54 protein-coding genes and 2 pseudogenes (1 of these 56 cut by a window edge) are annotated in these 55315 nt (G+C 68.9%); 30 read left to right on the top strand and 26 right to left on the bottom strand.

What is annotated here, in order from left to right:
* Positions 1–508 (bottom strand): annotated as a pseudogene (locus tag Q9G87_RS56020) (D-alanine--D-alanine ligase family protein); the annotation flags it as partial.
* A gap of 551 nt (positions 509–1059) precedes the next feature.
* On the opposite strand from Q9G87_RS56020, the gene vanY-N reads away from it, so the two are divergent.
* The gene (vanY-N, locus tag Q9G87_RS56025; protein ID WP_305924878.1) at positions 1060–1698 is read left to right on the top strand and encodes a D,D-peptidase/D,D-carboxypeptidase VanY-N; all 639 of its coding nucleotides are present in this window, start codon (positions 1060–1062) and stop codon (positions 1696–1698) included.
* A gap of 224 nt (positions 1699–1922) precedes the next feature.
* Here the strand turns inward: vanY-N and Q9G87_RS56030 are convergent, their stop codons facing one another.
* The 4 genes from Q9G87_RS56030 to Q9G87_RS56045 form a co-directional block, all read right to left on the bottom strand.
* Positions 1923–4697: an FAD-binding and (Fe-S)-binding domain-containing protein gene (locus Q9G87_RS56030; RefSeq protein WP_305924879.1), complete on the bottom strand. Its 2775-nt coding sequence runs from the start codon at positions 4695–4697 to the stop codon at positions 1923–1925.
* A gap of 12 nt (positions 4698–4709) precedes the next feature.
* Positions 4710–5723 carry a zinc-dependent alcohol dehydrogenase gene (locus Q9G87_RS56035; RefSeq protein WP_305924880.1) on the bottom strand — a complete coding sequence of 338 codons (1014 nt, stop codon included), beginning with the start codon at positions 5721–5723 and terminating at the stop codon, positions 4710–4712.
* Entirely contained in the window at positions 5724–6572 is an 849-nt protein-coding gene (locus Q9G87_RS56040; protein ID WP_305924881.1) for a fumarylacetoacetate hydrolase family protein, read from the bottom strand.
* 91 nt (positions 6573–6663) lie between these two features.
* A complete protein-coding gene (locus Q9G87_RS56045; RefSeq protein WP_305924882.1) occupies positions 6664–7434 on the bottom strand; it encodes an IclR family transcriptional regulator in 771 nt (256 codons plus the stop codon).
* Positions 7435–7573: 139 nt separating this feature from the next.
* On the opposite strand from Q9G87_RS56045, the gene Q9G87_RS56050 reads away from it, so the two are divergent.
* Both Q9G87_RS56050 and Q9G87_RS56055 read left to right on the top strand, forming a co-directional pair.
* Positions 7574–9283, top strand: a complete 1710-nt coding sequence (locus Q9G87_RS56050; RefSeq protein ID WP_305924883.1) for an IlvD/Edd family dehydratase — start codon at positions 7574–7576, stop codon at positions 9281–9283.
* An 11-nt stretch (positions 9284–9294) separates the two neighbouring features.
* Positions 9295–9972, top strand: coding sequence for an SDR family oxidoreductase (locus tag Q9G87_RS56055; RefSeq protein WP_305924884.1), 678 nt, complete (start codon positions 9295–9297; stop codon positions 9970–9972).
* A gap of 252 nt (positions 9973–10224) precedes the next feature.
* Here the strand turns inward: Q9G87_RS56055 and Q9G87_RS56060 are convergent, their stop codons facing one another.
* On the bottom strand, positions 10225–10365 hold the full coding sequence (locus tag Q9G87_RS56060; protein WP_305924885.1) for a hypothetical protein: 141 nt from the start codon (positions 10363–10365) through the stop codon (positions 10225–10227).
* A gap of 38 nt (positions 10366–10403) precedes the next feature.
* On the bottom strand, positions 10404–11534 hold the full coding sequence (locus Q9G87_RS56065) for a diaminopropionate ammonia-lyase (protein WP_305924886.1): 1131 nt from the start codon (positions 11532–11534) through the stop codon (positions 10404–10406).
* A 40-nt stretch (positions 11535–11574) separates the two neighbouring features.
* Between Q9G87_RS56065 and Q9G87_RS56070 the strand changes: the two genes are divergently transcribed.
* Positions 11575–11964 carry a LysR family transcriptional regulator gene (locus Q9G87_RS56070; protein ID WP_305924887.1) on the top strand — a complete coding sequence of 130 codons (390 nt, stop codon included), beginning with the start codon at positions 11575–11577 and terminating at the stop codon, positions 11962–11964.
* Here Q9G87_RS56070 and Q9G87_RS56075 read toward each other — a convergent pair.
* Together Q9G87_RS56075 and Q9G87_RS56080 are read right to left on the bottom strand one after the other, a co-directional pair.
* Positions 11961–13577 (bottom strand): transposase, encoded by a 1617-nt coding sequence (locus tag Q9G87_RS56075; RefSeq protein ID WP_305924888.1) that lies wholly within the window; start codon positions 13575–13577, stop codon positions 11961–11963. The genes Q9G87_RS56070 and Q9G87_RS56075 overlap by 4 nt on opposite strands.
* Entirely contained in the window at positions 13570–14145 is a 576-nt protein-coding gene (locus Q9G87_RS56080) for an IS607 family transposase (RefSeq protein WP_305924889.1), read from the bottom strand. Before Q9G87_RS56080 ends, Q9G87_RS56075 begins: the two co-directional genes overlap by 8 nt.
* Before the next feature lie 30 nt (positions 14146–14175).
* On the opposite strand from Q9G87_RS56080, the gene Q9G87_RS56085 reads away from it, so the two are divergent.
* Positions 14176–14676 carry a LysR substrate-binding domain-containing protein gene (locus tag Q9G87_RS56085; RefSeq protein WP_305924890.1) on the top strand — a complete coding sequence of 167 codons (501 nt, stop codon included), beginning with the start codon at positions 14176–14178 and terminating at the stop codon, positions 14674–14676.
* Between the two features lie 180 nt (positions 14677–14856).
* A complete protein-coding gene (locus Q9G87_RS56090; protein ID WP_305924891.1) occupies positions 14857–16041 on the top strand; it encodes an ArgE/DapE family deacylase in 1185 nt (394 codons plus the stop codon).
* A gap of 258 nt (positions 16042–16299) precedes the next feature.
* Here the strand turns inward: Q9G87_RS56090 and Q9G87_RS56095 are convergent, their stop codons facing one another.
* From Q9G87_RS56095 to Q9G87_RS56105, 3 genes are all read right to left on the bottom strand, one after another.
* Positions 16300–16728 carry a hypothetical protein gene (locus tag Q9G87_RS56095; protein WP_305924892.1) on the bottom strand — a complete coding sequence of 143 codons (429 nt, stop codon included), beginning with the start codon at positions 16726–16728 and terminating at the stop codon, positions 16300–16302.
* A gap of 172 nt (positions 16729–16900) precedes the next feature.
* Complete coding sequence (locus Q9G87_RS56100) at positions 16901–17350, bottom strand: hypothetical protein (RefSeq protein ID WP_305924893.1); 450 nt, start codon at positions 17348–17350, stop codon at positions 16901–16903.
* On the bottom strand, positions 17347–17724 hold the full coding sequence (locus Q9G87_RS56105; protein WP_305924894.1) for a hypothetical protein: 378 nt from the start codon (positions 17722–17724) through the stop codon (positions 17347–17349). The genes Q9G87_RS56100 and Q9G87_RS56105 overlap by 4 nt, the downstream gene beginning before the upstream one ends.
* A 197-nt stretch (positions 17725–17921) precedes the next feature.
* Here Q9G87_RS56105 and Q9G87_RS56110 point away from each other — a divergent pair, with 197 nt between their 5' ends.
* From Q9G87_RS56110 to Q9G87_RS56125, 4 genes are all read left to right on the top strand, one after another.
* Positions 17922–18728, top strand: coding sequence for a UTRA domain-containing protein (locus Q9G87_RS56110; protein WP_305924895.1), 807 nt, complete (start codon positions 17922–17924; stop codon positions 18726–18728).
* An 860-nt stretch (positions 18729–19588) separates the two neighbouring features.
* On the top strand, positions 19589–20821 hold the full coding sequence (locus Q9G87_RS56115; protein ID WP_305924896.1) for a hypothetical protein: 1233 nt from the start codon (positions 19589–19591) through the stop codon (positions 20819–20821).
* On the top strand, positions 20811–21482 hold the full coding sequence (locus tag Q9G87_RS56120; RefSeq protein WP_305924897.1) for a nucleotide-binding protein: 672 nt from the start codon (positions 20811–20813) through the stop codon (positions 21480–21482). The genes Q9G87_RS56115 and Q9G87_RS56120 overlap by 11 nt, the downstream gene beginning before the upstream one ends.
* 56 nt (positions 21483–21538) lie before the next feature.
* Complete coding sequence (locus tag Q9G87_RS56125) at positions 21539–22339, top strand: macro domain-containing protein (protein ID WP_305924898.1); 801 nt, start codon at positions 21539–21541, stop codon at positions 22337–22339.
* Positions 22340–23544: 1205 nt separating this feature from the next.
* Here the strand turns inward: Q9G87_RS56125 and Q9G87_RS56130 are convergent.
* Both Q9G87_RS56130 and Q9G87_RS56135 read right to left on the bottom strand, forming a co-directional pair.
* Entirely contained in the window at positions 23545–24315 is a 771-nt protein-coding gene (locus Q9G87_RS56130) for a transposase family protein (protein WP_305924899.1), read from the bottom strand.
* 1636 nt (positions 24316–25951) lie between these two features.
* Positions 25952–26968, bottom strand: a complete 1017-nt coding sequence (locus Q9G87_RS56135) for a LacI family DNA-binding transcriptional regulator (RefSeq protein ID WP_305924900.1) — start codon at positions 26966–26968, stop codon at positions 25952–25954.
* A gap of 230 nt (positions 26969–27198) precedes the next feature.
* Here Q9G87_RS56135 and Q9G87_RS56140 point away from each other — a divergent pair, with 230 nt between their 5' ends.
* From Q9G87_RS56140 to Q9G87_RS56155, 4 genes are read left to right on the top strand one after another with little or no spacing between them, the layout of a single operon-like run.
* A complete protein-coding gene (locus Q9G87_RS56140; protein ID WP_305924901.1) occupies positions 27199–28476 on the top strand; it encodes a sugar ABC transporter substrate-binding protein in 1278 nt (425 codons plus the stop codon).
* Positions 28477–28480: 4 nt separating this feature from the next.
* Positions 28481–29443, top strand: a complete 963-nt coding sequence (locus tag Q9G87_RS56145) for a carbohydrate ABC transporter permease (RefSeq protein WP_305924902.1) — start codon at positions 28481–28483, stop codon at positions 29441–29443.
* A complete protein-coding gene (locus Q9G87_RS56150; protein WP_305924903.1) occupies positions 29440–30246 on the top strand; it encodes a carbohydrate ABC transporter permease in 807 nt (268 codons plus the stop codon). Before Q9G87_RS56145 ends, Q9G87_RS56150 begins: the two co-directional genes overlap by 4 nt.
* 17 nt (positions 30247–30263) lie before the next feature.
* Entirely contained in the window at positions 30264–31934 is a 1671-nt protein-coding gene (locus tag Q9G87_RS56155) for an MGH1-like glycoside hydrolase domain-containing protein (RefSeq protein WP_305924904.1), read from the top strand.
* A 52-nt stretch (positions 31935–31986) separates the two neighbouring features.
* Here Q9G87_RS56155 and Q9G87_RS56160 read toward each other — a convergent pair whose 3' ends face one another.
* Positions 31987–33822 (bottom strand): RICIN domain-containing protein, encoded by a 1836-nt coding sequence (locus Q9G87_RS56160; protein WP_305924905.1) that lies wholly within the window; start codon positions 33820–33822, stop codon positions 31987–31989.
* A 321-nt stretch (positions 33823–34143) separates the two neighbouring features.
* Here Q9G87_RS56160 and Q9G87_RS56165 point away from each other — a divergent pair, with 321 nt between their 5' ends.
* Complete coding sequence (locus Q9G87_RS56165) at positions 34144–34887, top strand: endonuclease/exonuclease/phosphatase family protein (protein WP_305924906.1); 744 nt, start codon at positions 34144–34146, stop codon at positions 34885–34887.
* A gap of 5 nt (positions 34888–34892) precedes the next feature.
* On the opposite strand, the gene Q9G87_RS56170 is transcribed toward Q9G87_RS56165, so the two are convergent.
* Positions 34893–35921: a WXG100 family type VII secretion target gene (locus tag Q9G87_RS56170; RefSeq protein ID WP_305924907.1), complete on the bottom strand. Its 1029-nt coding sequence runs from the start codon at positions 35919–35921 to the stop codon at positions 34893–34895.
* 58 nt (positions 35922–35979) lie between these two features.
* The gene (locus tag Q9G87_RS56175) at positions 35980–37311 is read right to left on the bottom strand and encodes a WXG100-like domain-containing protein (RefSeq protein WP_305924908.1); all 1332 of its coding nucleotides are present in this window, start codon (positions 37309–37311) and stop codon (positions 35980–35982) included.
* A gap of 137 nt (positions 37312–37448) precedes the next feature.
* On the opposite strand from Q9G87_RS56175, the gene Q9G87_RS56180 reads away from it, so the two are divergent.
* Both Q9G87_RS56180 and Q9G87_RS56185 read left to right on the top strand, forming a co-directional pair.
* On the top strand, positions 37449–37778 hold the full coding sequence (locus Q9G87_RS56180) for a hypothetical protein (protein ID WP_305924909.1): 330 nt from the start codon (positions 37449–37451) through the stop codon (positions 37776–37778).
* 253 nt (positions 37779–38031) lie between these two features.
* Positions 38032–38421 carry a DUF6223 family protein gene (locus Q9G87_RS56185; protein WP_305924910.1) on the top strand — a complete coding sequence of 130 codons (390 nt, stop codon included), beginning with the start codon at positions 38032–38034 and terminating at the stop codon, positions 38419–38421.
* Positions 38422–38613: 192 nt separating this feature from the next.
* Here the strand turns inward: Q9G87_RS56185 and Q9G87_RS56190 are convergent, their stop codons facing one another.
* Positions 38614–38856: a pyridoxamine 5'-phosphate oxidase family protein gene (locus Q9G87_RS56190; RefSeq protein WP_305924911.1), complete on the bottom strand. Its 243-nt coding sequence runs from the start codon at positions 38854–38856 to the stop codon at positions 38614–38616.
* A gap of 141 nt (positions 38857–38997) precedes the next feature.
* Between Q9G87_RS56190 and Q9G87_RS56195 the strand changes: the two genes are divergently transcribed.
* Positions 38998–39840, top strand: a complete 843-nt coding sequence (locus Q9G87_RS56195; protein WP_305924912.1) for a universal stress protein — start codon at positions 38998–39000, stop codon at positions 39838–39840.
* Between the two features lie 73 nt (positions 39841–39913).
* On the opposite strand, the gene Q9G87_RS56200 is transcribed toward Q9G87_RS56195, so the two are convergent.
* The 4 genes and pseudogenes from Q9G87_RS56200 to Q9G87_RS56215 all read right to left on the bottom strand — a co-directional run bounded on the left by Q9G87_RS56200 (position 39914) and on the right by Q9G87_RS56215 (position 43901).
* Positions 39914–40081, bottom strand: coding sequence for an iron chelate uptake ABC transporter family permease subunit (locus Q9G87_RS56200; protein ID WP_305924942.1), 168 nt, complete (start codon positions 40079–40081; stop codon positions 39914–39916).
* Positions 40082–40175: 94 nt separating this feature from the next.
* Positions 40176–42071, bottom strand: a pseudogene (locus Q9G87_RS56205) (iron ABC transporter permease); the annotation flags it as partial.
* Positions 42026–43021 (bottom strand): ABC transporter substrate-binding protein, encoded by a 996-nt coding sequence (locus tag Q9G87_RS56210; protein WP_305924913.1) that lies wholly within the window; start codon positions 43019–43021, stop codon positions 42026–42028. The gene Q9G87_RS56210 and the pseudogene Q9G87_RS56205, both read right to left, overlap by 46 nt.
* A 49-nt stretch (positions 43022–43070) precedes the next feature.
* Positions 43071–43901, bottom strand: a complete 831-nt coding sequence (locus Q9G87_RS56215; RefSeq protein ID WP_305924914.1) for an ABC transporter ATP-binding protein — start codon at positions 43899–43901, stop codon at positions 43071–43073.
* 222 nt (positions 43902–44123) lie between these two features.
* Between Q9G87_RS56215 and Q9G87_RS56220 the strand changes: the two genes are divergently transcribed.
* Genes Q9G87_RS56220 through Q9G87_RS56230 form a run of 3 tightly spaced genes read left to right on the top strand, consistent with a single transcriptional unit; the run spans position 44124 to position 46347 of the window.
* Positions 44124–44324, top strand: a complete 201-nt coding sequence (locus Q9G87_RS56220) for a hypothetical protein (RefSeq protein ID WP_305924915.1) — start codon at positions 44124–44126, stop codon at positions 44322–44324.
* Positions 44324–44665, top strand: coding sequence for an ArsR/SmtB family transcription factor (locus Q9G87_RS56225; protein ID WP_305924916.1), 342 nt, complete (start codon positions 44324–44326; stop codon positions 44663–44665). The genes Q9G87_RS56220 and Q9G87_RS56225 overlap by 1 nt, the downstream gene beginning before the upstream one ends.
* Positions 44662–46347 (top strand): SulP family inorganic anion transporter, encoded by a 1686-nt coding sequence (locus tag Q9G87_RS56230; RefSeq protein ID WP_305924917.1) that lies wholly within the window; start codon positions 44662–44664, stop codon positions 46345–46347. The genes Q9G87_RS56225 and Q9G87_RS56230 overlap by 4 nt, the downstream gene beginning before the upstream one ends.
* Positions 46348–46697: 350 nt before the next feature.
* Here Q9G87_RS56230 and Q9G87_RS56235 read toward each other — a convergent pair whose 3' ends face one another.
* Positions 46698–47921, bottom strand: coding sequence for an FAD-dependent monooxygenase (locus tag Q9G87_RS56235; RefSeq protein ID WP_305924918.1), 1224 nt, complete (start codon positions 47919–47921; stop codon positions 46698–46700).
* A gap of 37 nt (positions 47922–47958) precedes the next feature.
* Entirely contained in the window at positions 47959–48288 is a 330-nt protein-coding gene (locus tag Q9G87_RS56240; RefSeq protein WP_305924919.1) for a hypothetical protein, read from the bottom strand.
* 34 nt (positions 48289–48322) lie between these two features.
* Here Q9G87_RS56240 and Q9G87_RS56245 point away from each other — a divergent pair, with 34 nt between their 5' ends.
* A complete protein-coding gene (locus Q9G87_RS56245; RefSeq protein ID WP_305924920.1) occupies positions 48323–48454 on the top strand; it encodes a hypothetical protein in 132 nt (43 codons plus the stop codon).
* Between the two features lie 68 nt (positions 48455–48522).
* Here Q9G87_RS56245 and Q9G87_RS56250 read toward each other — a convergent pair whose 3' ends face one another.
* Positions 48523–49083, bottom strand: coding sequence for a hypothetical protein (locus Q9G87_RS56250; RefSeq protein WP_305924921.1), 561 nt, complete (start codon positions 49081–49083; stop codon positions 48523–48525).
* A gap of 247 nt (positions 49084–49330) precedes the next feature.
* Between Q9G87_RS56250 and Q9G87_RS56255 the strand changes: the two genes are divergently transcribed.
* Both Q9G87_RS56255 and Q9G87_RS56260 read left to right on the top strand, forming a co-directional pair.
* Entirely contained in the window at positions 49331–49939 is a 609-nt protein-coding gene (locus Q9G87_RS56255; protein ID WP_305924922.1) for a TetR/AcrR family transcriptional regulator, read from the top strand.
* 112 nt (positions 49940–50051) lie between these two features.
* Positions 50052–50192, top strand: a complete 141-nt coding sequence (locus Q9G87_RS56260; protein ID WP_305924923.1) for a hypothetical protein — start codon at positions 50052–50054, stop codon at positions 50190–50192.
* A 63-nt stretch (positions 50193–50255) separates the two neighbouring features.
* Here the strand turns inward: Q9G87_RS56260 and lgt are convergent, their stop codons facing one another.
* Positions 50256–51050, bottom strand: coding sequence for a prolipoprotein diacylglyceryl transferase (gene lgt, locus Q9G87_RS56265; protein ID WP_305924924.1), 795 nt, complete (start codon positions 51048–51050; stop codon positions 50256–50258).
* 112 nt (positions 51051–51162) lie between these two features.
* Here lgt and Q9G87_RS56270 point away from each other — a divergent pair, with 112 nt between their 5' ends.
* The 6 genes from Q9G87_RS56270 to Q9G87_RS56295 form a co-directional block, all read left to right on the top strand.
* Positions 51163–52290, top strand: coding sequence for a sensor histidine kinase (locus tag Q9G87_RS56270; protein WP_305924925.1), 1128 nt, complete (start codon positions 51163–51165; stop codon positions 52288–52290).
* Positions 52287–52919 (top strand): response regulator, encoded by a 633-nt coding sequence (locus Q9G87_RS56275; RefSeq protein WP_305924926.1) that lies wholly within the window; start codon positions 52287–52289, stop codon positions 52917–52919. The genes Q9G87_RS56270 and Q9G87_RS56275 overlap by 4 nt, the downstream gene beginning before the upstream one ends.
* A gap of 46 nt (positions 52920–52965) precedes the next feature.
* Complete coding sequence (locus Q9G87_RS56280; RefSeq protein WP_305924927.1) at positions 52966–53304, top strand: ArsR/SmtB family transcription factor; 339 nt, start codon at positions 52966–52968, stop codon at positions 53302–53304.
* Positions 53301–53777, top strand: a complete 477-nt coding sequence (locus Q9G87_RS56285) for an SRPBCC domain-containing protein (RefSeq protein ID WP_305924928.1) — start codon at positions 53301–53303, stop codon at positions 53775–53777. The genes Q9G87_RS56280 and Q9G87_RS56285 overlap by 4 nt, the downstream gene beginning before the upstream one ends.
* Entirely contained in the window at positions 53774–54400 is a 627-nt protein-coding gene (locus tag Q9G87_RS56290; protein ID WP_305924929.1) for a dihydrofolate reductase family protein, read from the top strand. The genes Q9G87_RS56285 and Q9G87_RS56290 overlap by 4 nt, the downstream gene beginning before the upstream one ends.
* 245 nt (positions 54401–54645) lie before the next feature.
* On the top strand, positions 54646–55315 hold the 5' portion of the coding sequence (locus Q9G87_RS56295; protein ID WP_305924930.1) for an MFS transporter. It continues 17 nt past the right edge of the window; the window shows 670 of its 687 coding nt (coding positions 1–670); the start codon lies at positions 54646–54648; its stop codon lies beyond the right edge, outside the window.

The following is a 55315-nucleotide window of genomic DNA, read 5'->3' on the forward strand; positions in this document are numbered from 1 at the left end:
CCACGCCCGCGCGTAGTTCCTCCATGGAGGTGACCCGTGAGATGCCGATGGAGGAGCCCATGTTGGCCGGTTTGACGTACATCGGCCAGTCGAGCGACTTCACCAGAGCCCAGGGGTCGGTGGTGGTACGCCATTCGTGCTCGCTGAACCACACATGCGGGGTGACCGGGATGTCCTCCGCCAGGAACGCGCGCCGCATCGCGACCTTGTTCATGGCCACGGCCGAGGCCAGGACGCCGCAGCCCACGTACGGGATGCCCAGCGTCTCCAGGTGTCCCTGGACGACGCCGTCCTCGCCGAACGGCCCGTGCAGCACGGGGAAGACCACGTCGGCCAGATCGCGTCGCAGCTCCACCGGCCACCTGCCCTGCCGGTCGATGATGACGGCGACGGGCTCGTACAGATCCCTCGGCAGAGCATCGAGCACGGCCTGCGCCGACTGCAGCGACACCTCGTGCTCGGCGGACGGCCCACCCGCCAGCACAGCCACGCGCACCCGTTCAGTCACGAATCGATCAGCCTTTCCTCAGTGGCACGGAGCTAGCCGGACCTACCGTTAGGAACAGGCGCCGGTAACCCCATCCACTGTCGGTCGGCCGTATCGCCGCCTCGTCAGCGCCGTGTCATGGTTGTGTCACGGCCCCGGTGACCTTGAGCCCCAGATGCAGGGCGAGCCGGTCGTCCCCGCTGGACAGCTAACAGCGGGGATCTCCTCGATCCTGCGCAGCCGGTCCGGGCTGCCGCTGAGGACCGAGTCGCGCAAGACCTTTTGCCGAGGTGGATGACCGCGCTGCTCGCTAATACCTCGCTGGCCAGCTCCATCCCGGGTGGAAAGGTGAGTCGCTGGTCGTGTAACCGCCGTGGTGGCCAGTCACGGCGATCTGGCGGGCCTCCGCAGCCTCGAAGTGGATGTGGTCGTTGGCGAAGAACAGCCGTGTTCCCGCCTCGTGCGTGCCCTGTCATGGTTGTGTCACAGGTCGCTTCGACGGTGGCCGCTGTTGACAAACGGTGACATGCGGCGGACAACGCACGCATATTCGGTGCCAATCGTGGTTGGTCATGGACGAACCACGAACGATCCCACCTCGGCTGCGAGACCGGCTGTACGCTGCGGTCACGCTGGCGCTGGCCGTGCTCCTGTTGCCCGCGGCGCTCGTTCGCCATCCCAGCCGCGCCCGTGAACTGGCCTGCAGTTGGGCGTTGGGGATGCGCTTCCCCGCCGAGGACCTCACCGGGCTCACCGACGGAGCCAAGCAGGCGTTCACCGCGGCGCGCACCGCGGCGCTCTGGCGTCACGGCCAGCTCATCGGCCTCACTTCGGGATACCGCGATCCCCTCATCCAACAACAGATGTTCGACGCCGAGGTGCGCCGCTCCGGCTCCCCGGCCCTGGCGCGCATGCTCGTGCTACCACCGTCGGAGTCCTGCCACGTCAAGGGCATCGCGCTGGATGTGCGTCCCCACGAAGGCGCGCGCTGGCTCGAGGAGCACGGCGCCCGCTACGACCTCTTCCGCATCTACGACAACGAGTGGTGGCACTTCGAGTACCGCCCAGAATACGGCGGCAGACCACCACGACGACGACCCACCCCGGCGTGGGCTACGCAACCACGATGCGATGGCGGGAGGCATGAACCACAGCGAGCCTGCACGAACAACTCGTTGGATCTCCGGGATCCTTGTCGCCGGCCCCGCTAGCCTTTCGGCTGGGGGATCCGTCCTTCCCGGCCTGGCTGCCCGGGGCCGCGCCGCGCCCGTCCCCGGCGCGGGCTGATCTAGCTGTACTGTCCCGCGAGGATTCTGCCCCAGTCCACCGTCCTGGCCCACTCGGCGTAGCTGTGCCGGCGCACGGCGGGGGCGCATCCGAGGTGGCAGGGACGCCGCCCTGGTAGGGCGGATGGGTCGTGCCCACGGCACGGTTCTCAGGCGGTGGCCTGGTCGAGCAGTTCGAGGAGGTGGTGGTAGACCCGGGCGGTGGCGCGGGTGAGGCCGAGTTCGCAGGTGCGGTTGAGCGAGGCGTGCGCGGCGAAGTCCCCGGACTTGACGGATATGGCTTCGGCGTGGGTGGCGGAGGCGGTCAGTTCGGGGTGGAGCAGGCCGCGGTCGCCGGCGAAGGCGCAGCACTGCCAGCCCTCCGGAACTACCACGTGGTCGGCGATGGCTTGGGCGATTTCAGAGATGGCCGCGTCCAGACCCAGGCGGGTGGACGAGCAGGTGGGATGGAGCGCGAGGGAGGCGAGGCGGCGAGGCTCGGGGAGGCGGGGCAGGAGATGCTCGGCGGTGTAGGCCACAGCGTCGAGCACCCGGACGGGCAGCGCCTCCGCGAGGCGATGGAAGCCCTCGGTGCAGGAGGCGGCGTCGCTGATCACCGGGATGCGGCCTCCGTCCGTGGCGTCGAGGAGCGCGTCGCGCACGCGGTCGGCCATCGTCTCGTAGCCGTCGGTGTACCCCTTGGACGACCAGGGCGTGCCGCAGCACAGCCCGCCGATCCCCTCCGGCACGTGCAGCCGCACGCCCGCACGCCTGGCCAGCCGCGCGAACGCGATCATCACGCCGGGCCCGCCGTCCGCCGGGGCGAACATGGTGTTCAGGCAGGACGGCAGGTAGACCGCGTCGGCATCGGGATGCGGCGCCGGGCGGCGGCGCATCCCGCCGCGCGGCAGGTCGCGGCTCCACTGGGGGACGCTCTCGGGGGTGGTGAGGGCGCGGGCGGCGCGGCTGGCGGCCTCGGGCAGCGCGGGCGGGGTGGCGGCGGCGGCGTCCAGGGCGAGGTTCATCGCCCGGGTGACGCCGTCCCAGTGCTTGGCGGCCGACTTCCAGCCTTGCTGCGTCACGCGGCCGTGGCGTTCGGCGCGCAGGCGCTTGGTCAGGTCGCCGGTGTTGATGCCGACGGGGCAGGCGGTGGCGCACATGCCGTCCACGGCGCAGGTGTCCACGGCGTCGTAGCCGTACTCGGCCTCCAGCTCGCGGGCGAGGGCATGGTCGCCGGCGGAAACGGCGGCGGCCAGCTCGCGCCGCAGCACGATGCGCTGGCGAGGGGTGGTGGTCAGGTCCCGGCTGGGGCAGACGGGCTCGCAGTAGCCGCACTCCACGCACCGGTCCACTTCGGGTTCGACGGTGACGACGGCCTTGAGGTCGCGCAGGTGGGCGTCGTCGTGGTCGGTGAGGACGACGCCGGGGTTGAGCGTGCCGTCCGGGTCGCACAGGCGCTTGATCTCGCGCATCACCTCGTACAGCTCGTCGCCGTACTGGCGGTGGACGAACGGGGCCATGACCCGCCCGGTGCCGTGCTCGGCCTTCAGCGTGCCGCCCCGCGACAGGACGGCCTCCACCATGTCCTCGGTGAAGTCGGCGTAGCGCTTCAGCTCCGTGTCGAAGCGCTCGTTGAGCATGAAGTGCAGGTTGCCGTCCTTGGCGTGGCCGAAGATGACGCTGCGCTCGTACCGGTGCCGCATGAACAGGCCGGTCAGCTCGTCGCACAGCTCGGCCAGGGCGGGCACGGGGACGGCGACGTCCTCCAGCAGCGCGGTGGTGCCGCTGGGCCGGGCGCCGGCGACGGAGGCGTACAGGCCCTTGCGGATGTGCCACAACGCCGCCCTGCCACCGGCCTCCCTGCTCAGCCGGGCGGGCGCCGCCAGCGACAGCGAGGGGAACAGCTCGCCGGCGGCGCGTTCGCGGCCGGACAGCCGGTCGGAGTCGGACTCCTGCCATTCGACCAGGAGCGCCGCGTGCTCCGCGACGGCAAGCGTACGCAGGACGTCATCGGCTTGGGGGTCGCTCTGGGCCACCCGCAGCGACTCGGCGTCCAGCAGCTCGACGGCGGCGGGCTCGACGGCGACCAGGTCGGGCATGGAGGCCATGGCCTGGCGCAGGGTGGGGAAGACGAGCAGGCCGGTGGCGGCCAAGCGGTGCGCGGGCACCGTGCGGAAGACGGCCTCGGCGACGAAGCCGAGCGTGCCCTCGCTGCCGATGACCAAGTGGGCGAGGATCTGCGCGGGGGAGTGGTGGTCGAGGAAGCTGTTGAGGCCGTACCCCATGGTGTTCTTGAGCGAGAACTGGGCGGTGATCCGGCGGACCGAGTCGGGATTGTCCCGCACGCGGTCGCGCAGCCGTTCCAGGCCCTGCGCCAGCTCGGGTTCGAGCGTGCGCAGGCGCTGGTCGGCGTCGGGGGCGCCGGTGTCGATGACGGTGCCGCTGGGCAGCACGATCGTCATCGAGTCCAGGGTTTGGTAGGTGTTGGCGTGCGTGCCGCAGGTCATGCCGCTGGAGTTGTTGGCCACGACGCCGCCGATCGTGCACGCCGACTCGCTGGCCGGGTCGGGGCCGAGCTTGCGGCCGTACGGGGCGAGGCGGGCGTTGACCTGCCGCAGCACCGCGCCGGGCTGCACGCGCACCCGCTGCCCTTCGTCCAGCACCTCGATTCCACGGAAGTGCCGACGGGTGTCCACGAGGAGATGCTCGCTGACGGCCTGCCCGCTCAGGCTGGTGCCGCCGGAGCGGAAGGTGAGGGGGAGGCCGGTGCGCAGCAGCGCGGCGACCTGCTCGGCGCTCTCGGGGACCAGCACGGCCTGCGGGGTGAGCAGGTAGTGCGAGGCGTCGTGGGCCATGCCGAGCCGGTCGCTCGCGCGCGTTCTGGTGATTCCCGGAACGGCGGCTTCCACCGCGGCGAGGAGAGTGGGGTCCGCTCTATCGATCACGTTCGTACTCTCTTATCGGCGCGGGTCTATGTGGATCTTCGGGCCCGGCCCAGCGCCGGTCGGCCGGCATCCGGCCAGGACGCCGGCGGTCTCGGCGAGACCGACCGTGGCGGCCACGAGAGGGCGGGCGTCGACCGAGGCCTCGGCATAGGCGGCGATGGCACCTGCGAGGCCGGCCGAGCCGCCGAGGATGCCGACGGCGGTGACGTCCTTGAGCGCCAGGTCGCGGGTGTCGATCGTGGACGGGGTGCCGGCCAGGCCGATGTAGACGACACGCCGGCCGGGTTCGACGAGGTCGAGGGCGAGAGCGGGCAAGTCGGGCGCGTTGGACGCGTCGATGACGGCATCCCAGGGTAGCGATGGCAGTGACTTTCGGGTCCAGGCATCGGTGAAGCCGAGGCTTTCGGCCAGGCGAAGCCCGTGGTCGTCGCGTCCCATCAAGTGGACCTCGACTCCGTCGGCGCGAGCGAACAGCGCCGTGAGGAGGCCGATCGTGCCTGTGCCCAAGACCAGAGCCCGCTCGCCCGCCTTCAGCCTCGCGGCGCGGACGGCCCGCAGCGCGTTGCCTCCCGGTTCGACGAGCGCGCCGAGCGTGGGATCCACGATGTCCGGCAGGTGATGCAGGGCCGTGGCGGGCACCGCGAGTTGCTCGGCCAGCGCGCCCGGGCGGCCCCGGCTGATGCCGATCTCGGCAAGCTCGGCGCACACGTGGTGGCGGCCGGCCCGGCAGCGGTCGCAGTGACCGCAGCCGAGCATGGTGTCACCGGTGACTCGTTGCCCGAGCCATGAAGGGCTCACGCCCTCGCTCACCGCGCTGACGCGCCCGCACCATTCGTGGCCGGGACGGAGCGGGTACCAAGAACGGCCGGTGTGCAGGTAGCTCATCTCCCCGGTGAACAGCTCGACGTCCGTGCCGCACACGCCGACCCGCTCGATGTCCACCACCACTTCACCTGGCGCGGCGGCAGGCGGTTCGACCTCGTGGACCTCAGCTTTCCCAGGGCCGGTCAGGACCAGAGCACGCATCTATCGGGGTCCGACGACGTGCTGGCGCTGCGTGCCGAGGCCGTCGATGCCGAGTTCCATGACGTCGCCGGGCCGCAGCCAGATGGGCGGGGTGTGGCCCATGCCGACGCCCGGCGGGGTGCCGGTGTTGATGAGGTCGCCGGGCTCCAGGACCATGAACTGGCTCAGGTGGTGCACGATGACGTACGGGTCGAAGATCATGGTCTTGGAGGTGCCGGTCTGACGGCGCACGCCGTTGACGTCCAGCCACATGCCGAGGTTCGTCACGTCGGCGATCTCGTCCGGAGTGACGAGCCAGGGCCCGGCCGGGTTGAACGTCTCGGCGGACTTGCCCTTGCTCCACTGGCCGCCGCGCTCCATCTGGAAGGCGCGCTCGCTGACGTCGTTGACCACGCAGAAGCCGGCGATCGCGTCCTTCGCCTCCTCGACCGAGTCGAGGTACGAGGTGCGCCGGCCGATGACGATGCCCAGCTCCACCTCCCAGTCGGTCTTGGTCGAGCCACGCGGGATGCGCACCTCGTCGTACGGGCCGACGAGCGTGTTCGGCGACTTGGTGAACAAGATCGGCTCGTCCGGCACGGCCTGCCCGGTTTCGGCGGCATGGTCGCTGTAGTTCAGGCCGATGCACAGGATCTGGTGCGGCCGGGCGATCGGCGCGCCGATCCGCTCACCGGCGAACTCCTGGGGCTGACCAGTGGCGATCCGATCGGCGAGCAGCGCGACGCCGCCCGCCGCGAAGAACTTCTCATCGAAGTCGGGGGTGACGTCTGAGACGTCGATGTAGTGCGTCTCGTCGATGCGGACGACGGGCTTCTCGGCGCCGGGCGCGCCGATGCGCATGAGGTACACGGTTGTCTCTCTCAGAAGGGGTTTCCAGTAGGGCGTGGGCAGACCCTCGCCCAGGGCGTATACATCGGCCGAGGCCGGGGTCGCGGTGAAGTCACGTGGGTTGCTCTCCCATGACGATGGCACGGATGGCGGCCACGTCGTCGATGAGCGTCGGCAACGGGGTCCGGTAGGCCAGGCCGCTGACGCTGATCGCACCGCTGGGCATCGTAGGCGAGGTCAGGTACGCCGGCACCGCCAGGCAGTTGACGCCCGGCTCGCTCTCCTGATCGTCGGCGGCGTAACCCTGCTCGCGAACGCGCTCCAGCTCGGCGTGCAGGCCCTCGACGGTGGTGATGGAGCGCTCGGTGCGGCGCTCCAGTGCCCGATCGCCTACCCACGCGCGGACCGCGTCCTCGTCCGGCAGGCTATGGGCCAGCAGGAGCTTGCCGACGGCCGTGCAATGCGCCGGGTTACGCCCGCCGACGACCGAGGTAAGCCGGACCGCGCCGGCCGCCGGGTCCAGCTTGGAGCGGTAGACCACCGAGTCGCCGTCCAGCACCGCGTAGTGCACCGTCTCGCCGTACCGGTCGCACAACGCCTTGAGCACCGGCATCACCCGCACATGATCGGGCCGGGCCTCATGGTGGGCGAAGGCCATCCGCAGGAACTCGTCGCCCAGCACGTACCGGCCATGACCGTTCTGCGCGGCGAATCCGGCACGCCGCAGCGCGGCCAGCGCGCGATGCACGGTCGGCTTCGGGCTGGCGACCGCGCGGGCCATCTCCTCCAGCCCGATGCCGTCGGGATGGCGGGCCAGCTCGGCCAGCACCGCCAGCACGCGGTCGGACCCGACGAGCTTGGGCTCGTCGATCAGCTCGGGCATGTTCCGAAGGTTAGACCACCATTCCATAAAACGGAAGTTCTTCTCGAAGGGGAGACCGTCTAGTGAAGTATGGGTTACTCTTCCCCTGGATTTCACAAATCGGAGCAAAGTTCCAATAAATGGAAAGAGTGGTGGCCTGATGGCGGGGAGCCGAAGCGCTCAGTGGTACGCCGGTAGCGACCGCAACGCCTACATCCATCGCGCGTGGATGCGGCGCGGGCTGCCGTCCGACGCCTTCGACGGCCGGCCGCACATCGCGATCGCCAACACCGCCTCCGACCTGACCCCCTGCAACATGCACCTGAACGAGGTGGCCGAGCACGTCAAGCAAGGCGTGTGGGAGGCGGGCGGCGTGCCGCTGAACCTGCCGGTGGTGTCGCTGGGCGAGACGAACGTGCGCCCCACCGCGATGCTCTGGCGCAACATGGCGGCGATGGCGATCGAGGAGATGTTGCGCGCCAACCCGATCGACGGCGTGGTGCTGCTCGGCGGCTGCGACAAGACCATCCCCGCGCTGCTGATGGCCGCCTCCTCGGTGGACCTGCCCGCGGTGGTGGTGCCGGGCGGCCCGATGCTCACCGGCACCTTCCGCGGCGCGCCGCTGGGCTGCGGCACCGATGTCTGGAAGCTCAGCGAGGAGGTCCGCGCCGGGACGCTGTCGCAGGCCGACTTCCTGCGCTCGGAGTCGTCGATGATCCGCAGCAAGGGGCACTGCAACACGATGGGCACCGCCTCCACCATGGGCCTGCTCGCCGAGGCGCTCGGCATGACGCTGCCCGGCCTGGCCGGCACCCCCGCCCCCGACAGCCGCCTGTTGGAGGGCGCGCACGAGACCGGCCGCCTCATCGTCGAGATGATCGCCGACAGGCGGCGTCCCTCGACGGTCATGACGCGCGGCTCGTTCCTCAATGCCATCGTCGCGCTGGCCGCGCTCGGCGGCTCCACCAACGCCGTCGTGCACCTGCTGGCCATCGCCGGCCGGCTCGGCGTCGAGCTGACCCAGGACGACTTCGACCGCACCGGCTCCGGCGTACCCCTGCTGGTGGACCTGCAGCCGGCCGGCCGCCACCTCATGGAGGACCTGTACCGGGCGGGCGGCCTGCACGCGGTGCTGGCCGAGGTACGCGACCTGCTCGACCCGGCCGCGATCACCGTCACGGGCCGCCCCCTGGTCGAGGCCCTCGGCGACGCCAAGATCTACGACCGTGAGGTGATCCGCTCCCGGCGGCAGCCGCTCCAGGAGGACGCCGGGATCGCCGTCCTGTACGGCAACCTCGCCCCGGACGGCGCCGTGATCAAGCCCGCCGCCGCCTCACCGCACCTGCTGCAGCACCGCGGCCCGGCCGTCGTGTTCGACTCGATCGAGGACCTGCACGCGCGCCTCGACGACCTCGATGTCACGCCCGATTCGGTGCTGGTCCTGCGCGGCTGCGGGCCCAAGGGCTATCCCGGCATGCCCGAAGTGTCCAACATGCCGCTGCCGCCCAAGCTGCTCGCCCAGGGCGTGCGCGACATGGTGCGCATCTGCGACGGCCGGATGAGCGGTACCGCCTACGGCACCGTCGTCCTGCATGTCGCCCCCGAAGCCGCAGCCGGCGGACCCCTCGGCCTCGTCCGCACCGGCGACATGATCGTCCTGGACGTCGAGAACCGCCGCCTCGACATCGACGTCCCCACGGAGGAACTGGCCGCCCGCGAACCGTCCCCGGAGATGACCGCCGCGTTCGCCCGCCCCGCCCGGGGCTGGCAGCGCCTCTACGTCGAGACAGTGCAGCAGGCCAACACCGGCGCCGACCTCGACTTCCTCCTCGGCTCCAGCGGCGACGCCGTGCCGCGCGAATCCCACTGAAAGGAGCTCTCGTGTCCCGCACCGCCCTCATCACCGGCGGCGTCAGCGGCCTGGGCAAGGCCGCCGCCATCCGCCTCGAAGCCGACGGCGTCAAAGTCATCACCCTCGACGTCACCGACGGCGCCGACCTGGTCGTGGACGTCACCGACCCGGCCGCCGTCCAGGCCGCCGCTGACGAGATCGGCCCCATCGACATCCTCATCAACTCCGCCGGCATCGTCGGCCCCAACGCGCCCCTGTGGGAGATCCCGCTCGACGGCTGGCGGCGCACCTTCGACGTCAACGTCAACGGCACCTTCCACACCTGCCGCGCCTTCGTCCCCGGCATGCGCGAGCGCGGCTGGGGCCGCATCGTCAACCTCGCCAGCATGGCCGGGAAAGACGGCAACCCCAACATGGCCCCCTACTCGGCCAGCAAGGCCGCCGTCATCGCCCTGACCAAATCCCTCGGTAAGGAACTGGCCACCAGCGGCGTCCTGGTCAACGCCATCGCCCCGGCCGTCATCGAGACCCCGATGAACGCCACCACCGGCCCCGAGGCCCTGGCCCACATCGTCAGCCTCATCCCCATGCGGCGCGTCGGGAAGCCGGAGGAGGTCGCGGAGCTGATCGCCTGGCTGGCCTCCGACAAGGTCAGCTTCTCCACTGGGGCCGTCTACGACATCAGCGGAGGCCGCGCCACATACTGACGGTCCGCTTCGCTGTCTTCCGACCCGCTCGCCGTGTTCATGCGGTCGCGCCGACGTCGGCTCCGGGTTGCGGCCCCTTCCACAACTTGCCAGCGGCAGCCGGTTGGTCACACCGATATCTCCGGCCAATCTGCAGATCCGGACTCCGTACAGGCTCGACCTGCGATGGGCGCGCGCTCATGATCCTACGACGCGCCGGTTCGGGAGAGGTCCTCATCCGGGTGTCGGCCGAGGGCTGCGAGCCGGCCGAGATCAGCCTCGGCGGCGGCGGGCCGCGTCGGCATCGGTGAGGGCGAGGCGGTTGATTCCGCGCAGGCCGGTACGTTCGTCGTCGTAGGCACCGATCTTCGCGAGGGCCATGAGGGACTGCCACAGGCGTTCGCCGTTGACCATGATCGTGTCAGCCCCCCGTGGCCTTTGCGGGACGCTGCTCAGTGGCCGGTGGTGCGGTGCGGGTTGGCGGCCGTGCCTTCGGTGCTGAGCAGTACGACCACCGAGGTCGGGCCGAGTCCCAGTGCCGTGCGGTGCCCTTCGGCTCCTTCTCCGGTGAGCATCGCGCGGACACCGGCGAGAGCGGCGGCCCCGCACGGGCCCGAGGAGACACCGAGTTTCGCGAGGTCGCTGGCCGCGCGGGTGCTGGCGGGGTCGGTGATGGCGATTGCGGCGTCCAGCCCGCGGTGCAGGTAGGGCCAGGCGATGCTGGATGGGGTGCCGCAGTTCAGCCCGGCCATGGTGGTGTGACCGGTGGTGATGCTGACGGGTTCGCCGCGGGTGAGACTCTCGAGGACGCAGGCCGCGGCCTCGGGCTCGACCGACAGCAAGGCTGGAGCCGGTGCGGATGGACGGCTGCGGTAGTGGGTGACCACGGCCTGGGCCAGGGAGCCGACGCCCACCGGGACGGCGATGAGCCCTGGCGGCGTGGCTTCTGCGGCGGCGAGCTGCTCGTCGATTTCGACGCAGAGGGTGGAGTATCCCTCGACGATCCAGCCCGGGATCGTCTCGTAGCCGGGCCAGGCGGTGTCCTGGATGAGGATCGCGTCCGCAGTGGTGGCGGCTGCCTCGGCAGCCTGGTGGACGGCGTCGTCGTACGTGCCCGGCACCCGGGTGATCTCCGCCTCCTCGGAGGCGATGGCCGCCACGGCGTCCGGATGGACACCCCGGGGGATGAAGACGTGCGCGCGCTGGCCGAGCAGGCGCGCTGTCCGGGCCACGGCGCGGCCGTGGTTGCCGTCGGTGGCGCTGACCAGCGTGACGGGCTCTGCACTCGGGTGGTGGGCAGTACGCTCGGCCAGGGCGCGGTGGGCCGCCCAGGAAGCGCCCAGTGCCTTGAAGGCAGGCAGACCGAGACGGGACGACTCGTCCTTGACGAAGATTCGACCGACCGCCAGCTCGGCTGCCAGGGAGGGCAGTTCTGTCAGCGGGGTGGGTGCGTAGCCGGGCAGGGCGGCGTGGAAGTCCCGTACCCCGGCAGGGGCGGGCGCGCAGGTCCAGGACCGGGCAGCACGGCGCGAGAACCACGGCAGAGTCCTCGTGATCCTCGGGGAAGAAGCGTTGTCCAGCACATCCTCAGCCTGCGCCCCTCTTCCATCATCGGTCCAGCGAATGTTTTCGTCCGTTTCCCAGCAACTCTCCCAGCTGGAGATGGAGGTCGGCGTTCCGCTGCTGGAACAGGTGGGCCGGCGGGTGCGGCTGACCGAGCAGGCGGAGATCCTCGTCTCGCACACCGAAGCGGTGCTGGAGCGGCTGGAACAAGCCGAGGCGGACATCGCCACCTCGATGACTGATCTGACCGGCACGCTGCGCATAGCCTCCTTCCAGACGGCTGCCCTGGCCTTGGTGCCGCCCGCGCTGAGCCTGCTGCGCGATCTGCACCCGGGCCTGCGGGTGCACGTGACACAGATGCCTCCGGAAGCAGCTCTGCCCGCCCTCCAGGCCCGCGACTTCGACCTGGTCGTCGCCGAGGAGTACCCGGACAATCCCAACCGTTCCTAAGGACTGAGCATGAGTTGCAGGTGCTCAGCCGAACGCTCCGAACGGTGTTGAGCGTTCTGGTCGCCCACGTTCTCACCGTATCCGGGCGGCGCGGATCGTGTCCGTGGTCCGGGGATGCGGGGGCGGGGTCCCTCACGCCCGCGGGTGCCCGTTCGGGCCTGGGCGGTCCGATGCCCGTGCTCATCGCTCCGGTGAGCAGGGGGCGGTGCCGTCCGTCGCCGGATCGGGTGCCCGAGGGCGCGTCTGCCGATTGCCACGGCGGCCGCGTCGTGGCGGGTGGGCGTGCGTTTGTTGCTGGTCAGTGGGGCCCGCCAGTGCTGGGCGCCCCACTTGGAGGTGTAGGCCGGATCGGCGGCGATGATGGCGATGCCGGTGGCCTCGGCCATCGCGGTCAGCCGGGCGCGCAGCTTGCCGGTGGGCATGCCGGAGATGAGGTTGCGGAAGCGTTTGCGGCGGCCGTGCTTCTCCCGGGTCTTCTCGGCGGCGAAGTCCAGGTCTTCGATGGCGATGGCTTTCACGCCGCAGGTTTGGGCCCAGTGCAGGAGCCGGGTCAGGGCGTGGCGGACCTGGGCGTCACGGTGCTCGGCCGAGCCGCTCAGGTCGTAGGCGAAGCGGCGGGGGTTGCCGATGGGGTTGCCGTGGACGTCCAGGCGCCAGGCGGCCAGATGATCGGCGTTGGTGTCCACGGCGATCACGCCGTGCGCGAGCGCGGCCGACATAGGGATGGTGGGGGCCGGTGGGATCTGCCAGGAGGCGGTGATGTACCAGCGTCCGCGCTGCACATCCAGGTGGATGCGGTAGGCCACGGCACGGTTGGCTTCGACCCGGTCCCGCCATTGGGTGCCGCGGTGCGCGAAGCGCACCCGGCAGGCGAGGATGTAGCGGCGGTGGGGTGCGTTGGCCAGGTGCGCCAGCGGGGCGGGCAGCCGGATCGACACCTCCCCGTCGGGGGTGATGCGGATGGTCTCGTTGCCGTACCGCTTGCCGGACTCGCCGTCGGCGGCCAGGAACCAGCGCTCGACCTCCCATTTCTGCCGCCATTCGTCCTCGGTCAGGCCGGCGGCGTGCAGGTGGTGCCGGGTGCGGGCCAGGCGTTTGCCGCCCCGCACGATGCGCACGATCCCGGCCTGGTGGTCGGCCTTCTCCCGCCGCAGCCGGTCGGTCAGCACGCGCAGGCGGCGACTCTTGGCGTGCCACTCCTGCGCCGAGCGGTAACCACCCGGGCCCTTCCGGCTTCCCTTCTCACCCACCGGAAGCGACAGCCGATGCTCGATGGTGGCGATGGCGGCTTCCAGATCGGCGATGTGCGCGGCCTGGCAACGCCGGGCCAGCGCCCACTGATCGTGGCTGGCCTTGGTGATCGCCCCGGCCCACCGCGACGACGACAACACCGTCAGCTCGCGTTTGCGCGCCGCCCACGTCTGGTTGTCGTGCTCCAGCCCATCGGCGCATCGCCTCTTCAGATCACCCGAGGCCAGCGCGCCCAGATGCGCGCCCACCAGGCGCAGCACCTGCTCATCAGCGGCCGTGAGGTTCGTGAGCCGGTCCCGGACGGCCACCCCGGATGGGCCGCACGCGACGAACGGCGCCTCGATCGTTCGCAGCTCAGCCATGCTCGGCCGCCTCCAGGGCCTTACGGGCCCGGTTGCGTGCCGACCGGCGCCCGTACAGGCGGGCACACAACGAGGTCAGCACCTCCACCATGTCCCGCACCAGATCGTCGTCGGCCTCGCCATCGTCCAGCACCACCAGGCGGCGGCCATGCGCGGACAACACCGCTTCGACCAACTCGACGTTCATACCGCCCAGGCGGTCCTTGTGTTCCACCACGACCGTGATCACCTGCGGGTCGGCCAGCAGCCGGCGAACCTTCGGACGGGCACCGTTCATCCCCGAGGCGATCTCGGATTCGACCCGTACCACCGGATGCCCGGCCTGCGCCGCCCACGCCGACAGCCGAGCCACCTGCCGCTCCAAATCAGTCTTCTGGTCATGGCAGGAGACGCGGGCATACAGTCCTACACCGCCCCCTATGCCCGGATCGGCGTTGGCCTCGACATTCACCAGAATCGTGCGAGGCCCGACCCGCTCGGCGGGAACCGGAAGCGTGCCGTTACGGAACCAGCGGTAGGCAGTGTGGGGACTGATCCCCTGTGCCCGCGCCCACTCCGTAAGATTCACACCGGCACCATAGCACACTCAAGTAACATCATGCACACTCATGCACACTCAAATACCACCAGCCTCGACCCCTCCAGAGCGCCGGTCGTGGAGCTGGAAGACCTGCTCGACGACCCCCTTCACCTGGCCCTACCGGAAAAGGCGTCCGAGGAGCGGGAGAGTTCTACGGCGTCGCTGCGTGCGCTCGCCGCTCGACCGTGGGCCATGGAGCCCGAGGGCACGGCTGCCCGCCGCGGGAGCATGACCTTGTGCCGTAACGCCGGCTTCGAGCCCGACGTGCGGTTCGAGACCACCGACCTGCTGCTCCAGCTCCGCCTCGTCGAACAGGGCCACGCCGTCGCCCTGCTGCCCGACCTCGTGTGGAACGGGCGATCCCCGACCGTCACCCTGCAAGAGCTTCCCCGCGGGCAGCGCACCCGCCGCATCTTCACCGCCGTACGTCAGGGCCGCAGCCGGCACCCCGCCATCAGGGCCGCCCGCCGTGCTCTCCAGCACGCGCGGATGGAACTGGCGGGCCGGACCGGCGCCTGAATGGCACGGAACGGGGCCGACGCCCCAGCAATCGTTCGGAATTTCCGATGATTTATGCCCGGAAACCTTCGCTGGACCGACGCGATCGGCCTGGGGCACGATGCTGACGAAACCCGCCGTCGGTAATCCCGCCGCCCCTCGCCGTGTCTAGATGGCACGTCAACGCTGGAGAAGGCTTTCATGCTGCCCGAACCCCCTGCAACCCCAGCGGCTTCCGACCTTCCGGACCTCGACCCTGTTCCTCTCCTGGCCCGGCTGACCGCCCTCGACTCCGTCAACCCCGACCTCGTACCCGGCGGGGCAGGCGAGAGCGCCATCGCCGACTTCTGCGGCGCATGGCTTGCCGCCCACGGTTTCGAGGTGCACCGCGTGGAAGAGCGACCGGGGCGTCCCTCGCTCGTCGCCATCGTCCGCGGCACCGGCGGCGGCCGGTCACTCATGCTCAACGGCCACCTCGACACGGTCGGTCTCGCCGGCTACGAGGGCGACCCCCTCGACCCACAGATCCGCGACGGCAGGATGTTCGGCCGCGGCACCTTCGACATGAAGGGCGGCATCGCCGCCATGATGGTCGCCGCCGCACGCGCCACGGCAGGAGGTCCCCTGCGCGGCGACGTGATCGTCGCCTGCGTCGCCGACGAGGAGCACGCCAGCTCCGGCACCGAGGAAGTGCTGAAGTCCTTCACCGCCGACGCGGCGATCGTCACCGAGCCGAGCCATCTCGAGCTCACCCTCGCCCACAAGGGTTTTGCCTGGTTCGACATGGAGATCGAGGGCCGCGCCGCCCACGGTTCACGCCCCGAGCTCGGCATCGACGCCATCGTCCAGGCCGGTCACTTCCTGGTGGCGCTGGAGGGCTTGGGCCGACGCCTCGCACAGGGCACGGCTCACCCGCTGCTGGGCAGCGGCACCGTGCACGCCTCAGTCATCCGCGGAGGCCAGGAGCCCTCCACCTACCCGGCGTACTGCCGCATCACCCTCGAACGGCGCACCATCCCCGGCGAGAGCGCCGACAGTGTGGAACGAGAGCTGACTGCCGTACTCGACCACCTTGCCGCCACTGTTGCCGACTTCCAGTACCGGCTGACCCGCGGCCTGTATCGCGAGCCCTTCGAGGCCGACCCGAAGTCCCCGATCGCCCGAACCCTGGCCCACCACGCCGAAAAGGTGCTCGGGCACCCGCCCGTGGTGCGCGCCGAGCCGTTCTGGACCGACTGCGCCCTGCTGGATCGCGCCGGCATCCCCTGCCTGCTCTTCGGCGTCGACGGCGCTGGAGCCCACGCGGCCACCGAATACGTCGACCTCACCTCGCTGGACCGCCTCACCAGCATCCTCACCGACACCATCATGGATTTCTGTTCCTGAGCCGCAGGGGCCCTGCCCCGAGTCCGTGCGGAAGGACAATCACGTGCAGTGCCGCATCGGCGACAGAAACAGCGTTCTATCCGTCGCTGGCCTTCACCCGCCACCCGGACGACGTCAAGGTCACCGTCACGTTCGAGTGGTCGAACGGGGAGCGCGGTCAGCGGTGCGGCACATGTCGCGCTGGAGGGCCTGCTCCTTGAACGACATAACCAGGGACAGGCACTGCTTTGCTGGCCCCGTGGAGGCGGTTCCTGGTAGTCAGAGCTGGGAGTTGGGTGGCAGAGCGAAGGGGTCTTCGGGGAGGAAGCAGCCATAATCCTGCAGCGGCCTTTGGTCCCCGAGTATGATCCGCTGAAGTTCGCCGGCGGGGGAGAGACCGTCCGGGCGGTCCAGGACGCGTTGGCCCGGCTGCGGCTCGCCATGGCCGCATCTGATCATTGTCTCCGGTGCATCGGCCGCTAGCCGACCGAAGTGGTCCAGCAGAACGTGTACCGCGTCGTACACGTCGCGGACGTTTTCGGCCGCGCTTTCCCGACTGGCCTCGGGGTAGAGATCATGGTACGCCGCGCGGGCCGACGCCAGGAAACGCTCCGGATCTACGATCACCACGTCCCGACGGGTGCGGACGCTGATCGTCATTCCCGCCGTTGGAACCGTCTGCTCATCCACCGTCTGAAGGTAGCTCACCAGCCAATCGTCGTGCCGACCGGACCTGCCCCCGCACAACCGGGCGGTTGACGGCAACGCTGACGGCAACGTCGGCCACAAAGCTCATACGCAGAGCACACCGCGGACGGCCGGCTGACTCCTGGTGCAGCTGGGGAGCAGGGTGATTGCTACACCTGAAAAACGGACGGTCCTATGACGCCTCCACTGCCAAGCGGACACAGGCGGGGCAGGCCCAAGCTGCCCCTGGCGCGAACGGCAACGGCCATCCGCAGATCGGCAGCGGATGTGCTGGCTCGCCACAGAGGCTCGTTCCGCTGTCACCTTGTACAGCATGCTGAACGGCGCCTCGTTCCAGGCCGGATAGCCCCAGCCGGTAGCCGTCTTCGACATTCACCGGCCCCGCATCCACGGTGTAGACCAGCAGGTCATCCCAGTGGATGGGCCAGCGTCGTGCTCCGCGCAGCAGTCCGCCGGGCTCGCCGTCAAGTTCCACGAGCGCCAGCGTGCCATTACGAAGGATGCCCACCACCGTGCCGCGCTGTCCAAGGAGCCATGATGCGAACGCCCGTGTCCTGGCTGGGCTATGGAGCATATCCACGATCTTGACTCGGCTGCCGACGGTGCTCCCAGCCGTCGTCATGGCGCGTTCTCCTCCAGGGGGGCGCTGGCGGCGTGTCCCAGGTCGCCGATCGCCTGGGAGAGTGGGTGGTTGGCGCGTAGATCGGCGTACCGGAAGGCGATGCGGCGTGCGGCTCGTTCGGGTTCGATGGCCGGGTGCCAGGCGTAGACGGCACGCTTGCGTTCGGGGTCCCAGCCGGTGCGCCACCAGAACCGGTCGCCGTCGCACCAGACCGCCAGCCCTACCCAGACCGACACCAGGGCGAGGTCGTACCCCGTGTGGATGTCTGCTTGTATGCCGTACTCGGTCTGGAGGGTCTGGCGCAGGAGATCTGCGGACAGCATGGCTTGCGTTTTCTTGCCGTTCCTGGGCACGGCGATAATCTGGTCCTGCATCGTTGACGCCCCAAGCTCTCGATGCTTCGGACCCCCGTCTGCGGGTGGTGTTGCAGCACCGTTTGTCCCGTAGGTGGGGGTCTACTCAAGGCCCCGGGTTTAGGGGGGCTAAAGTCGAGAGTAGAGCCCTGACCAGGCCCTCGCAATAGGGGGGCTAAAGTGCGCCGAATGTCGGTCCCTGAGGAGGCAACGCCCGGATGGACTTGAAGACGCTGAGAGAAGTCGCGCAGGTCAGCGATCCCGTGGAACGAGCCCGCATGCTCAGCCGACTCATGACCGAGGAACAAGGGTTGGTCACCGAGGCGGCCAAGATGCGGCGGCAGGCCATCGCGGAGGCGCGGGAGTCCGGGATGAGCCTGGAGGAAATCGCCGGGCGGCTGGGGGTCTCGCCTGGGCGCATCTCGCAGATGAGAAAGGGGCCCACGGCTCGCGCGCCGGAAGGCCCCGCCTCGCCGGCCCCTCGCGTGCTGGTGCAGCGGGCCTTGCCGACCGAGCCCGCCGTCAGGGGCTCCAAGTCCCTGTTCCTGGCGGAAGCGGAACGACAAGGGCTCAAAGCTGATCGCCGGATGCTCTACGTCGGTCTGGAACCCGCCAGCGATCACGTTGCGGCCTGCCTGCGCGTCGAGCCCAGTACGGACATCGTGGCCCGGCGCAAGATGATGACTGCGAACGACGTGCCCGTACGCATCGCGACGAGCTACTTCCGCGCCGACCTGTTCGGCGACACCAGGCTCGCCGAGCCGGAGTTCGTCAAGCCGTCGCTTCAGTCCGCGTTGATCGCCCTTGGCTACTCGTTCGGTCACGCGGAGGAGAGCCTGACCGCTCGGCCGCCGACAGCCTTCGAGCGTGAGACGTTGGAACTCGAGCCCGGAGAGTGGATCGTCCAAGTGCTCCGGGCGAGCTATTCCACCGAGGACACGCCTATTCATGTCCTTGAGACGATCTGCGCCGCGAACCGGCATATCTTCTCCATCGGCCAGGTCTCCGGGTACGACGAATTCTGAGTGACGAACTGAGTGGCAATCGCGCCGGACGACCTTGGACCCTGAAGGACCGGCAAGGACTATAACCCCAGGTGGGGCGGGTTTCGGCCGTGATCCCATCCCCACGTGATGCGCGGGGGGTCAGTAGGTGGTGCACAACCACACCTTTGGAGACCGCAATGCGCGTGGCGTCCACAGCTAGGACATCGGCGTTATTGACTGTGTCGAGTCGTTGTCGCGGTGTGCGAGTCACGCTTAGGTTACATCGGCCCTGAGAGCATTGCCTTATCCCGGCAATCCTGTTACTGGGCGGGATTCATCCACTAGTTGCTGGTTTCGTAGCCCCGAGTGGAGAGATCACGACATCTGGACGAGATGCCTGCTGATGCTTGTCGTCGCACGAATGGTGGCACCCGTGATCGTGACCGCCACAGGATCGCACGATGGGAATCGCGATATGCGGGTCTTCGGCGACTTCCGCGGCGCGGCGCTGATCCCCTACGGATCTCTGGTCGAGCCGGTCTTCTCGGTGTATAGAAGCATGTGCGGGATTCCTTCTCTGCGGCGGGAGGAAGGGCGAGGGTATGCGATGTCTCGTTTGCGATGCTTCAACGACGGATATGGATATCTGTGCCGAATGTTCGCTAAACGGACATGGCTCGCTCGGCTTGGACGGCGTTCCTCCGCATGTGGTGGATGTTGAAAAAGCGGACAGTCAGGTGACAAGGCATCTGTGTTGCGCCGCGCAGTCAGATGAATGGTTCGCACAGAAGCTTACGTCCAACATTATTCGGCAGCCGCGCCGAGGGGTGGCGAAGTCGCCGGGAGTCGATATCGTGGCGGTGCTCCGGCACGCGTGTGCCGCACGGAGGCGCCGGGCGTTGCGCGACACCGTGCTCACGGTCGTCAACCTCCCGGCGATCTTGCTAGCACTCGGAGCGATTTTTGCTGCGGTCATCAGTTTCTCGCTCGCGCCCCTCCGGGTGCTCTTACCGGTGCTGGGCGTGTCCATGGCGGTTTCGTCGGTTACCACCTTCTTCTTCAAGCTCTCCTACAATCATGCGATCACCGGTCCGCTGAGCCGTCGACACTTCTCTGCAGTCGAGGCGCCGGTGCCGCGCAATTCCCTGCTGAGAGCGCGCATAGCGGAGATCGACAAGCAGACGCACGGGAACATCACAATTTATCGAGGGTTCAAACCCTTTCGCGGATACGGGAAGGTCATCGGGGGCTGGTCCTTCGCAATAGACATCACGAAGCCGCGCGAGTACAGCGGGGAATGCTCCCGTTTCGAAGTCCACGAGATACGCGATCACGTGAAGCGTCAGGTGGAAGCTCTCGAGTGGCTGGGCCTCAGGGTCGAGGAGCGGATCTTCGTCAGCGGTCGCGACGTCTGGGACGGCCGGGTCTTCATCGGCCAGGACGGCAGGCCGCAAGCGACGATCGAGGGCCGGGAACTACGCAAATTACTGCTGGAGCCGGACAACCGGGCGCGGCCGTACACGGTAATCCGGCTGCTTGGGTGGGACGGCGAGCTCGCTCTGACGATCTTCCTGCGCTTCGTGATCGTCAAGCGCAATCTGTTCATCGAGGCAAGCCATTCGATCCTCACGCCGTTGCGCGACTCCTTCCGAGGACACGATCAAGTCAAACGGGTGGCGGGATGGTGGGGTCATCTCGGGTTGGGACTGCGTTCGATCAGGCTGTTCAGCAGGCCGATGTCGGCCTTTGCCCACTGGGCCGAACGGCGGGATGACAGGCGCGCGCTCATGGAATTGGCTGATCGTTTCGAAGACCCTCACTTCGACCACGGCGTCTTCTTCAGTGCCCGCGAATGGGCCAGTGACGAGCGCTATCAACGGTATTTCCAGAAGCTGGACAGCGAGATGTACACGAAGGTCGTCGAACAGCGCATATTTGATGCGCTCGTGGAGTTCCTGGATAAGCACAACATCGATACAGGCGAACTCGTGCAGCGGCAGACCACGATTCTCAACAACGGTGTGATGGTGACCGGTAACGGTTCCATCAACGCGCAGAACGTCGCAGGCGGAACGGGGGCGCACGCCGGCCCTGGCGAGCAGAAAGGCGGAGGGAAGCAGAGTGGGACATAATTACGGGGTTCACATCAGCGGCGGCGAGGTCAACGCGCAGAACATCGCGGGCGGTCCCGGCGCGCACGCGGGAAGCGGTGAACTTGGGGTGGCGGGCAGGTGGCGCGACGCCCAGAACCTCCAGGAGAAGGAAAGGAATGTCTTCGTCATCCACGGACGCGATGAGGAATTTAGAAAACGCATTTTCGACCTCCTGCGCCGCATGGACCTGAACCCCCTGGAATGGGAGACGATGGTGCATGCCCTGGGCCATTCCAGTCCCTACCTCGGTGAGGTCCTGGACCAAGCGTTCACCATGATGCAAGCGGCCCTGGTCCTGATGACGCCGGATGACATGGTGCGGCTCCATCCCGACCTGGCGGAGGGCGAGCGGGATCGGGTGACGGAGTGCCAGCCACGCCCCAACGTGCTGTTCGAGGCAGGGATGGCATTCGCAAAGTGTCCGGAGCGCACCGTGATTCTTCATGCGGGGCACATGCGCGCCGTGTCGGACTTCGGCGGGCGCAACTACGTGACGTTCGACGGCTCCGTCCAGTGCGTCAACAAGCTTAAGCTGCGCCTGCAGACCGCAGGCTGTGCCGTACGAGAAACGGGTAGCGACTACCTAGATACTGAGCAGCTTCGCAACCTCGGCGCCTACCTTCGGCGCCCGCGCGGATGAACGGTCTACGGCTTGTAGCCGGCACCTCGCGCGGCCGCTCGCTGGCAATCAGCCACATGCTCATCGCCTTTGGCCTGATCTCCGCAGTGGTGCAGTTCGCCGGTCAGGTGTTTGGGCTGAAGTTCAGCCAGCCCGGGCTGATCACGGGGGTGTCCCTGGGGTTCTGCGTTGTGTGGGGGTTCGCCCGCGCCTACCCGCGGAGGAGGATCGAACGCCAGTTCACGCACCCCGACCTGACCGTGATCATCAAGATTGGTGACCTGCTGGAAGAGAGGGCCGATTTGGTCGTGGGTTTCAGCGACACATTCGACACCGATGTCGGGGACAATGCGATCATCAACCGCTCAAGCCTGCAGGGTCAGCTACTGACCCGCATATACGGAGGCGACCGGTCACGGCTGGATGGGGAGCTGAGCAAGGCGCTGGCCTCTGTCACTCCGGCGAGTATGGAGACCAGGGCGACCAAGCCGAAAGGGAAGCTGAAGCGCTACCCCATCGGCACGGTAGCGCTGATCGGTCCGCCGGATCAGCGGATCTACTGCGTGGCCTACAGCCGAATGGGCAACGAGCTCACCGCGCACTCGTCGATGAACGACCTCTGGGTAAGCCTGGATCGGCTCTGGGAGGCGATTGCCGCCAGTGGGCAGCTGGGCAAAGTGGCGATCCCGATCATGGGAGCCGAGCTTGCCCGGATCTACGCACTCGACCGTGAGAATCTGCTCAAGGTGATCATCTTGTCGTTCATGGCGCGGTCGCGTGTGCAGGCCGTGTCCAGAGAGCTCATGGTCGTTATCCGGCCCCAGGAGGTCGACAAGGTCGACCTCCTGGAGATGCGGGCCTTCTTGGCCGCCCTCTGAAGAGCTGCGGGCCGTGATCCCGGCGTCCTCCAGCACCTTGGCCAGTCGCTGGCCCTCGCTTATGCGGTGCTCGATCAGATCCACGCGGCCGATCGCGTGGGCCAGCGTGCGCGTCGAGGCTATGGACTGCGGCTAGGTGGACCTGGTCGCGAATGCTGCCGCACGCCTGCCAGCGGCCGACGCGGGTTGGGATGCAGCCAGTCGGGCGACAGGTTCGGGCTCGGCCGGATGTCTCGCCCGTCGAATCGTGAGGTCCGGCTGGGTTGTATCGCTGCAGGAGATCTTGTGATGCCCTCGGGGTCGCATGGGTCTACGGACCCCGCTGTGTGCCCAAGGGCCGGAATGACGCTTCCCCTGCCGCCGCCCTCGATCTCGTCGATGATCGATACCGGATACCCTGCCGGGCGTGCGGCGAGTAATGACTCGCCGGACGGCGTGGCTCGCGCTCGCGGCGGTGGCGGGGGTGTTGATGATGAGGCGTTCCCGGCGTCTCGCAGCCACGCGAGAGCGCCCGGCGCAGCATCAGGCCGAGCCGACGCCCACCGTCTCCGCTGACGCTCCTGTTCCCGAACAGCCTGCCGCCGTACAGTTCCTTGCGGAGCCGGGCGATTAGCTCGACGGTGCCGGCGTCCAGCGCGGCCGGGTGAGGTGCACGGGCGACGCGATCGCGGCTCGAACGCCGCGTCGCCCTCGGTCCCATAGCGGGCGATGAGCTTGGGCACCCAGCCTTCGGACACCCCGTAGGAGCCGGCGACCTCCGCGTACGGGCGGCTTTCGACGTCAACGGCGGTGATGATGAGTCTGGCTTTGGACACACCGGCCAGACTCGTGATCGCGAAGGATTCCTCTCTCCGGAGACACTCTCAACAGGGCGGCTGCTGGTCTGCGTGGAGATCTTCTCGGAAAGATCCGGGTGACGTCCTCGGCCTTGAGCGCACCGAGCTGGGTGTGCCACCGCGGCGGCGGGGAAAGCCAGTAAACCGAGGCAGAGCACCGCACGGGCCGCGCCGGTCACGGCGCGAAATCAGGGGCTCTTCTGCCCCCGGTCGAACGCCCCTGTGTGGTTCATGATTGATGTAACGAGGGTGGCTGTTGCGATGAAGGTGCCTCCGCTCCATACAAGAGCTCCAGCCATCAGTACGCCGTTCTCCCGCGCGACGATGAGTGCGATGAGCGCGATCACCAGCGAAAGCAGTGAACACATTTCATCCCTGTGCGACCTCGTAGTTCTGCAGGACAGCGATGGCCTTGCACAGGTGTCCGGCCTTGAGCGGGCAACAACGAAGCTTGCGGAGAATCCTCCAACTCTTGAGCTGGGCATTCGCGCGTTCGCCGGGGCCACGCAGCCGGGCATGTGACCGGTTGGCTTGCTTTTGCGACTCGGGCTTGTTCTTGCCCTTGTATGGGGTGATGAGCGGTCCTTCGGCTCCCTGATAGCCCTTGTCGGCGAGGGTGAGGATGCCGACCTCCTCCAGCTCGCGCAGGATGCCCCAGATCCGGGCCGCGCTCAGGTCGTGCGTCTTGCCGGGCAGCGACCCCGACGTCCAGATGATGGTCCCGTCCGGGGAGGCGATGACCTGGATGTTCATCCCGTGCACGCGATGCTTGCCGGAGTAGTACGGCCGGTCGGCTTTGACGCGGTCGGTGGGGATGAGCATGCCATCCAGCACCAGGTAATGCAGCCCGTCCTTCTTGGCCTTGCGTAAGGCCTGGCCGAGCTTGGGCGAGCGGGCCGACAGCAGCTTGACCGTCTCCCGCACATAGCGCCACGCGGTCGCAGTCGACACCCCGAAACCGGCGGCCAGTTCGGCGAAGGTCTCGCCCTTGCGCAGGTAGACCAGGACCAGCAGGGCTTGCTGTCCGGCATTGAGTCGCCGCCAGGGGGATCGGATCGTCTTGCGGTACCGGCGCAGCACCCCGGCGAGGTAGTTCAGCGTTGCACGCGACAAATCGACGGCGGCGCGGTAGAACAGCACCTGAAGCTCCTGGTGATGACGGCGAAGATTGTGGTGATCAACCCCTCTACCAGGAGCTTCTTCACGTCATCGGCCGAACACCAGCATCGCGATCATGCTGTGACCAGCGGTCCCGCCGTATGGGCATGAAATGGGTTCAGTATGTCGATAGCCAAGCAGAGCGCGATGCGCGTGGTGATGCTCATTTCTTCTCATTTCGGTGAGATGGATCGTAATTGGAGGAATCGTTCGGATGTCCATCAATCCCGAGTTCTGGGTGCTCGGCGTTCGTAGCAGTTGAGAGCCGTAACGGTAGGGATGGACGGGGATCTGGTTGAAACTAAGTCGACAAGTATCGGCTGCCTGTCCGCGGCGACGTGAGGTGGCGGCCGGACGCTGCGATGGGGGCGCGAAGGTCGACGGGGTCGAAGGCTTGGACCGAATGATCTGTGTGAAGCTCTGGTGACGCCGGGGCCACGTGGGGTTCCAAGCGCGATAAAGATCATCACGGGGTCTAGATCATGGACTGCCCCTTTCATCTGCTGGTCTACCGAATGGCGGGCCGGGGTCGAGGGAAGGCGGGTTGTCACTTCGGCGACTCTCGTCCGTCGTCGCCCCTGATTATGACGGTTTGTGGGCTGTGACGCTTGTGCAAATGCATGTGCAGATATAAATCTTCTCCTGGAGGATGAGAATCCTCTCCCCTGGTCCGCATCTGAGAGCTTCTCGTGGAAGATTTATGTCTTTTCATCCCTTTTGTGCTGCTTGTCGTAATGAATGACCACGGAAGGTATCTGCACGTGCAAGAGCGGAGATGGACGAGAGTGGCTCCGGCGCTGTACGGGAAGAACTGGCAAGGGTGTGCGATGCCCGATGTCCTCTTTGCCGCAAACGCCAGCTCGCCAGCGCCGGGGATCCAAGGCGGTCAAGGAGGGTGTTCCAGCAGGTCGCCTGGCCCGCGGCAGCTTGAGTCGGCGCCGGGTGCGTGGCTGAACCGCTGGTGGGTGATGGCGATTGACGGGTTCGTCGTGGACCTGCCCGACACCGAAACCAACGTCGGTCGATGTGGAGCTTGTTGAGCATGGTGAGATGCCGTAGGCCCGTCAGCGAGGTGATTGTACTCAGCTGGAGTTCGGTCCTGCCCTCGTGTCGGAACGCCGGGGCGAGCAGGTGCTCGGCGAATCCGTCCGGGTCGCGGGCCGCCCTCCACAGCTGAAAGAGCAGCTTGGAGGCGTACTTATCCTTGCTGGTGAAGCGGGCGGCCAGTTTCAGGGCGTCCCCGCCGTCGTCCGGTGTGGACAGCAGCACGAGTTCCCGGATGGCCTCGCGCGCCTCGACCGGCTTGACGGTCTCCAGAAGCGCTCTTAACTGATCGAGCCGGGCTGAGGTGTCGTCGCCTCCGCTCCTGTCGTTGGTGTGCGTACCGGGGCGAGGTCGGCTGCGTCCTGGGAGAGACTGTGGGGCTGGCTGGAGGCGTCGAATCGATTCGACTGGACCTTAAGCGCCCCCTGGTGCGATGGTCAAGAGCGAGAAACGTGCGTGACACGTCGCCGCCATGTCGCCGTCAGGCGAGCCGTAATCCTGGAAGCAGGCGTGCACGTGCGCGAGTGCCGCCGCCCTCAGCTTGAGCGACCTGCGGATCTACGAGCCCCTGTGGTCAGGCGCGTGGCCGGGCGGGCCCGGTTGTGCCGCGGAGCGAGATCGGCGGGGCGACCAGGAGGTGCCGGTGCGGGATGGCCGGGTCGGCGATCCGCTGGATGAGTAGCTCGACGGCCCGGGCGCCCATATCGTCGGCCGGGACGTCGGCGGCGGTGAGCGGCGGATGCAGGCTCTCGGCCCAGTGCTGGGCGGCCACGCCCGCGACGGAGAAGTCCCCGGGCACGGTCAAGCCCGCTTCGTCCAGTGCGCGGTACATGCCGGACACCGCCGCCTCGTTGATGGTGGCGATGGCGGTCAGGTCCGGTTGCTGAGCAAGGAGTTGCTGGAGGCACGACTGTCCGGATGGGGGGTCATCGCCGCAGCAGACCCGCACGCCGTGCAGGCCGCGTTCGGCGATGGCGCGGTCGAAGCCGGCCTGCGCGCGGTGGCCCGGGCCGTATCCGGCGGCGACCAGCTCGGCGTTGCGGTTGACCAGCGCCAGATGCCGATGGCCGAGGTCGGCGAGGTGGTGGACGCACTTGGCGATGAGCGTCTCGTAGTCGATGTCCACCCAGGACATGTCCTCGGGGTGGCGGGTGCGGCCGATGCCGACGAACGGCAGGCCGCTCTCGAGCAGCCGGGCGACCCGGTCGTCCTCCAGGCGGATCTCCATGAGGACGACGCCGTCCACGCGCCGTCCGGTGACGACGCGCTCGAAGGAGCGGTCGTGCTCGCCGCCCGAGGGTGAGAGCAGGACGTCCAGGTCGGCGCGGGCGGCGGCGTCGACCACGCTGGCCACGAAGCCGAGCTGCATGTCGGTCAGGCGCCGGCCGGCCGGCGGTATGACCAGGCCGATCGTGCGGGTGCGGCCCTCCTTCAGCGCCCTGGCGGACGCGTTGGGCCGGTAGCCCAGCTCGTCGATGACGGTCAGGATGCGGCGTTTGGTCTCCTCCGAGACCGGGCGCTTGCCGGTGAGCGCGTACGAGACGGTGCTGCGCGACACGCCCGCCCGCTTGGCGATCTCTCCGATGTTCACCCGTGCTCCTCGTCCGAATCCGCCGGTCGGCGACCATCGTAGGTCGAACCGGTTCATGCGAGGTACCCACCCCGGTGCCGCGGCGAAGACGTATCGATTGCCGCAAGGCTTCCGCCCGCCCATTGACGCGCAGGACGGAGCGGGCCTATCTTCGGTCGAACCGATTCGGCGAACCGATTCGACTTCGAATGGAAACAGCCGCGTAACGCCTGTCTGCGGAGGTCAGATCAATGAGATCAGCGGCAAGGAGCCGGCGTACCGCCGGTGTGAGCCTGGCGGTCCTGGCCGCCATGGGCGGGCTCGCCGCCTGCGGCTCGTCATCGTCCGGCGGCGACGGCGGCTCGACGAGCGCGAGCCAGGCCGCCGGGGGCGGCGCCTACACGATCTGGGACCCCTACCCCCAGTACGACAAGAGCTCGGAGTGGGTGAAGCTCCTCGAGACGTGCGGCACCCAGGCCGGGGTGAAGGTCGAGCGGACCGGCTACGACACCAGCGACCTGACCAACAAGGCGCTGCTGGCCGCCCAGCAGGGCAACTCGCCGGACGTGCTCATCGTGGACAACCCCGTGGTCTCGACGCTGGCCGAGGGCGGGGTCCTGACCACCACGGAGGAGAACAAGCTCGACGTCTCCGCGATCGAGCCGAACCTGCTGGCCGCCGGGCAGATCGGCGGCAAGACCTACGGCGTTCCCATCGGCGCCAACACCCTGGCCCTCTACTACAACAAGGACGTCCTGAAGAAGGCCGGCGTGGACGTCGCCTCCGTCAAGGACTGGGCGTCGCTGACCGCGGCGCTGGAGAAGGTGAAGGCGTCCGGCAAGAAGGGCATCACGTTCTCGGCGATCGGCACCGAGGAGGGCAGCTTCCAGTTCCTGCCCTGGTTCTGGGGCTCCGGCGCGAACCTCACCAAGCTCGACTCCCCCGAGGGCGTCTCCGCGGTGGCGCTGTGGACGGACTGGCTGAAGAAGGGGTACGCCCCCAACTCCGTCATCAACAACACCCAGACCACGAGCTGGCAGGAGTTCGCCGCCGGCGACTACGCCTTCGCCGAGAACGGCACCTGGCAGCTCGCCAACGCCAAGAAGGCCGGCTTCGACTACGGCATCATCCCCATCCCGGGCAAGGACGGCGGCACCGCCCCCGCTCCGACCGGCGGCGAGTTCGTCAGCATCCCGGTGCAGTCCGACACCGCCCGCTACGCCACCTCCCAGAAGCTCGTGACCTGCCTGACCAGCACCGACAACTCGCTCACCACGACGACCACCCTCTCCTACATCGCGCCCACCGAAGCGGTGCAGGCCAAGCAGGTGGCGGCGAACCCCGATCTGACGGTGTGGGTCGAGGCGGTCAAGGCGGCCAAGGGCCGCACCAGCGACGACTTGGGGACGAAATACCCGAAGATCTCCGAACCGATGTGGGGCGCGGTGCAGGCGGCGCTGAGCGGCTCGAAGTCGCCGCAGGACGCCATGGCGGCGGCCCAGTCCGCGGCGGCGAGCGCGACCCAGTAGCGGCATGAACCACGTCACGCAGACGGCGGTGCGTCCCGCCCGCGGCTCCGCCCCGGCACGGGGGCGGGGCCATCGGGCGGCGCGCACCAGATCCGGGCAGTGGGCGGCGTGGGCGTTCCTCGCCCCGGTCGTCGCCTACCTGCTCGTGTTCTACGCCTATCCGCTCTATCGCAACGTCGAGCTGAGCCTGCGCAACTACACGGTGCGCTCGTTCGTGCAGGGCGACGCGCCGTTCGCCGGGGTCGACAACTACGCCAAGGTCTTCGGCGACGCCACGTTCGGGCCCGCGCTGTGGCACACGGTGGTGTTCACGCTGGTGTCGCTGGTCTTTCAGTTCGGCATCGGGCTCGCGCTGGCGTTGTTCTTCGTCAAGCACTTCCGGCTGTCGGCCACGTTGCGGGCGCTGTTCCTGGTGCCCTGGCTACTGCCGCTCATCGTGTCGGCCTCGACCTGGTCGTGGATGCTCAACAGCGACTCCGGCGTGGTCAACGCGGCGCTGAGCTGGTTCGGGATCGGCCCGGTGAACTGGCTGACCTCGCCGGACTGGTCGCTGTGGTCGGTGATCATCGCCAACATTTGGATCGGCATCCCGTTCAACCTGGTGGTGCTCTACTCCGGATTGCAGGCGATCCCCGCGGTCGTGTACGAGGCCGCCGCGCTGGACGGGGCGAGCGCCTGGCAGCGCTTCTGGAAGGTCACTTTCCCGCTGCTGCGCCCGGTGTCGGCGATCACCATCCTGCTCGGTCTGGTCTACACGCTGAAGGTGTTCGACATCATCTGGATCATGACCAAGGGCGGGCCGAGCGGGTCGTCGACCACGTTCGCCACCTGGTCCTACCGGCTCGGCTTCGGCAACCTGGTGCCCTCCTTCGGGCCCGGCGCGGCCGTGGGCAACCTGCTGATCGTGATGGCGCTGGTCTTCGGGCTGATCTACATCCGCGTGCAGCGAAGGCAGGCACTGGTATGAGGCACTGGAAGACCGCGGTCGGCCTGGTGCTGACCGGCGTGATGCTGTTCCCGGTCTACTGGATGATCAACGTGTCCTTCACCCGGGACACCGACATGCGCAAAAGCCCGCCGAACTGGTTCCCGATCGACGGCACCCTGGAGGGCTACCGGGCGGTGCTGGACCAGCAGCTTCCCTACCTGGGTGTGAGCCTGGTGGTCGGGCTGGGCACGGTGGCGCTGACGCTGCTGCTCGCGACGCCGGCCGCGTACTCGCTGGCCAAGCTGCGCCCGCGAGGTGGCGGAGTGCTGAGTTTCGTGCTGCTGATCGCGCAGATGATCCCCGGGATCATCATGGCGATGGGCTTCTACGCCATCTTCCTCAGCGCCGGCGTGCTCAACACCGTTCCCGGGCTCATCGTGGCCGACTCCACCCTCGCCGTGCCGTTCGCGGTGCTGATCCTCACCACGTTCATGTCCGGCATCCCCGAGGAGCTGCTGCAGGCCGCCCGCACCGACGGCGCCGGCGTGGTGCGCACGTTCTGGTCGATCGTGCTGCCGGTCAGCCGCAACTCGCTCATCACGGTGTCGCTGTTCGCGTTCCTGTGGGCGTGGTCGGACTTCATCTTCGCCAGCACCCTCGACCAGGGCGGCGACCACCAGCCGATCACCCTCGGCATCTACCACTACATCGGCAACAACAACCAGGAGTGGAACGCCATCATGGCCACCGCCGTGATCGCCTCCATCCCGGCGACCATCCTGCTCGTCGTCGCCCAGCGCTACGTCGCCGCCGGCGTCACCGCGGGCGCTGTCAAAGATTGAGAAGGGACCCTCACTTCATGACCGTCGCCGCCTCCGGCCCGGTGTTCTCCCTACGGGAAATCCCGTTCAGCTACCACGGTTCGTGGTTCGGCTTCTCGCCCGTGGTGGCGGAGAAGACCTACGCCGAGGACGTGCACCTGGTCTCTCACCAGACCGGCATGCACCCCATCCTGCGGCTGATCCCCGACGCCGAGGCCGCGATCACGGCCACCCCGCACCAGCTCACCTGGAACGACGGCGAGGGCCGGATCGACCTGGCCTACGAGAGCGCCGACACGGTACGCGTGCGCGGCCGCGGTCTCGGGCTCCGGCTGGTGGCCGCCGACCCGGTCCTGACTCCGTTCAGCGGCCCGTACTTCTACCAGGACCCCGTCGACGGATCGTCCGTCTTCACCGTCTACCAGACCGGCCGCCGCTACCGGATCACCCTCCTCAGCGGGCAGGCCGAGCAGCTCGGCGCGCAGGCGCTGCGCACCGCCGAACGCGGCGTCGTCCTGAGCGGCGAGTGGGAGATCGCCATCGAGGAGTACGAAACCGCCCGCGCCCCCTACGCGAGCACGGACCCCTTCGAGCAGGTGGTCAAGGCCGCGCGGGCCGAGTTCGACGCGTTTGCCGCGGCCGTCGCGCCCTGGCGCAGCGACCGCACACCCGCCGCCGAACTGGCCGCCTACGTGCTGTGGTCGGCCACCGTGCGCCCGGCCGGGTTCGTCACCCGGCCCGCCGTGCTCATGTCCAAGCACTGGATGGACAAGGTGTGGAGCTGGGACCACTGCTTCAACGCCATCGCCGTCGCCGACGGCCTGCCCGATTTGGCATGGGACCAGTACCGCCTCCCCTTCGACCACCAGGACGCCGCCGGCGCGCTGCCCGACTCCGTCACCCACTCCGAGGTCCTCTACAACTTCGTCAAACCGCCCATCCACGGCTGGGCCCTGCGCCACCTTCCGCCGCCGCCCGAGCCGGTGGACACGTACCGGCTGCTGGAACGCTGGACCACCTTCTGGCTGACGGCCCGTCGCGCACCCGGCCACCAACTGCCGCACTACCAGCACGGCAACGACAGCGGCTGGGACAACGCCACCACCTTCGACCCCGAGCGCGTCGTCGAGACCGCCGACCTGGCCGCCTTCCTCGTCCTCCAGATGCGCGAGCTCGCCCGCCTGGCCACCGACCCGGGCGCGGCCGCCCGATGGACGGAACAGGCCGACCGGATGCGCGACGCCTTGCTCGCCGAACTGTGGGACGGCGAACGGTTCGTCGCCCGCAGCGCCCATTCGACACGGACCTGGCCCAGCTCCAGCCTGCTCGACCTCATGCCGATCGTGCTCGGCGACGAACTGCCCGAACCCGTCCGCGCCGCCCTGGCCGCCGGGATCGAGAAGCACCTGACCGCATTCGGACCCGCCACCGAGCTGCCTGCCTCCGAGCACTACCAGGACGACGGCTACTGGCGAGGCCCGATCTGGGCGCCCTCGACCGTCCTCATCGAGGACGGCCTGCGCCGCGCCGGATACACCGACCTCGCCGATGAGATCAGCGCTCGCTTCCGCACGCTGTGCGAGAAGTCCGGCTTCGCCGAGAACTTCGACGCCCTCACCGGCGAGGGGCTACGCGACCGGGCCTACACCTGGACGGCCAGCGCCTACCTCATCCTCGCCGCCGCCCACGAGCGACGAAGCAGCACCTGATCCCGCTGTGGACCGGAGAGGCAGGCGCGGAAGGTTGCCGAGAGCGGCGCCGTCAACGGCCCCAGAGTCGCCAAGTTTGGTTGAGCGGACTGGCTTGGCCTGCCGGGTTGCAGGTCCACTGGTGGATGGGAGCGCGAGGCGCGGTCGAGATCGTGCTGACGTCGACGCACTTGCCACTGTGGCGGGCGACGAGCTGGTAGTCCCGGGGATCGTTGCCCCCATAGGTCACCTTGCGCAGGGTGAACTGCTGGTTCTGCGCTCCGCCGGCGCAGGCCCGCTGGCTTACCGGCGCGCCGTCGGCCGTGGACGCCGCGCTGACCTCGAGGCACTTCGCACTGTGCTGGTTGACCAGCGTGTAAGTGTTCGCCACGCCGGCGACCGGCCGGAAGTTCCACAACTGCTGGTCTCCGCCCTCGCAGTAAAACTGCTGCTGCACGTTGCCGTCAGCCGTGCTCAGGTTGGTGTTGTCCAGGCATTGCTGGGAATGTTGCGCGACCGCCACGGACTGGAAGCCGCCGTCCGACGGCGGCAGCAGCGTGACGGTGAACGTCTCGTCGGCGTTGGTGTGCGGCAGGTTCAGCCTGGCGGCGTTGCCGGACAGCGTCAGGACCGTGTTCTGGACGGTGATCGGCCCCTGGACCGCGCCGCCGCCGTTGTACGGGATGCGCTGCACGACCGCGCGGACCTGGTTGTTCTGCACGATGCCGCTGATGGTGTCGAGGCGGCGCAGATCGACGGCGATGTTGCCGGTCGTGCCGCCGCCGCCCACAAGGATTTTGGCCACGCCGGTCGCCTTGGTGGCGAAGGCGTCGTAGGACACGCTCGGAGTCACGGACACGATCTGGCCGGTCTGGGAGGCGTAGAAGCGGTAGACCCACCATTCGCCCTTGGGCAGGTGCTGGACCGCGCTGTTACGGACGAGCAGGTTGCCCAGATCGTTGTGCAGGTTGCCCGCGCTCGCCCAGTTCGCTCGCAGGCCGTCGGCGCCTGCCCGCTCCAGCCGGGCGATGTACCACGACCCGTCTCCTGGGTTCTGCTCGTTGGAGGCGCCGTATTCGTTGATCTGGTACGGGCGAGGGTGCGGGATGCCGCGCGAGTCGAGGGTCGTATTGGCGGCCGCCACGTTGGCCACCGGGTCGCCGGGGAGGGAATGCCAGCTGATGATGTCGGGGACGACGTTGTTGGCGCGGACGAAGTCGAGGTAGGCGTTCCACCAGGCGTACGTGGTGGAGGGCACGCAGGCGCAGCTGGGGCCGACGATCAGGTGGTTCGGGAACGCGGCGCGGATGCGCTGGTAACTGCGGCGCCACAGCTCGAGGTACTGCGCCTGCGGACGATTCCAGAACAAGGAGATGTTCGGCTCGTTCCAGATGTCCCACTGCACGGTGATCCCGGCCGACCGCACGTCGTTGATCAGGCGAGTGAGGAAGGCGTCGTAGTCGGACCAGTTGCCGTTGTCGCCCGGAAATCGCGAGATCGGGTAGCCGTCCGCCCCCCACAGGTCGTGCGGGAGGATGATGAACTGGCCGCCTAGCGCGATCGTACGACGGGCCTGGGCCAGCGTTGCGTTCCACCTGCGCTCGTAGGCGCCGGACACCCAGCCGCCGGGTGAGTCGAGCTGGGCGCCACCGGCGCGCATAGAGCGGAACTTCACGTCGCGGAAGAAGTGGTCTGCCGGCCCGGATGCGTTCTCCGTCATGCCGTAGATCCACCCGGACGCGCGATAGGTCGGGGTGCCGCCGGCTACGGCGAAGTCGACGCTGATGGACTCGTCCGCGGCGTGCGCCGGCGTCGGGATGGCCGGGACGACGGCGATGAGCATCCCGACCAGGATTCGGGCGACGGAGGTAAGCCGTCTGCTGGGCGGCTGTTGGGGGGTCGTCATCATGGTGGATCCTCCGGAAGTGGGGGTGAGGGAGGCAGAAGGACCATGAACGCGTGACATCGGTGAACCGATTCGAGCGCATGCAGAGAGGGGCAACTTGTCGTGAACTCGGATGATCGCCCGATGTAGGGCGCCGCATAGCGAATCGATTCGACCGAATCGTAGATCTCTTGACGGAGACGTGTCAACGGCATGTCGGCGGTACAACATTCAGGTTTCGCGGCGAATTCGCCTCGATCAGACCGTTCGAGGTGGATCTCGGTGGTAGGCCGGAAAATGCCGAACCACTGCTCATTCGCGTGGTAATCGGTAAAGTTGATGACCATGGGCATTGAGGCGGGCATGAAGTTCGGCCCTGTGGGCAAGCTGGCCGACGAGGTGGACGGGGCGCGCACCGCCGTGGAGGAGGGGCGCAAAGCGCTCTCCGACAGCCCGGGAGCCGTCACCTACGTGCCGGTGCCCAGCGTGCCGGGGTCCAACGCGTTCGGCAACACGTCCAAGGCCACGGAGGCCGGCTCGGCGCACGCGTCCGTCCAGGCCTCCGCCGACAGTCTCGCCGAGATCTTCATCGGCGTGCTCGACTCCGACGGCGAGCGGCTGCGCAAGGTCATCAAGGCGTTCAAGGACCTGGACGACGAGATCGCCGATCGGCTGTTCGCGAACGCCGCCAAGGGCTTCGACGTCTACAGCGCCCACGTGCACAGCCACGGGCTCCACGAGTACGACGACTACGTGCGCACCGGGCAGATCAACCGGCTGCACGAGGCCATGAACGGCGGCCCGTCACTGCTCGGCGGCGACCTCAACGTGATCACCAACAACGGCGACAACCCGAAGAACACCTCGTCCGGCGACGCCATCGGCGACATGGCCGGCGAGGGCTACACGGTCTACTCCGGCGCGACCAACGCCGACGGCGACATCGTCGGCACCTCGCCCTCCGGCACCCGCATCGACCACGTGGCCGGCTCGCCCGCCTTCACCATGGACGGGCAGCCCACCCTGATGGACGGCTCCACCTCCGACCACGACGGCCAGGTCGTCGACGTGCAGGTGCCCGACTGGTAGGCCGCTCACCGCGGCCTGATCTGCACCTCCGTGCGGGCGGCGGAGCGGCCCTCGCCGTCGTCGATGCGGTGGTCGCCCCCGCCCGGCTGGTTGGCCGGCAGGTCGATGTGGCCGCCCTCGACGTCGAGCTTGATGGTGTCGCTGCCTTCCGAGCCCGCGATGACGTCGCCTTCGCGCACGAGCACGGCGTTGCCGAACGACGCGTTGACGATGTCGCCGAGGATGGGGATGTCGTCGTCGGCGTGGTACTTGTTGCTCGCCTCCGCGTACTGGACGTCCCAGTTGTCGCCCGTGCGGCTCTCCAGCTCCTCCTCCAGGTTGTAGATGTCGTGCTGGAAGACCTCCTGGATCGTGGCGATGTCGGCGTCCTGGCCCGTGATGGCGTCGGCGATGTCGTCGATGTCCTCGGAGTCGGTGCCGGCGTCGTTGCCGGGGGAGTTGCCGGCGCCCTGGCCGATGTTGAGGTTCACCATGCGGAGGGACCGGGGCTTCCACTCCTCGGCGATCAAGTCGAACTGCTCGCGGTAGAAGTCGAGGTCCTGCCGCTTCTCCTCCAGTACGGTGTCGACGCGGCGGCGGATCTCGTTGGCCGTGCTGATCGCGGCGTTGACCAGGGTGGTCTGCTCGGCGGTCTCGGGCCGGAAGGTCAGGCCGTCGATCGCGGTGCCGGCGGGCACCGACTTGAGCCTGTCGCGCTCGTCGTCGAGGAGCCCCTGCTGCACCCGGAGCGTCGTGGCGGTCAGGTCGAGCGTGTGCGCGATGTTGTCGGCCCACGCCGCGGCGCGCTCGATGTCGGCGGTGAGGCGCTTGCGGTAGCCGTTGAACGCGTCGGCGGTGTCGCCCGTCCAGTGCTCGTTGGCGAAGACCGCCTTGGCGGCGTCGTTGATCTTCCCCTCCGCGGAGCGCACCTTGGAGCCGAGGCCGCGCCACGCCTCGGCCAGCAGCTCCAGCCGCCCGGGATCGGCGCGCAAGTCCCACACGTCGGCGGTGGTGATCGCTGCCTGGCTCGTCTCGCTCGTGGGCTCGGGTGCCATGGTGATCACCTTTATACCAGTTCGTCGTCTACTGCAAGGTCGTCAGTCAGGACGGGAGTCATTCGATCGTCCAGGTGACCGTGCGCTTGAGCGTTCCGCGCGTGTCGTACGACCTGGCCCAGCCGAGCTCCTCGAAGCGACCGTTCTCCGAGGTGAACCAGTGGCCGTCGTTGTTGAAGTTGTAGCGGTCGTAGGCGTGGATGGTGACGTCCATCGTGGCCTGGTTGCCCTCGACCCTGACGTCGCCGCTGCCCCAGACAGAGTGCTTGCCGAGGGCGAACTCCCAGTTCTTCGTGTCGGTCCTGTCGATGTCGACCGGTTCGCCCGTCATCTGGAACTGCGGCTGTCCCGTCTCGCGGTAGAGGCGCTCGGCGTTCGCCTGCGCGCGGCGGATCTCCGCGTCCACTCCTTCGCGGATCAGCTTGTCGTCCTTGTACGCCTGTTCGTAGTCGATGGCGTAGTCCTCGCCCGAGCCGCTCAGGTAATGCCGGTACGTGTCCGCCGCCTCGTCGAAGCCGGGCGTGGCGTCCTCCGCGTCCTGGAAGGCCTGCCACTTGTACCAGTTCGCGCGGTCGGCGAGGCTCGGGTCGGCGTCGGGGTCCAGCGGCCACGGGTTGTCGAAGGAGATCCCCGGGTCCTTCGCCGGGCCCAGGTCGTACTTGCCGTCCCGTGGGCCTTCCTTGGGGGACTTGGGCTGGGGGTCCAGGTTCCGTCCCGGCGGGTTCTGCGAGATCTGCCATCCGGTGGCGCCGGCGGTCGCCAGCATGCCGGTCCGGGCCAGCGCGGCGCGCACGCCGCCCTTCTGGACGGCGGGGAACTTGGGCGCCTTGGCCCTGAGCAGGGAGCGCAGCCGGCGCTCGACGGCCCTGACGACCGCGTGGCCGAAGTAGCGCTCCAGCTTCTCGCGCAGGGTGGCGACGGCCTTCCTGGCGAACAGGCGCAGCACGCCGACCATGGCCCGTCCCTTGATCGCGGCGAGTGCCCCCGAGACCACCGCCGCGGCCAGGGCCCACGCCAGGACGAGCAGGACGTAGGCGGCCAGGAAGATCAGGATGAGCTTGACGATCTCCACGAACCTCGCGTAGACGTCCTGCCCGTCGGCGAGGGCACGCAGCGACGTGGACAGGGTCTGGAGGTGCCCTTCCTCCTTCTCGGGCTCGTGGTACTCGGCCCACGACTCGTTGAGCGCGTCGATGTGCTCGCCGGCGTTGTTGGTGGAGGCGTGCGCGACGGCGCCGGACGCGCCCGGGACCACCTCGGCGTCCAGGGTGTCGGCGTAGGCGCGCAGGGCGGACGACGACAGCCGGATGTCGTCCTCGTTCTCGCTCGGCCACTCCACGAGGAGCATGTCGAACGGCGCCTGAAGGTGCGCGGGGAGGATGATCGCCATCGGGTCAGTGGTCGAAGAGAGATTCATCGGTCACAGCGCCCATGAGTATCACGAATGGTGCGTATGGGCTGAAAGTTGGGCTCGGTTCACGAGATTGGTGCGATCCTTTAACCACATTCGTGATAGTGATTGTTGCCGTGAGTGATGAGTTCCTCTTCGACCACTCGACCTTGAGCAGTGCGGGGCGGCACTTCATGGACTCCGCGGAAGCGTTCCAGCGCCACACCGACCAGCTGCTCACCTCCGTACGCGGCACGGGCACCACCGCGTGGGGCTCCACCGGCACGGGAGCGGTCATGGACGCGCTGGCCGAGCTTCTCGAACAGACCTGCGGGCACCTGGGCGGCAACATGAAGGAGTTCGGCTCGGCCATGCAGCGGATGGCCGACAACATCAAGCAGACCGAGCTCGACACCGTGGCCGTCATCAAACAGGCCGACCCCACGGGCGGCACGTCCCAGGTGTGATCGCCTCCACCAACAACGCCTGGGGACCGCTGGACCAGTGGGGTACGGCGGCTCTTGATACGCCGCCAGGGCGGACGATGCCGGAGCGGCCCATCGGCAACCGGCACGGGCCAGCGCCTACCGCCGACGCAGTAGATTCGCAGCTCGTGCGGCGTCTGCGGCAGGGAGAAGTACCTCCGTCAGCAGGATGACCGGCGACGGCTTCAGCGGACATAGTTCTGGTTGCCAGTCGTAGGAAGAGGAGGAACACCTCATGTCCGTCCTATTTGTGCTTGCCGCGCCGATCTGTACGACGCCTGCGGAATGCGCGGGCCAGGGTGTCGACACCTTCCTCGGGACCCCTGATCGAATCTGGGCCAGTGCGGCCGCACTGGTGGCGCTGGGCGCCGTGGTCATCGGCCGGCTGGCGTTGCGCTCCGGCCGTCGTATCGGCAACGGCGGGAGGAAGGCAGCCATCGTGGCCCTGGTCGGGGGCCTGACCGGCGCGGTCAACGGCGCGGTGAATCTGGCTGTCGCGGACGGTGGTCTTGGCACCGGCAACGGAGTATTCGGCGGCGCCGTGGCCCTGGTGCTCGGGCTGGTCGGTGCGGTCCTCGGCGGGCTGGCCCTGGCTCGCTCCCGCCGCACTGAGCTGAGCGGTTGACCGCCACCGTCTCCGGGCAGCTCATCGCCAAGATCGGCCGCTACAAGGGCTTCATCATCTCCAGCCGGAGGACGAACCCGAAACGGAGACCGCAGACGGCGAGGTGCCTCAAACCGTCGCAGCCGACTGACGGAACGAGGCCGCCGGTGACCTCGTGACCTGGGCACAGGCCGGCACTCTGGCCCCCGCGTCTCACCAGTCAGAGGCCTGGCACGCGGCGGCCAGTGATCTGGTTCGGGATGATGCGGTCTCGCCTCCGGCCCATGGGGTCACGCCGGCCTCGGCCGCCTTGGCCACCTCGTCCTCCGGCACGTGGTGAGCGGGGCCCTGGATGAGAACGCTCCAGCCCTCCTGCCGAGTCTCGTCGAGGCGGTCCACCTGAAAGCCGATCTTGATCTCCACGCCTTCGCGGCCCGTACGCAGGTCCTGGTCCATGGGGCCGCCGTAGGCGGTGCGGAAGACGATGCCGCCGGGCGCGAGACAGAGCCCTTCGGCCCTTGAGGAACTGACCTCCGGCCCTGCGCCGGGTAGGAGAGGGCACGGTGCGATGAGAACCGGGACGAAGGAGGACAGATCATGATCATCGTCGGAGTGGACGGTTCGGCGAGCGCGCGAGCCGCCCTGGAGTGGGCCGTCAACGACGCTTTCCGCATGCGCCTGCCGCTGCGGATCGTGCACGCGGTGGACCGAGACTCGTACCAGATCGGCAGATATCCCCTTCCGGACGCGCCTGATCGGCTGCTGCGCGATGGGGACAGGGTCCTGGGCGAGGCCGAGGCGCTCGCCCGCGAGCGCCAGCCCACGGTCGAGGTCGAGACGCACAACATCGAAGGCAGGCCTGCCGTGGTCCTGCGCGAGCAGGCCAAGGACGCCACCGAGCTGGTCGTCGGCAGCCGCGGGCTGGGCGGGTTCGCCGGCGCGCTCCTGGGATCGGTCAGCATGCACGTCGCTGGTCACGTGCACTGCCCGGTCGTCGTGGTGCACGGCGACCTGCGGCCGGTGCATGGGGAGGTCGTGGTGGGGGTGGATGACTCGGCCGAGTGCGAGCCCGCGCTGGCCTACGCCTTCGAGCAGGCCAAACTCCGGGGCAGCGCGCTGCGGGTGGTGCACGCCTGGCAGCTGCCGGTGCACGCGTTCGCGCCGGAGGCCGCCGTCGACATGGACGAGGTTCGTACGGCGCAGCACCAGCTCGTCAGGGACCGGGTGGCGGCACTGAGCAAGGACTACCCCGAGGTCAGGGTCATCGAGGAGGCGCTGTCCGCGCATCCGGTGGACGCGCTCACCGACGCGTCGGAGCGGGCGGACCTGCTCGTGGTGGGCTCGCACGGGCGCGGCGCCCTGGGCTCGATGCTGCTGGGCTCGGTCAGCCGGGGTGTGCTGCATCACGCCCGCTGCCCCGTGGCGGTGGTCCGCGCATAGGACCTGCCTGGTCAGGGACTTTGGTCACCCGGTATCCAAGACGTCCGCCACTGCCGGCCGAGGCGGCGGGCCGTCACGCGGCACGGGAGCGTGACCGCCACAGCAGCCACACGAAGTACGGCGTGCCGACCAGCGCCGTCACCAGGCCCGCCGGCACCTGGGCCGGGGCGATGACCGTGCGCCCGAGGGTGTCGGCCAGGCTGACCAGGAGCGCGCCGAGCAGCGCGGCGACCGGCAGCACGCGGGCGTGGTGGCCGCCGACCAGGGCGCGGGCCGCGTGCGTGGTGGCCGCCGACCAGGGCGCGGGCCGCGTGCGGGGCGACCAGCCCGACGAAGCCGACGACGCCGACGGCGGAGACCGCGGTGGCGGTGAGGACCAGCGCGCCGCCGAGCGCGGCCAGCCGTACCCGCTCCAGCGGCACGCCGAGGATGCGGGGCGAATCCTCGTCCAGGGCGAGCAGGTCCAGGTCGCGGCGGAGCCAGGCGATGAGGGGAACGACGACGAGCAGCGCCAGCGCGACGGGAATGAGCTGCACCGGCTCCCGGCCGTAGGTGGAGCCCGACAGCCAGGTCAGCGCCTTGGCGGTGTCCCACGGGTCGGATTCCACGATGATCAGCACGGTGATGGAGGTGCACGCGGCCTGCACCGCCACCCCGATCAGCACCAGCCGGTCCGAGCTCAGCCCGCCCCGCCACGACAACCCGTACACCAGGGCGAACACCACCAGCGCCCCGCCGCCGGCCGCCGTCGACATCGACCAGATCCCGGCCAGCGGGACGAGCGTGAGCAGCCCGATCGCGCCGACGCCGGCGCCCGCGGTGACGCCGAGGACACCCGGTTCGGCGAGCGGGTTGCGGCACACCGCCTGCACGGCGGTGCCCGCCACGGCCAGCGCCGCTCCGGCGAGCACGGCCGCCAGGACGCGTGGGTAGCGCTGGTCGAGCACGTACGTCAGCGCCCTGCCGGTGCGGCCCTGCAACCAGTTCGCCAGGTCGCCGGTGAGAAGCCAGGCGTCGCCGCCCAGCATGCCGAGCACGACCGCGCCGGCCACCAGCGACGTTGAGACCGCCAGGATGATCCAGAACCCGGCACGGGAGCGTGCCGCGGTGGTGCGGACCGTGGGCGGCTGCCGGGTGGGCCCGGCGTCACGGTAACGGCGGGCCAGCCACACCATCACGACGGCGCCGAACACCGTGGTGACCACGCCCGGCGGCACCTCCACCCCGGCCTGCCCGCCGAGCGTGGCCCGCAGCGCGACGTCGGCGCAGAGCATGATGAGCACGCCGACCAGCGCCGAGAGCGGCAGCAGAACGCGGTGCCGGTGCACGAGCGCCGCCGACGGCAGCAACCGGACGATCACGGGGGCGCAGAGACCGACAAAGCCGATCGGGCCCGCGACGGTCACCGCGGCCGCCGAGGCCATGACCGCCAGCAGGGTCGTCTGGAGGCGCAGCGACCGCACGTCGAGTCCGAGCACCGTCGCGGCGTCGTCGCCCAGGCCCAGAATGTCCAGCCGCGGCCCGATCAGCATGGCGAGCCCCAGCACCAGCGCGATCACCGGGCCGAGCTGGGAGACCGCACCGAAGTCGGTGTGCGTGAGCGAGCCGGCCCCCCAGGCGAACAGCCCGGTCGTCTGCTCCTCGAACAGGATCATCAGCAGGTTGGTCAGCGAGCTGAGCGCCAGCGCGGTGGCCGAGCCGGCCAGTATCAGCCGGGTCGTGCTCGTCCTGCCGCCGGCCGACAGCGCCAGAACCAGGGCGGCCGCCGCGAGCCCGCCGAGGAATGCCAGCCCGCCGGAGATCGGCAGGGGCAACGTCAGGCCGAACGCCGCGGCGGCGACCACCGCGAGGTAGGCGCCTGAGCTGACGGCCAGCGTGTCGGGCGAGGCCATCGGGTTGCGGGCGACCGACTGGAGCAGCGCCCCGGCCGCGCCGAGCGCGACGCCGACGGCCACGGCCGCCAGCAGCCGGGGCAGACGGGAGGCGACCAGCACCCGGACCGCCTCCTGGTCGTCGCCGCCGAGTGCCAGCCCGAGCAGGTCGAGCGCGCCGATCGACGAGGTGCCCTGCGTGAGGTGGACCGCCGCGGCCGCGACGGTGACCGCGAGGGTGACGGCGAAGACCCCGGCGGTCCCGAGCCGCCGCAGCGGGGTGACGGGAGGCGCCGGGGTCAGAAGCTGGCTGCTCAAGCGGTGTAGGCCTTCACGAGCGCCTCGGCGTACTGCTTGCACGACAGCGGGCCACCGAAGGTCCAGATGCCGTCGGGAAGCTTGGTGACCTGCTGCTTCTCGACGAAGGGCAGCGACTTCCAGATCGCGTTGGAGGCCAGGCCGTCGGCGAAGACGTCCACGCCCTCGGAGGCGTTGTAGAAGAAGCGGGTGTCGGCGTTCTTCAGAGCGGTCAGGCCCTCGACGTCGGTGGTGCCCAGGACCCAGACCTTGTCGACCTCGCCGGTCCAGGCGTTGGTGAGGCCCATCTGCTCGGCGACGTCAGAGACCAGCGCGCCCTTGCCGAACATGCGGACCGAGATCGTGCTGCCCTCCTTCCAGCCGTCGGCCATCGCGAACTGCTTGCCGGTGACGCCGGCGGCAGCCAGCTTCTGCTTGCCGTCGGCCAGCGTGGCGTCGAGGTCGGCCAACAGCTTGTCCGCCTCGGCGGTCTTGCCCACGGCGGTGGCGATCAGCTTGAGGTCCTCGCGCATGCGATCGAGGTTGCGGGTGGCGTCACTGCCCTTGAACACGATGACGGGGGCGATCTTCTCCATCTGGCCGGCCAGCTGGACGTCGTCGGTCTCCATGACGATCAGGTCGGGCTGGAGGGCGGCGATCGAGTCGACACTGGGCTCCTGACGGGTGCCCACGTCCTTGACCGAGGCGTCGAGCTTGGCGGCGGTGACCCAGGTGCCGTAGCCCTTGGCGTCGGCGACGCCGGCCGGCATGACGCCCAGGCTGACGAGCATCTCGACCTCGCCCCACTCCAGGCCGACGACCTTGGCCGCCGGGCGGTCGAGCGTGACCTGCTTGCCCCGGCTGTCGGTGACGGTGATCGGGCCGGCGGGGGCGCCGGTGGCGGTGCCGCCGGACGTGGCGGCGGGTTCCGCGACCGGGGCCTCGGTGGTGCCGCAGGCGCTCAGAGCCAGCACGGCGATCAGGCCCACGAGGGCACGGCGAAGGAGGGGCATGGCGGTTCCTGTCCTGGTCGTACGGGGGGTTGTGGGGGTTCGGGTGGTTCTATCGGGGGGCCGATGCCCGTACGGGCAGGCGTTCGGTGTGCCTGCCGACCGGCCGCGTACGCACCGCGCCCGACACCGGGTCGTGCGTCACCTCGATGCGGATGCCGTACGCGCTGGTCAGCAGCTCTTCGGTGAGGACCTCGGCGGGCGCGCCCTCGGCACAGACCCGCCCCGCCTGCAGCAGCACCACCTGGTCGGCGATCTCGGCCGCCTGGTCGAGGTCGTGCAGCACGACTCCGACCGCGACATCGTGCAGGTCGGCAAGGTCGCGCACCAGCTCCAGCAGCTCGACCTGGTAGCGCAGATCGAGGAACGTCGTCGGCTCGTCGAGCAGCAGCACGCCGGTGTCCTGTGCCAGGCAGGTGGCCAGCCACACGCGCTGCAGCTCACCGCCGGACAGCTCATCCACCGGGCGTTCGGCCATGGTGGAGACGCCGGTGAGTTCCATGGCTCTGGCAATCGCGGCGGCGCCGCCGGGGTCGGCCGCCTTCCACCGCCCCCGGTACGGGTGCCGCCCGTAGCCGACGACGTCGCGCACCCGCACGCCACTGGGCGTGGGACGGCTCTGCGCGAGCAGGGTCACGCGGCGGGCGAAGTCACGCGGCGAGAGGTCCAGCGCGGAGGCGCCGTCGTCCAGCGTCACCGTACCCGCGTCGGGCCGGTGCAGCCGGGCCAGGGCGCGCAGCAGCGTGGACTTGCCGCTGCCGTTCGGCCCGACGAGTGCCGTTACCCGGCCGGGCCGCAGAACGATGCGGCCGCCCTCGACCACGGTCGTCCCGTGGTAGCTCAGCCGCAGGTCTGCGCCGCGCAAAGAGACTGTCTCGATCACACATGTTAGGTTAGGCTAACCTTTATTGCCGGTCAATTTGTCCTCAACGCGCCGAGAGTCGGTGGACAGCCCTCGGGACGCTCGATGGCTCGCCGGGGCGCGGCTGGCCGCTTCGACCCGCCTGATGGACGCATCGCTGCCAAGAAGCGTCCTGCGTAACCATGAAATTGCGAATTTGCGCAATTCATTAGATGATGGCGGGATTCGACGGAGGGGTGTGAGGTGAGCGGGTCTTTCGCTGCCGAGGTCAGAGCGCGGGCACGCATGGCGGCCGCCGCGCTGGAAGCGGCGCGCCGCGACGATGATGTCGACGCGTTGATGCTGGCCGAGGGCGAATGGGAAGAAGTCATGCGGCTGGCCAACGTCCACGGCGTGCGGCTCGATCCCGACGGCGCCGAGCCGGGTCCAGGGTCGGCGACCTGATGTCGGTGCCGCTCTACCAGGCCAAGGCGGAGCTCTTCCGGCTGCTCGGGCACCCGGTACGGATCCGCGTACTGGAACTCCTGCAGGACGGGCCGAGGCCGGTGCGTGACCTGCTTGCCGCCATCGACGTGGAGCCCACCGGGCTGTCGCAGCATCTGGCGGTGCTGCGACGCTCCGGCATGGTGACCGCGCAAAGGGACGGCTCCACCGTCGTGTACGCCCTGGCCGGCGGCGACGTGGCCGAGCTGCTGCGCGCGGCCCGCCAGTTGCTGACGCAGATGCTGGCAGGGCAGAGCGAGTTGCTGAGCGAGCTGCGCAAGGCGCAGGAAGAGGCCCCATGAGGCGTGCCGGGGTGTGGAGTCGCGTCCTCGGTGTGTTGCCGGAACGGGGCGAACTGGCCGGGATGGGCCGACGTCCCCGGCGTGACCTGCTGGCCGGGCTCACGGTGGCGATCGTCGCGTTGCCGCTGGCGCTCGGGTTCGGCATCTCCTCGGGCATGGGCGCCGAGGCCGGCCTGGTCACGGCGGTGGTCGCCGGGGCGCTCGCGGCCCTGTTCGGCGGCTCCGGGCTGCAGGTGTCCGGGCCGACCGGGGCGATGACGGTGGTCCTGGTGCCGATCATGCAGGCGCACGGGGCCTCCGGGGTGCTGACCGTCGGCATGCTCGCCGGGCTGCTGCTGATCGGGCTGGCGCTGGCCCGCGCCGGCAGATACATGGCGCTGGTGCCTGCCCCGGTCGTGGAGGGTTTCACGGTCGGCATCGCCTGCGTCATCGGCCTGCAGCAAATTCCCGCCGCCCTCGGCATGCCCACGCCCGAGGGAGACAAGGTCACCGCCGTAGCCTGGCAGGCGGCGCAGGACTTCATCGCCCACCCGAACTGGCTGGCTCTGGGCATCTCGTTGGCGGTCGCGGCGGTGATGTCTGCAGGCACACGATGGCGGCCGAGACTGCCCTTCTCCCTGATCGCCGTCGCCGCCGCCACCCTTGCCGCCGAGCTGATCGGCATGCCGGTGGCCCGGATCGGCGACTTGCCCGACGGACTGCCCGCCCCCTCACTGGCCTTCCTGGATCCATCGGCGCTGGCCTCGCTGATCACCCCGGCCATCGCCGTGGCGGCGCTGGCCGCGCTGGAGTCCCTGCTGTCGGCCGCCGTCGCAGACGGCATGAGCGTCAATCACCGGCACGATCCGGACCGGGAGCTGTTCGGCCAGGGACTGGCCAACCTGGTGGCGCCGCTGTTCGGCGGCGTCCCGGCCACCGGGGCGATCGCCCGCACCGCCGTCAACGTACGCTCCGGCGCCCAGTCCCGCCTTGCCGCCCTGGCCCACGCCGGAATCCTCGCCGTGATCATCTACACTGCCGCCGACCTGGTCGCACGGATCCCGCTCGCCGCGCTGGCCGGCGTCCTGCTGGCCACATCCGTACGCATGGTCGAGGTCGGCTCGGTCAAGGCCATGCTCCGCTCCACCCGCGGCGACGCCGTGGTCCTGGTGCTGACCGCGCTGGCCACCCTCGCGCTGGACCTGGTCCAGGCGGTGATCCTCGGGTTGATCGTGGCCGGTGCGCTGGCCTTGCGCGCCATCGCGCGCAACGTACGGCTGGATGAGATGCCGCTACGCCCGGATCTGCCCGGCGACCACACGGAGGAGGAGCACGCCCTGCTCGCCGAGCACATCGTCGCCTATCGTCTGGACGGGCCGCTGTTCTTCGCCGCGGCCCACCGCTTCCTGCTGGAGCTGTCAGAAGTCGCCGACGTCTGCGTGGTGATCCTGCGCATGTCCCGCGTCACCACCATCGACGCCAGCGGCGCCCTGGTGCTCCGCGACGCCATCGAACGGCTCGAACGCCGCGGCATCACGGTCTTCGTCTCCGGCATCCGCGACGGCCACCACCAGCCCCTGGAAGCCCTCGGCGTCATCGCCCGCCTCAACCAGGCCGGCCGTGTCTTCAGCACGACTCCCGAGGCCATCGCCGCTGCCCGTGACCGCCTCGACCACACCGGCATCCTGCCCGCCGCCACCTGAAGCAGGGGCGGCCATTTTCACGTCGTTCCCGTCAAACCCAGCGTGTTGAGAGTGAGCGGTAGCTGAGCGAGGCGAGCAGGACTCACTCGCTCTGGGCTGGCCGCTGGGTACCGGTGTGTAGTACGGGGCCGTCGCCGGGGCGGGCCGGAACCTTAGCCCGGCAAGGGCAGCATCGTCGATCTCGGTGACCACGCGCAGGGCACCGGCTTCGGTCGCCTCGCCGACCGCAAGACGCACCAGCGCGTCGCGTACCTCCGGTGGAATGCCGGGCAGGACGTGCACCAGGTCGAGACGGACGGTGGTGCGCTGGCTCGTTCTCCCAGGACGTGGCCGCATGACCGACGAAGGGCTTACTGCCCGCTGTTTGCGTCGCCGCGCTCGGGGAGGACGACGGGAGCCGACTTCGTGGTGGACGCCGGCCGGCTCAAGGAGGTGTAGTCCGGCAGCTCGAAGTGGCCGCCGGCCATCTTCTCCCCCATCTTGGCCATCGAGCTGAGCAGGAAGCGCCGCTTGAACAGCTGGTTGCGCAGCCAGATGCCCATGCGGGTGCGCGGTGCCAGGAAAAGGCCGGCGTTGTTGCTGTCGGCGGCCTTGATGAACGGGCGAATGGTCTCCTCGTAGCGCTCGAAGGCCGTGCCGTAGTCGGCCTGGCTCAGCTCGCCCGCCAGCACATAGGCGGCGACCAGGGCCATGCCGCTGCCGACGCCGCCGAGGGTGTTGGCCGCGGCGGCGTCGCCGAGCAGCACGATCCGGCCCTTCGAGAAGTGCTCGAGTGCGACCTGAGCGATGGTGTCGACGTAGACGTCCTTCGCCCGGGCCAACTTGGCCAGGATCTCGGATGTCCGCCAGCCCATACCGCGGTAGGCGTCGATCAGGATCTGCTTCTGCTCCGCCGCTGAGTAGCGGTCGTAGGTCAGCTCAGGCGAGGCGAAGCAGAAGAAGGCGGGTGCCTTGGGGCCGCCGATAGAGACGAGCCTGCCCGGCTCGTTGTACATCACCGGCTCGTCCACGACACGCTCCATGTCCACCAGCGCGTAGTAGTGGCCCATGTGCTTGACGTAGTCCGACTCCGGGCCGATGGTCAGGCGGCGCACGTTGGAGTGGATGCCGTCCGCTCCGACGACCACGTCGAAGGTGCGGGGCGCACCCTCTTCGAACGTCACGTGGACGCCCGAGGCGGTCTCGGTCAGCGAGGTGATCGAGTCGCCGAAGATGTACTGGCACGTGTCACGAGTGCGCTCGTAGAGGATCTCCGCCAGGTCGCCGCGGAGAATCTCCAGGTCGCCGCCGGTGAACCAGCCCGGCATGACCGCGATCCGCTTGCCAGACGAGTCGATGACCGTCTGGTCGGTGCCCCCGGTCTGGCGGCGCTCGACCTCCTCCAGGATGCCCATGCGGCGCAGGAGCTCCAGGTGGGTCTCGCCCTTGAAATCGATGGCCTGGCCGCCGGTGCGGAGGACTGGGGCCTTCTCCACAACGGTGACCGTGGTCCCGGAGCGGGCCAGCCAGTAGGCGAGGGCGGGGCCTGCGATGCTGGCGCCGGAGATGAGGACCGAAAGGTGCTTGTTCGTCATGGCTCTACTCTCGGAAACCCCGCTGACAGCTCACCGCCTATCCGCTGACACCTTCGTCGATCATTGTCAGCGCGTCCTCGCGGCTCATCGCCGCACCCGTGCCGAACTGCTCGGCGAACGCCTCGGCGCCGATCGCCGCGATCGCTTCTGCGGCGGCCCTGGCCACGTCGGGGTCGCCTGCGAGGGCGGTCCCGCCAAGTGCGACGGCGATGCCTAGCAGCAGGGCCGCCTGCTTCGGTGGTATGGCTTCCGCCAGTCCCTCCACAGCGGCGCCCAGGTCGGCGACCAAGAAGGACTGCTTTGCGACCGACACCGCCTCCTGATGGAACTCGCCCGCCCGTTCCAGCCTGGCCGCCTTCGATGGCAACGGACAGGAGTCGTGGTCATCCAGCGGCCCTTTGATGGGTTACGTTTCCCGGCGCGCCTACCTGGCCGAGCTCGCCGAGCTGTCGCCGGTCAGCCGCAAGCGCCAGTGCGCCGCGATCGCCTCCTTCACCAAGTGGGCGGCCCGCCACGACCTGGACCTCCTATAGCTCTCCCCGACCGGGCCGGCCCGATGACGACGACGTCGTAAGTGTTGTCGTAAGTGCTGCCGTCCATGTCAGTTTCCCTTCGCGGCGCGGCCGAGGCGGATGGCCGAGATCAGGAAGAAGATGCCGCCGGGGATGGCGTAGCCGGCCGCGTTGATCAGTGTCGGGTTGGCCGCGGAGGCACCGAGGATGAACGACGCGCCGGCGAGGACGGAGACGCCGCCGCTGATGATCATCGGCCACTGGCCGCCCATCTTGCGGCGGGTGACCCCCACGATCAGCTGGACCAGCCCGGCCACGACCGCCCAAGCGCCCCACACGCGCAGCACCGCCGGGATGCCGGACGTGCAGGCGATGGCCACGCCGATGGCGGTGATCAGGCTGACCGCCATGTTCACGTACAGCAGGGCAGGTGATCCGGTGGTGCGCGAGGCGCGGGCGTCGATGATGGCGGCGGCCACGTCGAACAGCGGGTAGAGCACGAGCAGAGTGACCGCGAGCGGACCCAGGTTCGCGGCGGTCGTGAACATCACGAGGGCCCAGACGATGGCGAACGCGAACCGGACGAAGTACAGCCGCCGCAGCGCGGACGCGGTCCCGGAAATGCCGGGCGAAGCAGCGATGGAGCTCATGATGATCCTTTCAGAGTTTGAGTGACGAGGAGACTGCCTTGCTCGTTCCGTGCCGCGGACGCCGGACCCGCCGCCGACAGGCCGACCGCGGCGACCACGGCCGCACCGATGGACAGCGGGGCGGTGCGTACGTAAAGACGACGAGCCACGGGACAGCTCCTGCAAGACAGAACGTTCTATCTCGCATAGCCTGCAACCTATAGTGCAGACTGTCAAGACCGAACGTTCTACCTACTAGGGTGGTCTTATGCGCAGCGAATCCGAAGGCCGGCCGTCCGAAGCGCGGTCCCGGCTGCTCGACACGGCCACCCGGCTCTTCTACGCGGAGGGCATCCACGCCGTCGGCATCGATCGCATCGTCGCCGAAGCGCAGGTGACGCGGGCCACCCTCTACCGGCACTTCCCCGGCAAGGAAGACCTCGTCCTCGCCTACCTGAACGAGGTCGACCGGGCCATGCGGGGTCAGGCGGACGAGGCCGTCGCCGCCGCACTACCGGCTGGCGACACCATCCTCGCCCTCAGCAAGTCCATCGCCCAAAGCATCCAGTCCCCCGGCTTCCGGGGATGCGCCTTCCTCAACGCTGCCGCCGAGCATCCCGACCCCGAGTCCCCGGTGCACAAGGCCGTGCTCGCCCACCGCCAATGGTTCCTGGAAACCGTCACGGAACTGCTGGCCAAGATCCAGGAGACCGGCGCCGAGCCCGCAGCCCGCCACTTCGTGATGATGCGCGACGGCGCCATGGCCGCCGGCTGCCTGTTCGACCCGGTGCTGATCTGCGAGACCTTCCTGCACGGAGTCGAGAGACTCCTGCAGGTTTATGCCGTCACCGACTACAGCGGACCGGCGGGCGCCTGAAGCCGCAGGCCTCCGCTCAGGAATGAAGCGATCGAGCCCCTGTCGGCGGTCGCCGGCCGGATCCCACGGCGCGGCAGCGGTATTTCCTCACAGCCGTTCTGGCCGACCTGGCATGACGGTCGCCGGACAGGCGTGGGTGGACCGGCTGTTCATGGCCGGCCTGCTCGGCATCGGCCTCGCGCTCGCCAACGCCGGCACCACGCTCGGCCTGGGCAAGCCGCCGATTGTTCAGAACAACGCCTGGCTCAAGTAGTGCGCACGACCACCCGCCCACCCCGGCGCGGCGCCGGGTCGCCCTCGTCCTACACGCCCGGGATCAGGGGGTGCGCACCTTGCGAGCGGCCGTCAGGTAGGCGGCCGCCGCCCCGAAGACCAGCAGCGCAGTCCAGACGTTGAAGCGCAGTCCGAGGATGTGGGGGGCGGGATCGATGCGCAGCCACTCGATCCAGGCGCGACCGGCGGTGTAGGCCGCGACGTACAGCGCGAACGTCCGGCCACGCCCGAGCTGGAAGCGCCGCTCGGCCCAGACGACGACGCCGGCCACGCCCAGGTTCCACAGCGACTCGTAGAGGAAGGCCGGATGGTAGGTGGCCGTGGATTCCAGGCCCGGCGGCCGGTGCGCGGGGTCGATCTCCAGCGCCCATGGCAGCGTGGTCGGCCCGCCGTACAGCTCCTGGTTGAACCAGTTCCCCCAGCGGGCGATCGCCTGCCCGAGCGCGATTCCGGGTGCGGCGGCGTCGGCGAAGTCGCGCAGCGCGATGCCGCGCCGGCGGCAGGCCAGCCATGCGCCCACCGCGCCGCCGGCGACGGCGCCCCAGATGCTGATTCCGCCCTCCCAGATCGCGAAGGCACGCAGGGGGTCCTTGCCGGGACCGAAGTACTGCTGCCAATCGGTGGCCAGATGGTAGAGCCGGGCGCCGACGATGCCGAACGGCACGGCCCAGGTGGCGATGTCCCCGACCGCGCCGTGCTCGCCGCCGCGGGCGGACCAGCGGCGCTGGGTCACCCAGATGCCGACGGCGATGGCGAGCACCATCAGCAGGGAGTAAGCGCGGATAGGGAGCGGGCCGAGGTGCCAGACGGCTTGGGACGGGCTGGGGATGGCTGTCACGCCGTCGAGTCTGGTGCCGGTACGGCCGCGCGCACATCGAGCGGGACACTGATCGCAAGGTCAGTCGACTGGTTGATGCCGAGCCGACGGATGGCTGATTATCGTCGGTGCCGTGGAGTCCTGGGAGCGGTCGCAGCGCCGGTGGCAGCACGCCTTCTTCGCCTCCTGGCTGGTGCTGACCTCGGCCGGGCCTCTGATGGAGGTGGGTCGGGTCCTCCCGGTCCTGTTGGTGGGCGGCCTGGCCGCGTGGTACGCGGCGTGGTTCGTGCTGTGGACGCCGCCCACGGGCGAGGTGCCCCTGCCGTATGTGCTCGGCGGCGGGTTGCTCTGGCTGGGGCTGTTCGCCGTCGACTCCTCCTTCCTGGTGGTCTGCCTGAGCGTGCTCGTGCCGTACTGCATGGACGCCGTGCGCGTCGGGTTGGTCGCGGTGGTGTCGTGCGCCGGAGGCTGGTTGTGGCATCGCTACCACGAGAGCGGGTCGATCACCTGGACCGAGATCGCCATCACCGCGCTGATCGCGATTAGCGCGGCCACCGCGGTCGGGTACTTCTATTCGGTTGCCCGGCAGAGCGCCGAGCGCCAGCGGCTCATCGACCAGCTGCAGGCCGCGCAGGAGGCGCGGGCGGCGGCCGAGCGGCAGGCGGGCGTGGCAGCCGAGCGGCAGCGGTTGGCCCGCGACATCCACGACAGCCTGACCCAGGGGTTCGCCAGCGTGGTGATGCTGCTGGAGGCGGCGCAAGAGACGTTGCCGGACAACAAGCACCTGACCCAGGCGTTACGGGCGGCCAGGGAGAACCTTACGGAAAGCCGCCGGGTGGTGCGGGCGCTGCGCCCAGGCGAGCTCGACGAGGGCGGCCTTCCGGAGGCCCTGCGGCGGCTGTCCGGCCGGCTGGCCGACGAGACCGGCATCGAGGCGCACACCGTGATCACCGGGACGCTGCGGCCCCTGGACGCGCACGTCCAGGTGGAGCTGCTGCGCGTGGCGCAGGAGGCGGTCGCCAACGTCCGCCGCCATGCCCGCGCCGAGCAGGTTACGCTGACCCTGTCGTACATGGAGGACCTGGTCGTGCTGGATGTTCACGATGACGGCGACGGCTTCGATCCCGAGCAGGCCGTCTCCGGCCACGGCCTGTCGATCATGCTGGAGCGGATGGAGCAGCTCGGCGGCACGTTACTCGTGGAGAGCACATCGGGAGAGGGCACCACGGTCGTGGCCAGCCTCCCGGCGGTGGCGCGATGATCGTCCGCGTCCTGATCGCCGACGATCATCCGGTGGTCCGCGACGGCATCCGGGCGATGCTCGGCACTCAGGATGATCTGGAGGTGGTCGGCGAGGCGGTCTCAGGCACGGACGCCGTACGGCTGGCGCGCGATCTGCGGCCCGACGTCACCCTGATGGACCTGCAGATGCCCGAGGTCGACGGCGCGACGGCGATCAGCCGGATCCGCCTGCACGACCCCGGGGCCAGGGTGATCGTCTTGACCACCTATGACACCGACGGCGACATCTCACGTGCCATCGACGCGGGAGCCATCGGCTACCTGCTCAAGGACACCCGCCGTGAGCAGCTGTTCGACGCCATCAGGGCGGCGGCCCGAGGGGAGAGCGCGCTCTCGCCCGCGATAGCGAGCCGCGTGTTGTCGTGGGCGCGTGCCGAAACGCCCGGCGCTCTCAGCGGCCGGGAGATCGAGGTCCTCGGCGCGGTCGCCCAGGGAATGAGCAACAAGGCCATCGCGGCCCACCTGTGCATCAGCGAGGCCACGGTCAAGACTCACCTGCTGCACGTCTTCGCCAAGCTCGGTGTCGATGACCGCACCGCCGCCGTGACCGTGGCCGCCACGCGGGGGATCATCCGGCTCAGCGGCTGATACTTAGCCCTTGCGCTAACTATGGCCGGTCGTAATACTTAGCCTCATGGCACAGTATTCGGCGCACCTGGACGGCGTGTTCGTCGCCCTCGCCGACCCGACCCGGCGCGCCGTAGTGCGGCGCCTGGGTCACGGGCCCACGAGCGTCGGCGACCTCGCCCGCGAGTTCCCGATGACCCTCCCGTCGTTCATGAAGCACGTGCGGACGCTCGAATCGAACGGGCTCATCCGCACGGTCAAGTCCGGCCGGGTGCGCACATGCGTGCTCAACCGCGAGCGGCTCGCCCTCATCGACGACTGGCTGGCGGAGCAGCGCCGCATCTGGGAGGAATGCACCGACCGCCTGGAGCGGTTCGTCACCGACCCGAAGGAGAACAGGCAGTGAACCCCGATCTCGACCTTGCCCTGGAGCGGATCATCCGCGCCCCGCGCGCGACCGTGTGGCGGGCTTGGGCCGACCCGTCCCGGCTCGAGCAGTGGTGGGTCCCGGCTCCGTACCGCTGCCGGGTGGACCGGCTGGAGCTGCGACCCGGGGGAGCGTTCATGACGCGCATGAGTGACGGCGGGGTCGAGTTCATCCCGCATCTGGACGCGTGCTTCCTCGCCGTCGACGAACTCGAGCGGATCGTGTTCACCAATGCGATCACCAGCACGTGGCGTCCCGCGAAGCCCGCCCCGGTCGCGATGACCGCCACGATCACGCTCAACGATCACCCGGACGGCACGGACTACCGCATTCTCGTACGGCACGGCGACCCGGAATCCCGTGCCCACCACGAGAAGCTCGGCTTCGCGGAGGGCTGGGGCACGGTCGCCGGCCAGTTGGCCGCCATCGCTGAGAGCACGGTCCCGCGATGAGGATCACTCTCACCGAGTTCGTCACGCTGGACGGGGTCAGCCAGGGACCTGGCTCTCCGGACGAGGACACCAGCGACGGCTTCGCCCTCGGCGGCTGGCTCGTGCCCCACATGGACGGGACGTTCGTCCAGCGCGCCTCCGGCTGGCTCGACCTCGCCGACGGCCTGCTGCTCGGCCGGCGCACGTACGAGGCGTTCGCGCGCGACTGGCCGAAGATCACCGACCCGGCCGATCCGTTCGCCGAACGGATGAACACCCTGCCGAAGTACGTCGTGTCGAACACCCTCACCGAGGGGACCTGGCATCCCACGACCATGCTCGGAGGCGACCCGATCCAGGCGGTCACCGAGCTCAAGACGCGATCGGGACGGGAACTCCAGATCCACGGCAGCGCCCGCCTGGCGGACACGCTCCTGGCGGCGGGACTGATCGATACGCTTCGCCTCGTGGTCGCGCCCACAGTGCTCCGGGCCGGCCGCCGCCTGCTGGGCGGTCCGGGAACCACGTCCGGTCTCCGCCTGGTCCATCATGAGGCGACGCCGACCGGCCTGCTGCTCCTCGAATACGAGACGACAGGCCGAGCACCCCGAGGCGAATACGAGGGCGTCACCGCCTTCCTCTGAGGCAGGGACAAGGATGCGGCGAGCGCTGCAGTCAGGCCAGGCGGCCTCGGTCGGGTTGCTTAAGGTGTCGCGTTCACCCGGTTGTCTGGTAGGCGGTGGTCCAGAAGTCGCGATGGTGCCGAGGCCGCACGCTCGCGAACTCCATGCTGACGACACCGAGCGACCCTGCATGCTCTCGGTCTGCTCGGTGTTCCTCCTTGCAGCGGGATGGACGAGACAGTCAAGCCCGATGCAAACTGATCCCCATGCACGATCATCAACCGCAAGGGAATGCCGCTCCGCCGGGCGGGGAGCGACCGGCATGGGCGTTGATCGGCCCAGGAATCGCTGCGCTTACCGGTTTGTACCTGCTGACGATGCCCTTCGGGCCCGCAGCGCGGCTTTCTCTGCAGTTAGATCTGGCTTTGTCCAGCCAGACGGCCCTGCTCATGACTCTCGTCGCGTACCTGGTCAGCGCGGCAGCAGGTGGGGCGCTGGGCGTTGGCCTGGGTGGGCGTTTGCTGACGACAGTGGGCCTGGCGGCCATCGCCTTCATGATCATCGGTGTGCTGCTGAACGCGCTCGCCCCCGACGCCGGAATCTATCTGACCGGCCGGGTGCTGAGCGGGCTCGGTGCCGGTGGCGCGGTCGGGGCGACGGTGGCCTTCGCGCGGCGGGCGGGCCGTCGCTGGGGCGCGGTGGTCGCGATACTGGCGGGTCTTGGCGTCCTCGCCTTGATCGTTGGCCCGTTCATCAATCACGGGCTGTCGAGTGCGTTGGGGTGGAGGTGGGGATACCTCATCACGGTGCTTCCTTTGGTCGTGGGGCTGATTGCCGCTGCCGTCAGCGGATTCGTGCTGCTCCTGACCCGGCGACCTGCGCAACCGAATTCGGCCGGCATGCCGTATCCGCCAGCCGAGCAACGGCCTTGGACCG

The sequence above is a fragment of the Nonomuraea turcica genome, from assembly GCF_030718205.1.
Taxonomy (GTDB): Bacteria; Actinomycetota; Actinomycetes; order Streptosporangiales; family Streptosporangiaceae; genus Nonomuraea.

Coding starts and splice junctions, on each gene's coding strand:
- vanY-N (WP_305924878.1), top strand. CDS start 1,060: ATGGACGAACCACGAACGATCCCACCTCGGCTGCGAGACCGGCTGTAC.
- Q9G87_RS56035 (WP_305924880.1), bottom strand. CDS start 5,723: ATGCGTGCTCTGGTCCTGACCGGCCCTGGGAAAGCTGAGGTCCACGAG.
- Q9G87_RS56045 (WP_305924882.1), bottom strand. CDS start 7,434: ATGCCCGAGCTGATCGACGAGCCCAAGCTCGTCGGGTCCGACCGCGTG.
- Q9G87_RS56050 (WP_305924883.1), top strand. CDS start 7,574: ATGGCGGGGAGCCGAAGCGCTCAGTGGTACGCCGGTAGCGACCGCAAC.
- Q9G87_RS56060 (WP_305924885.1), bottom strand. CDS start 10,365: ATGGTCAACGGCGAACGCCTGTGGCAGTCCCTCATGGCCCTCGCGAAG.
- Q9G87_RS56070 (WP_305924887.1), top strand. CDS start 11,575: ATGTTTTCGTCCGTTTCCCAGCAACTCTCCCAGCTGGAGATGGAGGTC.
- Q9G87_RS56075 (WP_305924888.1), bottom strand. CDS start 13,577: ATGGCTGAGCTGCGAACGATCGAGGCGCCGTTCGTCGCGTGCGGCCCA.
- Q9G87_RS56085 (WP_305924890.1), top strand. CDS start 14,176: ATGCACACTCATGCACACTCAAATACCACCAGCCTCGACCCCTCCAGA.
- Q9G87_RS56090 (WP_305924891.1), top strand. CDS start 14,857: ATGCTGCCCGAACCCCCTGCAACCCCAGCGGCTTCCGACCTTCCGGAC.
- Q9G87_RS56100 (WP_305924893.1), bottom strand. CDS start 17,350: ATGACGACGGCTGGGAGCACCGTCGGCAGCCGAGTCAAGATCGTGGAT.
- Q9G87_RS56105 (WP_305924894.1), bottom strand. CDS start 17,724: ATGCAGGACCAGATTATCGCCGTGCCCAGGAACGGCAAGAAAACGCAA.
- Q9G87_RS56110 (WP_305924895.1), top strand. CDS start 17,922: ATGGACTTGAAGACGCTGAGAGAAGTCGCGCAGGTCAGCGATCCCGTG.
- Q9G87_RS56125 (WP_305924898.1), top strand. CDS start 21,539: ATGCTCATCGCCTTTGGCCTGATCTCCGCAGTGGTGCAGTTCGCCGGT.
- Q9G87_RS56140 (WP_305924901.1), top strand. CDS start 27,199: ATGAGATCAGCGGCAAGGAGCCGGCGTACCGCCGGTGTGAGCCTGGCG.
- Q9G87_RS56145 (WP_305924902.1), top strand. CDS start 28,481: ATGAACCACGTCACGCAGACGGCGGTGCGTCCCGCCCGCGGCTCCGCC.
- Q9G87_RS56150 (WP_305924903.1), top strand. CDS start 29,440: ATGAGGCACTGGAAGACCGCGGTCGGCCTGGTGCTGACCGGCGTGATG.
- Q9G87_RS56155 (WP_305924904.1), top strand. CDS start 30,264: ATGACCGTCGCCGCCTCCGGCCCGGTGTTCTCCCTACGGGAAATCCCG.
- Q9G87_RS56160 (WP_305924905.1), bottom strand. CDS start 33,822: ATGATGACGACCCCCCAACAGCCGCCCAGCAGACGGCTTACCTCCGTC.
- Q9G87_RS56165 (WP_305924906.1), top strand. CDS start 34,144: ATGGGCATTGAGGCGGGCATGAAGTTCGGCCCTGTGGGCAAGCTGGCC.
- Q9G87_RS56170 (WP_305924907.1), bottom strand. CDS start 35,921: ATGGCACCCGAGCCCACGAGCGAGACGAGCCAGGCAGCGATCACCACC.
- Q9G87_RS56175 (WP_305924908.1), bottom strand. CDS start 37,311: ATGGCGATCATCCTCCCCGCGCACCTTCAGGCGCCGTTCGACATGCTC.
- Q9G87_RS56185 (WP_305924910.1), top strand. CDS start 38,032: ATGTCCGTCCTATTTGTGCTTGCCGCGCCGATCTGTACGACGCCTGCG.
- Q9G87_RS56190 (WP_305924911.1), bottom strand. CDS start 38,856: ATGGACCAGGACCTGCGTACGGGCCGCGAAGGCGTGGAGATCAAGATC.
- Q9G87_RS56195 (WP_305924912.1), top strand. CDS start 38,998: ATGATCATCGTCGGAGTGGACGGTTCGGCGAGCGCGCGAGCCGCCCTG.
- Q9G87_RS56210 (WP_305924913.1), bottom strand. CDS start 43,021: ATGCCCCTCCTTCGCCGTGCCCTCGTGGGCCTGATCGCCGTGCTGGCT.
- Q9G87_RS56225 (WP_305924916.1), top strand. CDS start 44,324: ATGTCGGTGCCGCTCTACCAGGCCAAGGCGGAGCTCTTCCGGCTGCTC.
- Q9G87_RS56230 (WP_305924917.1), top strand. CDS start 44,662: ATGAGGCGTGCCGGGGTGTGGAGTCGCGTCCTCGGTGTGTTGCCGGAA.
- Q9G87_RS56235 (WP_305924918.1), bottom strand. CDS start 47,921: ATGACGAACAAGCACCTTTCGGTCCTCATCTCCGGCGCCAGCATCGCA.
- Q9G87_RS56245 (WP_305924920.1), top strand. CDS start 48,323: ATGGGTTACGTTTCCCGGCGCGCCTACCTGGCCGAGCTCGCCGAGCTG.
- Q9G87_RS56250 (WP_305924921.1), bottom strand. CDS start 49,083: ATGAGCTCCATCGCTGCTTCGCCCGGCATTTCCGGGACCGCGTCCGCG.
- Q9G87_RS56255 (WP_305924922.1), top strand. CDS start 49,331: ATGCGCAGCGAATCCGAAGGCCGGCCGTCCGAAGCGCGGTCCCGGCTG.
- Q9G87_RS56260 (WP_305924923.1), top strand. CDS start 50,052: ATGACGGTCGCCGGACAGGCGTGGGTGGACCGGCTGTTCATGGCCGGC.
- Q9G87_RS56275 (WP_305924926.1), top strand. CDS start 52,287: ATGATCGTCCGCGTCCTGATCGCCGACGATCATCCGGTGGTCCGCGAC.
- Q9G87_RS56280 (WP_305924927.1), top strand. CDS start 52,966: ATGGCACAGTATTCGGCGCACCTGGACGGCGTGTTCGTCGCCCTCGCC.
- Q9G87_RS56290 (WP_305924929.1), top strand. CDS start 53,774: ATGAGGATCACTCTCACCGAGTTCGTCACGCTGGACGGGGTCAGCCAG.